The organism is Bogoriella caseilytica (assembly GCF_003752405.1).
In the GTDB taxonomy this organism is placed as follows: Bacteria; Actinomycetota; Actinomycetes; order Actinomycetales; family Actinomycetaceae; genus Allobogoriella; species Allobogoriella caseilytica.
The window spans coordinates 2,054,617-2,110,676 of the sequence record NZ_RKHK01000001.1 but is presented as its reverse complement, the minus strand read 5'-3'; the positions used below and the strand labels follow the sequence as shown (position 1 = coordinate 2,110,676).

The following is a 56,060-nucleotide window of genomic DNA, read 5'->3' as shown; positions in this document are numbered from 1 at the left end:
TCGGCGGAGCTGGCCGAGATCATCCTCGAGGAGGCCGAGGTGGCCGTCGTGCCGGGTGAGGCCTTCGGCCCTTCGGGGTTCCTGCGCCTCTCCTACGCGCTGAGCGATGAGGACCTGGCCGAAGGTGTGGGCCGCATCCAGAAGCTCCTCGCCCGCTAGTCCCACTCACCTCCGGCCGTGTGGTCGCTGGCAGCGCGCCGGCGGCCACACGGCCGTTGTCGTACGCGAGCACGGGGGCGATTTACCCCGGGAATGGTGCGTGGTTCAGCGCGGGCTGGTGCGTGGTTCAGCGCGGGCTGGTGCGCATCGCGAGCAGCTCACGGCCCCGGGCGAGCCACGCTTCGGCCCGCGCCAGGCGACCTTCGGCGTCGGAGCGCCAGTGGCCGCCGTCGGTGCGCCGGGCGCCCGCCACCAGGGAGAGCACGACCGCGGCGCAGCGAGCGTGCAGCGCTACCTCGTCCACCATGGCCGAGCAGGCCTGGGTCCAGGTCTCCAGCGCCTCGGGCACGTGCGGATAGGCCTGCGGCGCCAGATGCGGGAGCACCGAGACGTGGCCGAGCATGCACGCCAGATCGTCCACCCGGTGCCCGGGCCCCACCGAATCGACGTCGAGCAGGGTGGACACGGCCAGCGCTCCCGGCCGTGGGTCCATCAGCACATTTGCCTCGTAGTAGTCGCCGTGCGCGGGCACCACCGGGCCCGGGTCGGAGCTGGCCATCAGTTCGTTCACGCCCTGGGCGAGCAGGCTGGTGCGGTCAGCGTGTTCGGGAAGCACGGTGGCAGCGGCATGTGCGTAGTGGTCCACCCGTTCCGCCCACGCCGGATGCCGTGGCAGGTCCATCACCGCGGCGGGCAGCGCATCCAAGGTGGACACCAGCGAATCCAACACGCGCGCCGCCTGGTCGCCGAGGCCCTGCGCCAGCAGGTTGGCCAGGGGCACACCCCGCCCGGACTCCAGCATCACCAACCCGTCGGGGTCGGTGCGTAGCACGCGCGGCGCCGGAACACCGGCCTCCGTGAGCGTGGTGTGCCGTTCGATGAGATCGGCAGCGGCCTCCGGGCGGACCACCTTGAGGTAGGCCTCTCCCTCCACCGTGGAGGTCACGCGCACCACCGCTCGGCGGGTCGGACGGTAGGCCAGGAGTTCGACCCCGACGGGCGAACCGATCCAGGCGCTCAGGCGCGCCGGGTCACAGGCCGTCGCCAACCCCGGAAGCTCGGGATCTGCCGGATGAAGCCAGACGTGGACGACGCGCTCGCGGGTGGCCACCGGGATCAGACCGGGGGCCGTGGGGTTCAAGAGCCTGGCGGTGGTCGCGCAGATGTACTCCTCGCTCGGCGCGTGGCCGGGGCGCTCCACGGTGGCCGCGTAGCCCACGGTCACCCCGGCGCCTGGCCGGTGGTGGACCGAGTGCACCTGCCAGTCGACCACATGCGCTCGCTGGCCCGCGAGAGCCTGGGCGATCAGCTCGCGGGCGCCGTCGCCGGTGAGCAGGGCGACGTCGGCCGGTTCACGCTGCGCCGCAGCCGGGACGGTGCTGGTCACTGTCTGGCCTCCTCGGGCTCACCTGGTCACCACTATCTGACCATGTCAGCGCGCAAGCCGGCATTCCGGGTGCGTGTCACACGAGTCACGGCGGCAACAGCGCTCCGCGCCTGGCAGACTGCAGGGTCATGCGTGATCTCGACGCCTTGCCCAAGGCCCACCTCCATCTGCACTTCACGGGATCGATGCGGGTATCGACGATGCGCGAACTCGGCGAGGAAGAGGGCATCCGCCTGCCATCCTCCCTGACCGACGCCGATCCGCTGCGCGTCCCGGCCTCCGAGCGCGGTTGGTTCCGCTTCCAGCGCTCCTACGACACCGCGCGCGCCGTCGTCCGTTCGGAGGCGGCCATGCGCCGGATCGTGCGCGAAGCCGCGGAGGACGACGCCGCCGAAGGCTCGCGCCGTCTGGAGATCCAGGTGGACCCGACCTCCTACGGCGCCTTCGTCGGCGGGATCACACCGGCGCTGGAGATCGTGCTCGACGAGGCGCGCTCGGCCCAGCAGGCCACCGGCGTAGAGGTGGGCGTGATCGTGGCGGCCTCGCGCACGCGCCATCCGCTCGATGCCCGCATCCTCGCCCGTTTGGCGGCCCGCTTCGCCGGGGACGGGCCCGGTGAGGTCATCGGCTTCGGGCTGAGCAACGACGAGCGGCGGGGCACAACCTCCGAGTTCGCCCCTGCCTTCGGTATCGCGCGGCGGGCGGGCCTGGCCGGGGTGCCACACGGCGGCGAGCTCCTCGGCCCCGACCATATTCGCGACGTCGTCGCCCACCTCAAGCCCACCCGGATCGGCCACGGCGTTCGCGCAGCCGAAGACCCGGCACTGCTGGAGCGCCTCGCCGAGGACGGTATCGGCCTGGAGATCTGCCCGACGTCGAACGTCTCGCTCGGGGTGTACCAGGAGCCCGCCGACGTGCCCCTGCGGGTGCTGACCGAGGCCGGCGCCCACGTGGCGCTCGGCGCGGACGACCCGCTGCTCTTCCTCTCCCGGCTCACCGACCAGTACCAGGTGGCGCGCGAGCTCGGCTTCGACGACGCCGAGCTCGCCGAACTGGCCCGCGGCTCGATCCGAGCCTCACTGGCGAGCGAGTCCTCGCGACGGCGCATGCTCGCCGAGGTCGACGAGTGGCTCGCCACGCCGGCTTGAGCTGACAGGTCGGAGGAACCGGGCCTGCGGCGCCGGCAGATCCAGACGCAGCCGCATCTCAGCGCCACCACATCCAGGCGATTGTGCGCAAGAAACGTCGCTCTCGAGGCATCTCGGGCGCGAAGTTCCGACCTGTAGTGAGCACGATCGCCGCGGGAGCGCCGGAAGGACATTAATGTGTCACCCTCTTGACACATTGCTGAACCCGTCGCACACTCAATGTGTCAACACATCGACTCATTGGAGGCCAATCGTGGCTCTCGTCGTCCTGGCAGTTCTGGCAACAGCTCTGCTCACGCTTGCCTTCATCGTGACGGCGGTGGTGGCCTTGGTGCACAGTTCCCGCACCCGGCCAGCCAACGTCCCCAGCGAGGTCCGAGCCGCCGCTCTGCGGCACGGCATCATCACTCCCCTGGCAGCCACGGCGCTCGCCGTGCCCGCGATGATCGCCGTCAGCGCGTACTCACCTGGCAGCCTGGCAGGTTGGGGCGCTGTCCCGGGGCTGGGGCTGACGCTGGCCCCGGCGATCGGCGGGCTCATTTGGGTAGGGGTCCACGCCGTCGGCGAGCGCACGTGGCCCCGCCCGTCCGGAGCAGTCCGCACCGCGAGTCTGCGCCCGCGAAACCGGGGAAGACTCCTCAAAACCAAGCCGATCGCGCTCGCAGCTCTCCTCATCGTCCACGCGGTCACGCTGCCGGTCTACGCAGCCACAGCCTCCGGAGACGGCCGCCAGGTCCAGCGCGTCACGAGCACGGCCGACGGCACGTTCCTCACGAACATCACGGGCCCCTACCCCGGCCCGCCCTACGTCGTCGCGCTCAGTATCGCCATCGTCCTGCTCCTCGTGTCCGGAGCCTTGGTCATCGGCCGCACTGTGGGTCACCGTCCCGCCGTGCCGGGCCTGAACGACCAGGACGACGAGCTCCTGCGGACGATGTCGGTGCAACGAGTCACCGGCGGCGTGCAACTGGCTCTTGGCGCCACCGCCTTGGGGGTCAACGGTTTCGCCGCGAACGCCCTCCATGGCGCGGGATACGCCGTGGCGTCCGGGGCGGCGCTGGCTGCAGCGTTCACCGGAGTCGTCGCCATGGTTCTCGCAGCGGTGAGCATCGCCTCGGCTGCTCAGGGCCTTCGCCGGAGCGCCACCCCGGGAGCACGCACCACACAGCCGATCACCGTGGCCCGATGATCATGCAGATCACCATTGCGCTGGACTCCGGCTCCCCGCCCTTCGAGCAGATTCGTGAACAGATCGCCGGACTGGTCGCAGCTGGGCACCTCTGCCCTGGAGACCGGCTACCCACCGTGCGAGATCTGGCGGCTGACCTCGGGGTAGCCGTGGGAACCGTCCGCCGCGCCTACTCCGAGCTGGAGGGCCAGGGCGTAGTGTCCTCCCGCCCTCGGCACGGCACGGTGGTCACCGCTGAGAGCCACGAGTCCCGCGTAGCGATCCGGCGGGCGGTGCGAGATCTCGTGCGCCAGGCGCGGGAGGCCGGACTGAGCGACAACGAGATCCTCGACGTCGTCCGCGGCAGCCTCACCTGAGGCTCTCTCTCCCCGAGACGTTTGTGCTCGATTGACGTCGCTCTGGGGGCAGGAAGACGCTGGGACGACGACGAAAAGTGAGCACAATCGGCCGAAAAATGGGGGCGGTGACGGTGAGGGGCGGCCTGGGGGAGCCCGAGCTCCCGCGCCCCGGCTTAGAGTTCGACGCCGATCAGGACGGGCTCGGGTTCGAGGTCGACGCCGAAGCGCTGCCGGACGCCGTCGCGGATCTCGCGGGCCAGGGCCACCATGTCCGCTGCGGTAGCGCCGCCGCGGTTGGTCAGAGCAAGCACGTGCTTGCTCGACAGCGCGGCCGGGCCTGAAGCTGCCGAACCACCCGATGCACCGCCGCCCCGGTGTCCCTTGCTGAAGCCGGCGTGGTCGATCAGCCAGGCCGCCGAGGTCTTCACCAGGCCATCGACTGCCGGCGCGGCACAGGCGTTCCAACCGACCAGGGAGTGGTCGGCGACCGGGTAGCGCGGGGCGTCGGCCGGCAGCAGCCGGTCGGCGTCCTCAATCGGCAGCACCGGGTTGGTGAAGAAGGAGCCGGCCGACCAGGTGTCGTGATCGGCCGCGTCGAGCACCATGCCCTTGGAGCCGCGCAGCTCGAGCACCGCGGCGCGCACCTCGGAGGAGGGCACCCGGGCCTCGACGTCGACGCCGAGGCGCCGGGCAAGCTCGGCGTAGCGCACCGGCGCGGAGAGCGAGGCGAGGCGCAGCTGGAAGGAGACCTCGAGGACGACGTACCGCCCGGTGGGGTGCCAGCGCGCCTCGTCCTCGAGCCGGGAGCGCTTGAGGATCGAGGTGCGGTATCCCAGGCCTAGCTCGCTGGCGGCCAGGGTGCGAATGCGGGAGGTGGCGCGGTCGTAGACCCGTACCGAGGCCAAGGTCTGGGAGACCTCCTGGCCGTAGGCACCCACGTTCTGCACCGGGGTAGCTCCGGTACCCCCCGGGATACCCGAGAGCGCTTCGATGCCGGACCACTCTTCGGCCACCGCAGTGGCCACCAGTTCGTCCCAGTCCTGACCGGCTGGGACGGTGAGGTTGCCTCCGGAGCAGGCGGAGCTGGCGTCGGCGTCGATGCCGGAGCGGATATCGCGCAGCACCAAGCCGTCGAACCCCTCGTCGGCGACCAGCAGGTTCGAGCCACCGCCGATCACCAGCAGCGGGGTGCCCTCGGCATCGGCCTGGCGTACCGCGTCGATCAGCTCCGCCTCGGTGGTGGCCTCGAGATAGCTCGCCGCGGGCCCGCCCACGCGCATGGTCGTGAGGTCAGCCAGGCGTGGCGGCACGGAGGGGGCATGAGTCTCGCCGGCGCCGGCGGCTCCCGGGGCCGGACCAGGTCGCGATGCCGGCACAGTCACCGGATCAGCCCAGCCGCACCGTGGCGCGAGCCTTGGCCAGTACCGTCACGCCGGCGGAGGTCACGGTGAGATCGACCCGCACGGTGCCGGCAGCACTGTCGACCGGCCCGGCCGTGCCGGCGATCTGAACCTCCGCAGATCCCGGGGTGGGCGGAACCTGTACCGGGCGAGTGAAGCGCACGCCGTAGTCGATGACCGCACCCGGGTCGCCAGCCCATTCGGCGACCGCGCTGGCACCCAAGCCCATGGTGAGCATGCCGTGGGCGATGACGCCGGGCAGGCCCACTGACTCGGCGAAGGCGGCGTCGTAGTGGATGGGGTTGCGGTCCCCCGAGGCGCCGGCGTAGCGCACGAGGCGCTCACGATCGACCTCGACGGTGCGGGAGAAGAGCTCCTGGCCGGTCTCCAGGCTGCTGAGTGCGGGGGCGCTCATGCGGCATCCTCCTCGGGGCCGCGAACGGCCAGGGTCGAGACCACAGTGGCCACGGGATCGGCGCCATCGGAGATCTCGGCGCGGGTGGTCACCAGGGTGATCGGCCCGCGCTCGAGGATCTTGTCCACGTGCACCACGGTGCGCAGCCGATCGCCGGCCACGATGGGGCGGTGGTGGGTGAACTGCTCTTCGGCGTGGACCACCCGGGAGAAGTCGATGCCCGATTCCGGCGAGGCGACGTAGACCTGCTCGGCCCGCTGGGCAAGGAGCACGGCGAAGGTGGGCGGGGCCACGACGTCGGTGTGGCCGAGCGCCCGCGCCGCGGCGAGGTCGGTGTGTGCCGGGTGAGTGGCCGCCGTGGCGGCCGCGAACTCGGCGATGCGCTCGCGGGTGACCTCGTAGGTTTCGGTCGGCAAATACGTGCGCCCCACGAGCGTCTGATCGACGCTGGTGGGGCGGGTGCTGTCCTGGCTCACCGGGACAGCCTAGCTGGGACCTGCGCCAGCAGCCGAAGCCGGAGGGCTCACCGCTGCGTGCGCAGGGCCGGGCTCAGCGCGTCTCGCGGTGCGCCGTCTTGGAGTTGCAGCGCGGGCAGTACTTGGGGAGCTCGAGCCGGTCGGGGTTGTTCCGACGGTTCTTCTTGGTGATGTAGTTGCGCTCCTTGCACGCCTCGCACGCGAGGGTGATCTTGGGGCGAACATCAGAGGACTTGCTGGCCACGGTGGTTCCTCACAGTTGTCGTGTCTTGGCAGCTCCTGGGCCGCCTCGCATCCATGGAACTGGTGCTCGGTAGCGGGAGCGGGGATCGAACCCGCGACCCCACGGACACGAGCCGTGAGTCCTGCCGATCAGGTATTCCGCTTGGGCCGGAACCCACCAGCCGACTCTAGTCCCCGCGCACGCAGCCAGCAAACAGCGATGTACGTGCAACTGACCACACAGCGGTCCCATCGAAAGGGCTGGAGCGTGACCCCAGATCACGTGCAACCATTTCGCAGCTTCCACCGACCCACGTACGACACTGCTCGCCGATCCTGGAGTGATGGACCCCATGAGACGTTCGATCCGACCCCTGGCCCCGCTGGCCGGAGTGCTGCTCGCTTCGACCGCGCTGACAGCCTGCGGGAACGACGGCCAACAGGACGCCGACTTCGAAGACGCCCCGGCGCAGGAGGAGTCCACTGCTCCCGATCCTGAGCCCACTGCGGACCCCGAGGACCAGGACAACGAAGACGACGACGCGGACAACCGGGACGACACGGACGACCGGGACGACGCGGGCGAGGCGATCGGCCCCCTGGATCCGCAGGACGCGATCGAGACCATCTCCTACGAGCTTCCCGGGGACTCCAGCACCACCGTGGACGTGGGCTTGCACGGTCTGCGCGTGGAGGGCGAGGTGATGCTCCTGGAGCTGTCCTTCACCGGGCAGTTCTACGGGAACAACCCGATGAACATCTACGCCATGATGGGCGGCTCGGTGTACCCGGAACTCAATGACCGGGAGCACCTGAAGCAGTACACCGTCATCGGCACCGGTCACGACCGCTGGTCAACGCCTTCCACGAATGCCGGCCACCGCTACGAGAGCGGTCAGACGGCGCCCTACTGGGCCTACTACGCCGCTCCGGTGGACGACATCGACACCATCACGGTCACGGTGATCCCGGGCGCGGTGGAGTTCGAGGACGTGGAGATCGAGCGATGAGCCGCCGTCACACCCGCTCCCCCGCTACCCCCTCGGCCACCCTTCGCCGCTGCACCGCAGCCGCTCTTGCCCTCGCTGTGGCCGCCGGACTCATGCCCTCCGCTGCGGCTGCCCCCAGCGGCCCACCCCCGGAGCCGGAGGGCGGTGTCAGCCAGGGAGACCTCGATGCCTCGATCCGCGCGTGGGACATCTCGGAGAACATCATCGAACTCGGCGGCGGAGCGGAGGACGAGGACGAGGACGAGGACGACGCTCTGATCACTTTGCAGACCGATGTGCTCTTCCGCGCGAACAGCTGGGAGCTGCCCTCCTCCGCCCCCGCGCGCATCGTGGAGCTGGTGGAGGAGATTCCGGAGGGCGCCACGGTCTCGGTGGTGGGGCACACCGATTCGCGGCCCACCGGTGAGGACTTCGACAACCAGGAGCTCTCCGAGAACCGTGCCGAAGCGGTGGCCGAGGTGCTGCGCAGCGAGCGCTCCGACCTGGACCTGGAAGTCTCAGGCGCTGGCGATTCCGAGCCGGCAGCCACCGAGGACCCGGACGATCCGGCGACCTTCGCCGCCAACCGGCGCGTGGAGATCAGCTACGGCGAGAACTGAGGATCCGGGCGGCGGCGACGGATCGGCCCGTGAACGACGGAAGGCTCGGACTCTTCGCGAGTCCGAGCCTTCCGTTGACAGTAGCGGGAGCGGGGATCGAACCCGCGACCTCACGATTATGAGTCGTGCGCTCTAACCGTCTGAGCTACCCCGCCAGGCCCTCTGCCAGGAAACGCCCGCCGTGGAGGCGGGCGTTTGCCGGGAGGTACCAGAGCCCCGAAAGGGAATCGAACCCTTGACCTTCTCCTTACCATGGAGACGCTCTGCCGACTGAGCTATCGGGGCAGCGCAGATGAGCCTACCCGGTGCGGCAGACTGCGGGAAATCCGCAGCCCCCTGGAACCAGGTGAGTCCACTCACAACGCCAGAACCGGACCCGAGAACGGGACCACCAGACGCCGTCGGTCCGGTGATCTCTCACCGTTCCGATCCGTGGCGGGTACAGGATTCGAACCTGTGTAGCGTGACGCGGCTGATTTACAGTCAGCTCCCTTTGGCCGCTCGGGCAACCCGCCGGGTGCGCAAATGCGCAGTGGGAACTCTAGCAAGCCTCAGAGCGTGCTCGCGCCGCCGGGCGGTGCCAGGCCTGGCGAGGATCGTCACACTCCCCCACCGCGGCCGCCCCACCGTTCACCGGCCGTTCGTGCACTACTCGCCGCGCGGCGGCTGGGCAGGCTCGATAGTGAGCACGGAAACTTCCAGGTCGCCCGGCGCCAATCCCTGCTCCTGCACCACCGCCGCCAGGCGTTCGTGCACGTCCCGGGCAACATCACGCGCCCGGTATCCGGCGCGGATCGCGACGTTCACCGTGACGGACGCGCGCCGGTCACGCAGCGTGACGCCGATCTCGTGCTCGGGTGCCGCGCTCAGCCAGGAACGGATCGCGCCGGCAAGCCCGGGTTCGATACGGGCCACGCCCGGCACCTCGTTCACCTCGGCGACGACGGCGCGCCGCAGTGCGAGATCTGGCGCGGCGGCAGCGGTCTCGTCGTGGTGCTGCTCAAGCTCAGGCATCGTGGACTCCCTGCACGTTGATGTCTACCACCACGGTCTCGACGCCCACTTCGGCGGTGATGGCCTGCCGGACCCGTTCGCGCACCTGCCGGGCAATGTCGGGAATCGCCGCCCGCAGTGCGACGCTGATCTGCAAGGAAACGGCGACGCGCGCCGGCCTCGGCGGTGTGGGGCCCCCGCCTGCCGCTGCCACAGCGGCGGTGGCTGATCCCGTCGCCGCACTGGAGGCACGGGCGAGCTCAACCCGGCTGCGCCGCACCTGCACCTCCGCCAGGCTGTCGGCGGCCCGGCGGGCCACGGCGGCGACGGTCTGCTCGCTCACCGTCAGCGGTGCACGTTCTGGGGGAGCCACAGCACCCTCGGGCTCATCGAGCGGGAGTCGCTTGCTCCGCCGGACCTCGGCGCGAGCCACTGCCATCACGCGCGACAGCACCTGCGGGCCTGGCTCCCAGGCCGGCTCCTCATGTTCCTGCGCCCGCAGCTGAGAGGTCGCCTTGGCCAGTGGGGCCATGGCCGCGCGCGCTCGCCGGCAGGCGGGGCAGGTGCGCTCATGACTGGAAGCGGGCTCGCCCAGCCCGTCCCAGAGCTCGTCCATGTCGCGCCCGCACTCCAGACGGAGATCGTCGGTGACCACCGGTGCCGGCCGAGGGCCACTCACGGGCGAGCCGGGGGTGCCAGAGCTGGGGGGTTCTGGGGGGAGGCCACTCGGGCCAGGTGTCATCGCCATGCGTCCATTCCCTTCAACAGGTTCCGCCGCGCCCGCATCAGTCGCCCGCGCACCGTGGCCTCAGTGAGGTTGGTGGCGAAGGCGATCTCGGCATACGACAGTTCGTGCAGCTCTCGCATCACCCAGCAGACGCGCTGGTCCTCGGGCAAGAGCGCGAGGGCGTCGTTCAGATCCCTGAGCTGCGCCCGCTGCGCCGCCACCACAGCCGGGTCCTCACCGGTACCGCGCTGGGCTGTCAGTGCCATATCGAGCTCGTCCTCCTGCGCAGGCTGTACCCCTTGTCGCGTGCGCGTGCGGAGCACACTCATGCAGCGGCGCGTCATGATCTGGTAGATCCAGCGCCGGAAGGCCTGTGGATCGTCCAGGGCCGGCAGTTTGCGCCACACCTGCACCATGGCGTCCTGCAGGGCGTCTTCCGCGTCGCCTCGATCGCGCATCAGACGCAGGGCCAAGCGGAACAGGGGACCTTGGTAGTGACGGACCAGTGACTCGAAGGCATCGAGGTCGCCGTCTTGCGCGCGACCGACGACCGTGGCCTCGGCGACGTCCCCGAATGCCTGGTCCGCGAGACCTTCGGCGGTCATCCCCTCCTCCTTTCGCTCCCGGTGGCCGGCGGCCCGGCGAGCGCGCTCCTCACGCTATCGCCGGGCACACCCACCCGCCTGCGCACTGTCACAGGGTGATCTCGCTGGCCGATCGGTTCGAGCGCCGGTCAACGTCGATGACCACCGACAGTTGCTCGACCTGGCTGTCCAGAGCTGTGCTCACGCCGGCCACGACCTCGTTCTCGACCTGGGCCAGGGTCCGCGCGAGGTCAACGCTGTCGACCACCGACAGCCGCAGGGCGATCTCCGGCCGGGCTGCCATGCCGTACACGGCCGCCGAGGCGCCGTGCACACCGGGAAGGGCGCGGGCCTGCTCCTCGACCGCCGCCACCAGCACCTCCGGCGCCACGCGGGTGAGGCCGCGCTCGGCGCTGTCGTGGAGGCGGAAGGGTGGGCCCGAATGCGGGTGCGGCAGCTGGGCGATGAGCCACATCAGGCCGAGGACGGCGACCACCACACCGAGTGCGGCCAGCGCGCCGGGCAGCCAGGGCTCGGCGCGCCACTCGCCCTCCGGGAGCACCGCCTGATCCGAACCCGGCCAGGGCAGTCCCAGGTCAGGGAGCTGGGAGCTGAGGTTGAAAGCGATCACGACGCCGACCAGGCTGACGAGGATCATGCTCAGCCCGATCAGGGCCAGTGCGAATCGATTGAGCCGAGTCGGTGCGCGACGCATCAGATCTCCTTCACGGTAGCGCTGACGCGAACGCGCGCAGCTGGCTCCACGCCCACCTCGGTGAGCCGGGCGCTGACGGCGTCCTTGACGCGTTGCCGCAGCTCGGACGTGTCCTGACGGGTGGGGGTCACCACGCGGATGCTGACAGAACGACCCGAGACGCTGGCGGCGACCTGCTGGACACCGTCCACGCGGTGCGCGGCAGCAGCGGCCAGACGCGCCAGCCCACGCCGCGAGACTACGAGCCGGGCGTCCGCAGCGACGGCGCCGGGACGCCGCAGGCTGCTGAGACGCGGTGCGCCGGGCAGGATCGCGATCACCAGGACGATGACACCCACCACCCCGATGCCGATCACCACTGCGCGCGTGAGATCGCCTTCCCAGGTGGCCGCAGAAGCGGCGTCGATGACGGGGCGGGTGAAGACCGGCCACTGCCCATCGATCCAGCGCATGATCGCACCGGCAGTGAGCCAGGAGCCGAGCGCGAGCATGATGAAGGCAAAGATCGTCGCCGGCACCCATCGCCGCGAACGGCGGCGTAATGCGGTGAACTTGGTACTCATAGCAGTGCCTCCGGTGCTCCGGATCCAGACTTTCCGGTGCGTGCGTGCAGGAAGGTGACGTCGATATCGACGCGGTGCACGGCGATCCCGGTCAGCTCCGCGACCCGGCGGGTCACCTCGTCGCGGATGCGCGCGGTGGCTTGCTGGATCGAGGTGGGATAGGCCAGGCCAACTTTCACCGCGACGTCCATGAAACCGGCGGAGAACTCGACGTCGACTTCCGGGCGTGCGCCGCTGTCGGCCGTCGCGCCGACGCCGAGCACACCACCTGTGGTGCCGTACGTTCCGGCGATCTCGGACACCACCTGTGCCGCGATCTTGCGCGCAACCCGTTCAGCGACGGTCAGGGAGCCGCGCTCGCGTGCCGGGGCGCTCATCGCCGGTCAGTGCCGCGCCCGATGAGCTGCTGGAGGTCGATGCGCCCCTCCAGGACCAAGCCGATCAGGATCCCGGCAGCGCCGAAGACCAGGACGATCATGAAGGAACTGAACGAACCGAAGGCTGCGGTCAGTCCCAGGATGAGTCCGACGAATAAACCAACAGTGATGCGGGACATGGGGCGAATTCCTCTCTGATTCAGGCCGTGGCGGACACGCGCGGCGCTGAAGCCTTGCTGATGCAGGGTGCCGGGACCCCGGGCCCGCACCATCCGGGCCCGGGTCTCGGCAAATTCGTGAATGCAGGGTTACTGCAGTTCCTCAGTGCGAGCGGAGGAGGAAACGCCACCCTCGGTGTCCTCTTCCGGAAGGTGCACGTCGGTCACGTTGACGTGGACCGCCACGACCTCGAGGCCGGTGCCGTATTCCACGCTGGAGATCACGTTCTCGCGAATCTGATTGCTGACCGCGACGATGGATACGCCGTAGTCGACGACGACGGCGATCTCGATGACGGTCTGGCGCTCACCCTTGTCCACCGACACCCCACCGGTGACGCTGGTCTGGCCGCCGGGGACGCGCTGCGTGAGAGCGTTGAAAGCGCGGCGGGCGGCGTTACCCATCGCGTACACGCCAGGCACCTCGCGAGTCGCGATGCCCGCAATCTTCGCCACGACGCCTTCAGCGATCGCCGTGTCACCGTGCTCGGTGTGCAGGGCGTCGAGCTGCTTGGGCTCGGGGCGCTCCGCCAATTCGCGCGCGGCGCGCTCGTCCTGCTTCTCGCGCTCTTCGCCGGTAGCGGGAATGACGTTCTGCGACATGATCTGTCTCTCCAATCGGTGTTAACGAGCTGACATAGGAAAGGACGCCACGTTCGATCCATTCGTCACACCGAATTTCTGTGAGGCCCGGCACACTCGCCATGCTCCCCCCTTAGAATGGGCGCCATGCGCGCCATCGAAGCTCAGGAAGCCGGCGGACCGGACGTGCTGCAGCTCGTGGAGGTGCCGGAACCCGAGCCCGGCCCAGGCCAGGTGCTGGTGCGTCCGGCGGCAGTCGGGCTGAACTTCGTCGAGACGTACCAGCGCAGTGGCCTCTACCCGGTCCAGCACCCCTTTCGGCCCGGAGGCGAAGGCGCCGGCGAGGTGGTCGCACTGGGCCAGGGGGTGGACACCGTAGCCATCGGGGATCTGGTGGCGTGGACGGCGTCCGTGACGGGCTCCTACGCCGAGTTGGTGGTGATCGAGCAGAGCCAGGCCCTCCCCATCCCCGCCGGACTGGACGTGCGGACGGCGGCTGCGCTGCCACTGCAGGGCCTGACCGTGAGCATGCTGGTCGACGGCGCCTTCGAGCTGAGGGACGGTCACGACGTCTTCCTCACCGCTGGCGCTGGCGGCGTGGGCTCCCTGCTGACCCAGGTGGCCTCTGACCGTGGGGCGCGCGTGATCACCACGGTCTCCACCGCCGAGAAGGAGGAACTCGCCCTCGCGGCCGGGGCAGCGGACGTCATCCGCTACGACCAGCTCGATGACCTCACAGCGGAACTCACGGCGGTGGTGCGCGAGCTGACCGGCGAGCAGGGCGTACACGTGGCCTATGACGGCGTGGGCAAGTCGACCTTCGACGCCTCCTTGTCGGCACTGCGGCGGCGCGGCACGTTGGTGCTCTTCGGTGCCGCGAGCGGCCCGGTTCCGCCGGTGGACCCACAGCGGCTCAACCGGGCGGGCTCGGTCTTCCTCACCCGGCCGTCGATGTTCCACTTCCTGGTGGAGGCGCAGGAGCGCTCCCAGCGCTGGGAGCAGGTCTCCGGCTGGGTACGCGACGGCGTGGTCGACCTGCGAGTAGGAGCGAGCTATCCGCTCGCCGAGGCCGCCGCCGCCCACCGCGCGCTGGAAGGACGGGAGACCACCGGCAAGGTCCTGCTGATTCCCTGACCGTGGGCGTCGCTGGGGCTGCCTGGTTCCTACCTGGCTCATTGGGGAGAGAAACTGGCACCTAACGACACTTACTCTCCCCCATCACGGACGCAACCGGCGCCACCGCTCACGCCAGGCCGCGCGAGTGGCCTCCGAATCCGCGCCACCTTCCTCTTAACGCCGTCTTAGGTACCACGAGGATAATGAGCGGGATGCGGATCCTTCTCGTCGATGACGAACAGGCCCTCTTGCGCTCTGTTGCTCGATCGCTGCGCTTCGAGGGCTACCACGCCATCCCCGCAGCCAGCGGCGAGGAAGCGCTCGAACTGCTCGAGGTGAGCCGGCCCGACGCCGTCATCATGGACGTGATGATGCCCGGGATGAGCGGCCTGGAGCTGTGCAGCGCGATCCGCTCCTCCGGCAACCGGCTGCCGATCCTTCTGCTCACCGCCCGCGGGGAGGTCGAGGACCGCGTGGCCGGGCTGGATGCCGGGGCGGACGACTACCTGGTCAAACCCTTCGCCTATGAGGAGCTCCTCGCCCGGCTACGTGCCCTGCTGCGGCGCAGTGTGGAGGTTGCCGACGATCAACCGCTGACCTTCGGGCCGATCCGGCTCGATCCGTCTTCCTGGCAGGTCACCGTGAACGGGGAGCCGCTGGTGCTGACCCGCACGGAGTTCACGCTGCTCGAGACCTTCCTGCGCCATCCGCGTCAGGTGCTCACTCGCAGCCAGATCTTCGATGCCGTGTGGGGTGCAGACCTCGACGAGAGCTCGAACTCCCTGCACGTCTACATCGGCTACCTTCGCCGCAAGCTCGAAGCGGTCATGGACGAACGCGTGATCCACACCGTGCGCGGCGTGGGCTACACCCTGAGACTGCCGTCATGTCCCTCCGCCAACGACTGACGCTGCTGACCGCAGTGGCGGTCGCCCTCGCAATCGCCGTGGCAGCCTCGGCGGCGTGGTGGCTGGTGCGTTCCTCCATCATGGATGAGTTGGACGACGGTCTGGTGGACCGCGCTCGCCAGGTGGACCAGATCGTCGCGGCGGCCCAAGGTCCGCTGGGTGCGCAACGTTCGGCGTTGCAGCTGACCGAGATGGTGCAGTCCGATCCAGTGGGCGTGCAGATCATCGAACCGACCGGTGTCGTCCACCAGATCACCTTCGGGCCCTTGACCACCGCGCTGGATGCTCCCGGGGCTACTCTGCCGCCGGCACCAGCCACGGAGCGCGCCCGCCTGGACACCCTGTCATTGCAGGGCGAGCGCTACCGGGTGGTGACGGCGAGCGCCCCGGACGGCACGGTGCTCCGGCTCTTCCATCCACTGGCGGCAGTCGATGCCACCTTGAGCTCGGTGGGCTGGTCCCTGGCGGGGATCGCGGCGGCGGGCATCGCACTTGCGGCGGTGCTCGGCTGGCTGGTGTCGCGCGCGGGCCTGCGGCCGGTCAATCGCCTGGCCGCGGCCACCGAGCGCGTGGCACGAACGCAGGATCTGAGCGAGCGGATCGAACTGGGATCGGCGCGCGAGGACGAGATCACCCGGCTGGCGGGCTCGGTGAACGCCATGCTCGCCGCCCTGGATCGTGCCCGCAGTGATCAGCGGGAGCTGGTCGAGAACGCCAGCCACGAGCTGCGCACCCCCCTGGCAGTGCTGCGCAACGACTTCGGTCTCCTGGCCCGCTCCGAGCTCGACCCGGGCAGGGCCCTGCCCCCGCAGGAGCGCCAGGAGCTGCTGCGCGACCTGGACACACAGGTCGCAGCGCTGAATGACGAGGTGGACGGGATCATCACCCTGGCCAAGGGTGACCAGAGCTCGGAGCTACCCCAGCGCACTGACCTGCGGTCCCTCGTGGAACGAGCTGTGCGACGGACCCGGCGCTTACGCCCAGAGGTGGACGTACGGGTGCACGGCGATCCGCTGGTCGCGACCATCTACCCCGTGGCCCTGGAACGCGCCGTGGCGAACCTGGTCCGCAATGCCGTCCAGGTCAGCCCGGCCGGTGGCCTGGTGGAGGTCTACCTCAGCCAGGCCGATGACCACGTCTCGGTCACAGTCGAGGACTCCGGCCCCGGCTTGCGTGAGGAGGAGATCCCCAAGCTCTTCACGCGGTTCTTCCGCGGCGCTGGGGCACGGGATCGCCATGGTTCGGGCCTCGGCCTGGCGATCGTGGCGCAAGCGGCGGCCATGCATTCCGGCCGTGCCACGGCTGAGAATCGGGCCGAGGGTGGCGCGCGCTTCACCGTGCACTGGCCACTTCGCAGCGCGGAGACGACGGATCAGCTGCCGCCGAACCCTGGTCCGGCGGGCCGGCGCACCTAAGAGTTTCTTATCCCGCTCCTAGGGTCGCCTTAGGCAGGACCGTCACGCTGAGGGGAACCGACCATCAACGTGAAGGGACAGGCCATGTCTGAGTTCCACTCCCCCGCCCACCAGCCCCCGCATTTCCCGCCACCGCAACCCCAGGGCCCCTTGTTCTCGCAGGAGCACAACGCGGCCAGGCCACATGATCCGTCGGGTTCACCGTTCGCCAGCGCTCCGGTCACATCGCCCACCCCACCCCCGCCACCGCCTTCGGGCCGCAGCTTCGGCTGGCCCGCCCTCGTCGCCTGCACGCTGGCGGCTGCGGTTCTCGGCGGCACCGCTTCAGCCGGAGCGTTGACCGCGCTGTCGGCCTCGGACGTAGAAAGTGTGCCGGGCAGCGCGGACAGCGCGCAGATCGAGCAGGCGAGCCTGCCGGGCGCCGATGCCGACGTCGCCAGTGCCGCAGCGATCGCGTCCCCTTCAGTGGTCACGCTCGGCGTCTCCGCCGGTTCGGCGGGCGGCTCCGGGTCGGGCATCATCCTGGACCAGGAAGGCCACGTGCTCACGAACACGCATGTGGTCACCCTCGGCGGGACGAGCTCGCAGGGGCAGATCACCGTGCAGCTCGATGACGGCACGTCCACCAGCGCCCAGATCGTGGGGACCGACCCCCTCTCGGACCTCGCCGTCATCAAGCTCGACAACGCCGCGGAGCTCAACCTCACCCCGGCCACCTTCGGCAGCTCCGGAGACCTGCAGGTCGGCGACGAGGCCATCGCCATCGGCGCCCCGCTGGGACTTTCCGGCACGGTGACCACCGGCATCATCTCCACGCTCGACCGCACCATCACCGTGGCCTCGGCGGCAGTGGACGAACCCACAGGCGACCAGCCGCGCGACGACGGCCGCGAACGATTCGAGTTCGGCACCCCGAACGACCTGCCCGGCAGCGCCCGGCCCAGTTCGGCCGGCAGCGTCTTCCTCAACGTCATCCAGACCGATGCCTCCATCAACCAGGGCAACTCCGGCGGCGCGCTGGTCGACGGCCACGGGCAGATCGTCGGCATCAACGTGGCCATCGCCTCAACCGGCGAAACCGCAGGCTCGATCGGGGTCGGCTTCGCCATCCCCGGCGACTACGCCCAGCGGATCGCCGAGGATCTGATTGCCTCGGGCGAGGCCTCCCACGGCCTGCTCGGAGTGCTCGCCGCCGATGCCTCCCCCGACGCCGCGGTGAACAAGGACATCGTCTCGGGCACCGGCCAGACATCCAGCGGCGGAGGATTCACTGCGGGGGCACTGGTGACAGAGGTGGAGGCCGGATCTCCTGCCGACGGCGCCGGACTGGAACCCGGCGATGTGATCACCGCCGTGGAGGGGCGCCGCATCAGTGACTCCCGGGCGTTGACTGCCGTGATCCGGGAGTACCCCGCGGAGCAGGAGGTCGACCTCACGGTGGATCGCGGAGGCGAGGAGATCACGCTGCAGGCCACACTCAGCGCTGCGGAGCGCTGAGCCACGCTCTCAGGAGAGCGAATCCCGCCGTACTCAGTCCTGCGATCACGAAGGCTCCGCCGTAACCGGCGGCACCGATGACCCAGCCCAGCAGGAAGGCACCAGCTCCGATGCTGCCGTCGTAGACCATGTTCCACACCGTGCTGGCGGTGGCCGTGTGAGCGGGTCCAAGTCGGTGGACGAGGGTGACAAAGGAATCGTTCTGGCAGGCACCAAAGCCCGCTCCGGTGAGCGCGGCTCCGAGCAGAAGGATCGCCAGCGGCCCCTCCAGCGCTTGAGCGGTGATCACCAGTCCAGCGGCCACCACGAGGACCGACATCGTGAGGATCCGTCCCGCCGCCAGACGTGCACCCAGCGCCCCGGCCACCAGCCTCCCGGCCACCATGGCTGCGGACGCCACGAAGAGGGCCCATGACGTCTGTGACACGGCAGGCCCGGAGAGGGGGAGGAAGGTCGTCGTGGCGCCGAAGGCTGCTGCGACGAGCGCCAAACACGTCAGCGGGCCGAGCATGGCCCGCTGACCGGACAGTGACGACAAGGACGCACGTCCCCGCAAGTGGCCTGGCAGCAGAAGAGACAGCAGCGCAGCGAGCAACCCGGCTCCCGCGGCGATGCTGAAGACCACGCCGAAGCCCCAGGTGCCGGCCGCCCAGACTCCCCCTGCGAGCGCCACCAGGTTCGGGAGAGCCGCGGCTGCCCCGTAGAGCGAGACCGAGGCGGCCACGCGCCCTTGTGGGGCGAGGTCGGCCGCCAACGTGGCACCGGCGATGACCATGAGCGCGAACCCGACGCCACGCACAGCGGTGACCGAAAGGATGACCCAGAGAGCATCGGAGACCGTGTAGACCAAGGCGATCGGGCCCAGGAGCATGGCGCCGAGAACCATCAAGAGGCGCAGGCTAGCCAGGCGGAACAGCACCGGCGCGAAGCACTGGGTCAGCACGGTGGCGGCCATCATCACTGCCGTGGCCCCTCCCACAGCGGCGCTTCCGGCGCCACCCTCAGAGGCCCACAGGGGCACGACGGCGAGCAACGCCGAGTAGTTGAGGAAGCCAAGGAAGGTCACCACCAGGAGCAGTGCCATCGCGAACACTCGAGCGCGGTGTGCCGGGACCTGTTCTGCAGCGGGAACGTTCACGCGGACACGCTGGAGCACCACCCGATATCGTGTCCAACGATGACTTCCGATCACATCAATCGACGAATGCGATAGGTACAGCCATGGACACCCGGGTTCTCCGCAGCTTCCTCGCCGTGGCGCAGCTGGGCAGCTACACCGAGGCGGCGCTGGAACTCGGGTACCGGCAGTCGACACTGAGTGCCCACGTGCAGAAGCTCGAGGCATCTCTGGGCTGCACGTTGCTCGACCGGCTTCCCTCCGGAGCCCGGGTGACCGAAGCCGGGGCGCGCGCCATCCCGATTCTGGAAGAGATCCTGGACGCCGAGGCCCGTCTTCGCGAGGCGAGCCACACGACTGATCAGCGACCCCAGGGCACGGTGCGCCTCATCGCTCCGGAGTCCCTCTGCACCTACCGGATACCCGAACTGGTCGCCGCCTTGCGCTCTGCGGAGCCCGGCATCGACGTCTGGCTCAGCCCTGGCGGGCTTGTTCGCGGTGCGGATGACGTCCGGCGTGGCCGGGCGGACCTGGCGCTGACCCTGGAGCCGGAGTTACCCGCGACCGGGCTGTCGGTGACCCGTCTCGGTCGCGAACCTCTCGCCCTCCTCGCCGAGCCGGCCGCCACTGCGGCAGAGCAGCTCACCTGGACCGAACTCGCGCAGCAGCCTGCGCTGCTCGTCGACGAAGGCTGCGGTTACGCGGACGCGATCTTCCATGAGCTCCGCCATCATGGCGGAGCCGTGCGATGCTCCCGGTTCGGCAGCATCGAGGCCATCAAACGGTGCGCATCAGTCGGCCTGGGCTGGACGGTCCTACCCACAGTGAGCGTCACCGAAGAGCTCAGTGCCGGCACACTCGTCGAGCAGTGGGGCCCTGCGCTGCCCGCCTGCGAGGTCAGTGTGCTCACGCATCCGCGCCGGCGCCTGAGTCCCGCTGTCGCAGCGGTCATGGGCGCTCTGCGCGACCTCTGGGCGACAACGCCGCGAGACGGCAGGGGGCCGGTGGATGCTGCCATCGGCCCCCTGCGGGGGTTACGCGCTCAGCCGCCGCCGGGTGAACAGCAGCGCCGCACCGGCCAGCAGCATCACGCTGACTACGGCCAGCAGCGGCCCGGCATTGCTCACGCCGGTCACCGGCATGCTGCCGGGAGCTCCTGGCGTCTGGGGTGCGCCCGGCGCGCTGTCGTCCGCGCCGGAACCGGCGCCATCGTCGCCCCCAGCACCGTCGTCACCGCCGGCGCCATCGTCACCACCAGCGCCGTCGTCACCACCACCGCCGTTGTCGCCAGCGCCGTCGTCCCCACCGCCACCGTTGTCGCCAGCGCCGTCGTCCCCATCGTCGGCCGCAGCGATGACCGCGGCCGCACTGAGCGCCTCGGCTCCGAGGTAGCCCTCGGCGGTGGCCTGCACCAGCACCTGCAACTCCGAACCGGCGCTGCCGGCCGGAATCTCCACCGCAGCGGACGTCGCGCCGGCCAGCGGCTCTCCGTCCAGCATCCACTGGTAGCTCAGCTCCGCATCCTGTGGATCCGTCTCGGCATAGGCCGCGACACCGTAGCCTTCGACGACCTCACCGATCACCACGGGTTCGAGCAGAGCGATCTGGCGTTCGATCTCCACCGAGTACTCGCGTGCGTTCTCGCCGTCGGCGGAGGTGACGCGCACCACGGCGGTGGGCGACTCCGGTGTCGGCGCCTCGATCTCGACCGAGGCGGCCTCGTCCACGCCGAAGGCGGTGATGACGGGGAAGCGTGCACCTGCCACGGTCACCGAGTACTCGGGCACCTCGGGGTCGAAGCCCGGAACGGTGGAGCCGTCGAGCCGCAGATCGGCAAGATCCGCCACCGATCCGACACCGGCACCCAGCGCCATGATCTCGATCTCGGAGACGACCATGAAAGAGTCAGGCGCAGCGTTCAGCACGAAACGCAGCCCGGTCGCCTCCGTAACCTCGGAGAGATCGACCTCGGCCACCGGCGCGGCGCTTCCCTCGGCGGGATCGTCGACCGGAACAGCCTCCTCATGGCCGGGCACCGTGTGCCACTCGCCGTCGACGTCGCGGTACTCGACCGTGTAGTCCTCGGGCCAGGATTCGTGGTCACCGTCGCGGTAGAAGTGGACCGTGGCCGAGTCGAGGTCCTCGACATCGGCGAATTCGTAGCTCAGGGTGTCGGACTCGTTCTTCGTGCCGCTCACCCAGTTCGACCAGGCCTTGTCGTCGAGGATGCCGTTGCGGGTGTCCTCCACGGAGTACCCGGGCTCGGTGAACGTGGCCGAGGCGGTGGTGGTATCCCAGCGCGCGATATTCACGGGAACCGGCTCGGTCACGATGATCGAGAGCATCGCGGAGAGGTCCTCCTCCTGCGCATTGGAGCGAGCCACACCGGGCACGGAGACCACGCCGATGTCACCGAACTGCTCGGGAGTCACGGCCGAGAAGTCCCACTCGACCTCGGCGGGGAAGGTGAGCAACGAGGCACCACTGCGCGCCGGCACGGTCTGCGGGGCCGCCTGGGCCACCGTGTCCACGCCCACGCCCTGGCGCACGGTGAGCGAGACCGGATCGGTGACCGTGAAGCTGCCCACGACCACCGTGGCCTCGGCCGCGATCTCATTGCCGTACACGTCCGTGGCCGTCCCGGGGACCACGACCTCACCGGCACTCTCCCAGGCCTGCGGATCCGGCATGTCCCAGGTGACCTCCGCGGGCTGGCCCGCGCCCCAGGAGTACAGCGGGACCACACTGCCCGGAAGAGTGGGCTCCACGCCCACCAGCGTGCTGACCTCGACCGGCTGGAAACCGGTCGCTGCGGTGTCACGCAGTTCCCAGCGCTGGTGCGCCCCGCCACCAGAGGTCCAGGTGCCCACCTGAGCGCCGGCGGTCGTGGATTGACCGTTGACCTCGAGCGATTGACTGAGGCTTTCATTGACCAGCGACCAGGTCTGCCCGTCCTCGGTGGTGAGCATCCATCGGGTCTGGGCCTGCGTGGCCCCCTCAGCCACGCTCACCTCGCGCAGGTCCGTACCGGCCCCGGTCGCGCCGAGCACGCGCCCGTCAGCTGCGGTGAGTACGTAGGGCCGCACGTCACTGCGTGCCCCCTCGGGTGCCTCGTGGAAGGTCCACACCTGGGCCGCTGCTTCGTCGGCGGTGGTCCCGGCGGGCTCGATGACGGTGGCGTGGTCGCCGTCGCCCACAGTGAGCGAGTGGCCGCTGCCGACGCCGGTGAGCAGGTAGTCCGCGCCGTCGGTCACCGTCTCCACGGCACCGGAGACGCCGTCGATGACGATCGTGGTGATGGAGCGGGCTGGCACGCGCACGGTGGCATCGCCGTTCACGGCCACGACGTCGCCGGGCACGAGCGCGTTGGCCACCGGGTCCTCGTCGGTGCCTTCGGTGGTGGTGAAGGTCTGCGCAGTGGCGCCGGGAGCCAGCGTCGTGAAGCCGGAGAGGTCGACGGTGACGTCCCGCTCCTCGGCGGCGGTGTTCCGGTAGACCAGGGTGAGGCTGTCGCCGTCGATCGCCGCAGTCGTGGCCGTGGAATCAGTCGGCACGAGCCGGTCCCCCGGCTCGATGAAGTGCGTGAAGTTCTGGATCGCCCCGAACTTCGAGTTCAGGGTGATCGCGCAGGCCTCCACCGAGGCGTAGTCGCCGCCGGCGTCCGCCACGCGACGCTCGGAGCGCCAGACGCCGTCAGGCTGCTCGACACAGTCGAAATCGACGAAGATCGAGCCCCAGTTCAGGTTCTCCCCGGTGGGTTCCATGTTGTAGAGATCCTCGATGGGCTGCCAAAGCACCCAGGCGCTCGCCTCGAGCTCGCGCAGGTCGCTCTGGATCCGTTCGGCGATGCCGAGGCCGTTCTCGATCGGGCGTGGATTGAAACCGGAGACCCAGCTGCCCTCGATCTCGCTCATCCACAGCGGGGTGTCGGCGGACTTGGCGAGGTCTCGCACCACGCGCCGGCTGCCGGTGCCGTAGGTGTGCACGTTCATCTGGCCGACCGCCGCGCGAGCCTCGGGGGTGTAGGCATTCCAGTTGGTCACGAAGGTGCCCGGGTTGGTCTCGTCCATCGCGGAGATCACGGCGTTGGTGCCGGCTCCGGCGAGCCGATCGTCGAGGACGCCGATCATGTCGACCTGACGCTGCGGCCCGACGTGCATGCCTTCCTGGCGCCCGCCGACGGGGTTGTCGCCGTCGTCGCCGAACCAGGTGGACCAGTAGTTGGTGTTGGGCTCGTTGAAGGGAGTGATGGTGTCGACCTCAAGGCCGTACTCCGCTTCGAGGAACTCCCCCACCGTGACCAGGTAGCTCGCGAACTTCTCCATCGCCTCGGGGCGTAGCTGCTCATCGGTGGCGCTGAACCCGCCCGAGACGTAGCCGTTCTCGGTCATGAAGTACGGCGCGGAGTTGGCGAAGAGCTCCCAGTGGTCGATCCGGTCATCGGCCACCAGGCGCTCCACCCACCAGCGCTGGGTCTCGTCCGCGGTGAAGTCGTAGTGCTCCGGATCGTCGGGGTCCCAGGCCTGCAGGACCTCGTCGCGGTTCTCCACCGTGGTGGGCACGCCGTAGAGATCGCCGGTCTCATCCGGAGCCCAGTACCCCTCGACGGCACCGCCGGGGCGCAGGTAGTCGGTGACATCCGAGGCGTGGCCGCCGCCGATGTTGTAGCGGGCGAGGTTCAGTCGGAGGCCGTCCTCGCCGAAGGTGAGCTCGTAGAGCTCCTCGCGGAGTTCGTCGGGGTACCCGCCGGTGGCGTTGGCCATCCACACGAGGCTGGTGCCCCAGCCTTCGAAAGCTTCGCCCGCGTACCACGGGTTCGGTGTCACGGTCACGTTCTCGGGCGCCGCCTGAGCGGGTGGGGCGGTGCCGGTCTCGGCGGCCAGCAGGGTGCCGGCGGCGAGCGCCGCGCCGGCGCCCAGCGCGATCCCCCTGCGCCACGGTGGAGTCTTCGTCATCGCAGATCCTTCCGTTGAAGCGTCCGCCAGCACTGCGCTGGCATCTCGGGTCCTGGCAGCGCTGCCAGCCCCTCAGTCGTCAGCGGTCGTCGTCGACCACTGCGGATGGGTGAGGAAGCGGGCCGTGGCATCGGCCGCCCCCTGGAGTTCGAGCACGGTCAGGGTGTTGGCGTCCTCACACACCAGCGGTGCGGGTACGTAGAGGGTCTGCTGCGGCCCCTTGCCCCAGAAGCGGCCGAGGTTCCAGTTGTTGAACCACGCCACGCCCTTTCCGAAACCGCTGGTGTCCAGGAAGAGGTCGGCCGGGGTGCGCCCGCCAAGGGACCACACCGTCAGTGAGGGAGCGGACAGACCCGGCAGCGACACCCCTGGAGCGGGGGGCGCCTCAGCAGCGGCCGCCTGCGCCCACGCATCAACCGGCAGCGGCGCGGCCTGCCAGTGACGCACCGGCTCGCCGTCGAGCAGGACCGGGCCGATCACGCCCTTGGGCTCACCGATGCGGGGGCCGTAGTTCACCCGGCCCTGGTCCTCGACGAGCAGTTCCAGGGTGACGCGCCCAAGCCCGGGGAGGCTGAGTGCGCGATGGCCTTCGGAACGGTCGAGCACGCCCACCGGCCGGCGATCGAGGAAGACCTGGATGCGGTCACGGCTCTCTCCGATGGTCAGCAGCGCAGGCTCGGGGAGGTCGAGCTCGGTGCGGTACAGCGAGAAGCCTGCGAGCGCACCGATCTCCTCGTGCGTGGGCGCCTCGAGGAAGTCGGCCCATTCCAGGTTCTCGTCGACGACGGACCACAGTGGGGTGCTGGACGATGGTGCCTCGATGGCGAAGGAGGGCGCGGGCGCACGGCGCGGCACGGGCTCCGGCGCCAGGCGCTGGTGCCCGCGGAGCACGGCCTGGAAGGCCTCGTACTTGGCGGTGGGGGTGCCGTCCTCGGCCATGGGCGCGTCGTAGTCGTAGGAGGTGATGGTGGGGCGGTAGTTGCCCTTGTCGTTCGCGCCGCTGGTGAATCCGAAGTTGGTGCCGCCGTGCACCATGTACAGGTTGACCGAGGCGCCCGATTCCAGCAGCAGCCGGAGGTCCTCGGCGTTGCCGTGGGGGTCTGTCACATGGTGGTCCTCGCCCCAGGCATCGAACCAGCCGTTCCAGTACTCCATGCACATCAGCGGCCCGGTGGGCTGGTGGCGACGCAAGGTGGCCAGGCGCTCCGGGCTGCGGGAGCCGAAGGTGGCGGTGCGGTGCAGTTCCGGCAGTCCACCGCGGGCGAGCATGCGGTCGTCGGCCTGGTCGCAGGTGAAGAGCGGGACGGTGATCCCGCCGTCACGCATCATCGTCACGAGGGTGCGGAGGTAGTCGGCGTCCTCGCCGTAGGCGCCGTACTCGTTCTCCACCTGGACCATGAGCACCGGACCGCCCTGATCGATCTGCAAGGGCGCGATGAGGGGCAGCAGGGCGTCGAAGTACTCCTGGACTGCCGCCAGGTAACGCGGCTCGCTGCGGCGCATCTGCACCTGCGGATCGGCGAGCAGCCACGCAGGGATCCCTCCGCTGTCCCATTCCGCGCAGATGTAGGGCCCGGGCCGCACGATCGCGTGCATGCCGGCGTCATGGATCAGCCGGAGGTAGCGCGCCAGGTCGTGTTGGCCCTCGGTGCGGAACTCGCCCCGCTGCGGCGCGTGGAAGTTCCACGCCACGTAGGTCTCGATGGTGTTCAACCCCATGGCCTGGGCGGTGGCGATGCGATCGGCCCACTGCTCGGGGTGGATCCGGAAATAGTGCATGGCACCGGACAGGATCTGGTGCTCGCGCCCATCGAGCAGGAAGTGCTCGGGGCCGATCTCGAAGGTACTCATCGCTCCTCGTGGGGTGGCGCGCGGGTGCGGTGGGGCGCGGGTTCGTCGGGGCATGGTGTGGGGGCGCGCCGGGCAGGCGCGCCCCCACGGGGTACTACTCGGCGCTGACGGTGAAGCCCTGGTCGTTGCCGTAGGTCACGAGAGCCTGTTCCCAGGACTCCAGGCCCTCGGCGATCGTGGTTCCCGAGACGTAGGCCTGACCGACGTGGTCGTTGAAGATGCTGTTGGCGTAGACCTGGTAGGGCAGGTACTGCCAACCCTCGACGACGTTGGCAGCCGAGTCCGCGAGCACCTCGTTGACGCGCTGACCACCGAAGTAGTCGAACTCGACGGTGGTGAAGTCCTCGTCCTCCAGGTGCTCGACGGTGGCGGGGAAGGCGCCTTCGTCGATGCGGGTCTGCACGCCGTCACCGACCGTGGCGTAGTCGAGGAAGGCGTAGGCGAGCTCCTGCTGCTGGCTGGCCTCCATGATGGCCAGCGAGCTCCCGCCGTTCTCGGCCGTGGCCGAGGCGCCGGCCTCCCACTGGGGCATGGGGGCGACGGCCCAGTCGCCGGAGGCTTCGCCCACGCTGGATTCGAGGTTGCCACGCATCCAGGCGCCGATCACCAGGGTCGCGATCGACCCGTCGCTGAGGCCCTGGTACCACTCATCGCTCCACGAGGAGACCGGGGCGACCAGCTCCTCGTCGACCATCGTCTCCCAGAACTCGGAGAAGACCTGCGAGCCCTCGTCGGCGAGATCCACGGTGATGTCGGTGCCGTCCACCTGGAAGGGGTGGCCGCCGGCCTGCCAGATCAAGCTGGTGGTGAAGCCGGCGTCGCCGGTGTCGTTGGTGATGTGCGCGTTCGGGTCGGCGTCCTGCAGCTCGCGGCCCACCTCGCGGTACTCCTCCCAGGTCTCGGGCACGTCCAGGCCGTGCTCGTCGAAGATCCGGGCGTTGTAGAACAGCGCCATCGGGCCGGAGTCGGTCGGCAGGGCGTAGACGCCCTCGTCCTGGGTGACTGCACCCCAGGGGCCGGGGGTGAAGGTGCCGTCGAGGTCACTCGCGCCGTACTGGCTGAGATCGGCGAGCGCCTCGCCCAGCACGAACTGGGGCAGGGCGTAGAATTCGACCTGCGCGATGTCGGGCCCGCCGCTGCCTGCGGAGATCGCGTTCTGCAGGGCGGTGTACTGGTCGTCACCGGTGCCGACGTTGACGATGTCGACGGTGACGTTCTCGTGCAGCTCCATGAAGTCGGACGCCACGCTCTCCAGCGTCGGATCCCAGGCCCACACGGTGATCTCACCACCCTCGCCGAGGGCATCGTCGTGGCCGTCGTCGGTCGTCGGCTCGTCACCTTCGTTGTCGGTGGTGGATTCGTCTTCGCCGCCGTCCGGGGCGTCGCCGTCGTCGGCGCCGTTGCCGCAGGCGGCCAGGACCAGGGCCGCTGCGGCGGTGATGGCCACGCCACGGAGGGCGCGGGGTGTGGATCGGGTCATGGTGACTCCTTCGTCAAAGGGTGTGCAGGGTCAATCGGTGCGGGAGCGGTCTTTCACTCCTTGACGCTTCCGGCAGCCAGACCGGACTGCCAGAAGCGCTGGAGCAGCAGGAATGCTGCGATGAGGGGCACGATGGTGAGCAGAGAACCGGTGATCACCAGGTTGAAGATGGCTTCACCACCGGCGGTGGCCGCCTGGGCATTCCAGGAGTTGAGGCCGATCGTCAGCGGATACCACGCGGGATCCCGGAGCATGATCAGTGGCAGGAAGTAGTTGTTCCAGGTGGCCACGGTGGTGAAGAGGACCACCGTGACGATGCCGGGGGCCAGGAGCCGCAGGCTGATGGTGAAGAAGGTGCGCCACTCGCCCGCGCCGTCGACACGGGCCGCCTCGAGCAGCTCGGTGGGGATCGCCTCGCTCGCGAAGGTCCACATGAGGTAGAGGCCGAAGGGCGAGATGAGCGAGGGGATGATCACCGACCACGGAGTGTTCGTCAGGTCCAGCCGGCTGAACATCAAGAAGGTGGGCACCGCCAGGGCCGTGTTCGGCACCGCGATGGCGCCGATGACCACCGCGAAGACCGCCCGCTTGCCGGGGAAGGTGAACTTGGCCAGTGCGTAGCCACCGATGATCGCCAGGAAGGTGGCACCGCCTGCTCCGGCCACGACGTAGAGGATCGTGTTGCCGAACCAGCGCAGGAAGACGCCGTCGTTGTAGGTGACGGTGGCGACGATGTTGTCCCAGAGCGCGAACTCCCCGGAAAACCACAGTCCGAAGGAGGAGAAGAGGCTGCTCTGGGTCTTGGTGGAGTTGATGAAGAGCCATAGCAGTGGCACCACGCTGTAGATCAGCACGATCCCGGTGACCACGGTGAGCAGAGGGCTGCGGCGCGGCCGTTCCAGGGAGCCGCGGCGGGGCTTCAGTGTGGCGCGGCGTTTCGGCTTGGCGACGGCGGCCAGCGGTACGGGATTGACGTTGACGGCCACGTCATGCCTCCTTGCGCATGCCACGCAGCTGCACGGCGTAGGCCACGAGCATGGTGACCAGGCCCATGATGATCGCAACGGTGGCGGCGTAGTTGTACTGCTGCCCGGAGAAGGACAGGTTGTAGGCGTACAGGTTGGGCGTGAAGTAGCTGGTAATGGCGTTCGGCGCCAAGCTCTGCAGGATGCTCGGTTCGTTGAAGAGCTGGAAGCTACCGATGATGGAGAAGATCGTGGCGATCACCAGCGCGCCCCGGATGGCGGGGAGCTTGATCGAGCGGACCACCCGCCACTGACCGGCGCCATCGATCTCGGCTGCCTCGTAGAGCGAGTGCGGGATGACGCGCAGCGCCGAGTAGAAGATCAGCATGTTGTATCCCACGAACTCCCACGTGACGATGTTGCCGATGGCCACCAGCACGAGATCCGGTGAGAGGGGGTTCGGCAGGGAAACCCCGAAGAGGTCGTTGAGATTGCCCACGAGGCCGAAGCGCGTGCCGTACATGAAGCCCCACATCAGCGCAGCCACGACGGCGGGTACGGCGTAGGGCAGGAAGATCGCGATACGGAAGAAGTTCGAGCCGTACAGACGGGCGCTGTCCAGCGCCAGCGCCACGAACAGCGAGATGCCGAGCATGATCGGCACCTGGACCACGAGGAAGAGGCTGACGCGGGTGAGGGACTCCCAGAACTGAGGGTCGTTGAGCGCGCGCACGTAGTTGTCGAGCCCAACGAAGACCGAGCCACCGACAAGCTGGTCGCGGAAGAGGCTGATGAACAGCGAGTAGGCAATCGGCGCGAGGAACACCAGGGCGAAGACCGCCATGAAGGGCCCGATGAAGGTCCACGGCAGCCACGATCGCCGCTGGCGATGCGCGGTGGGCGGAATGATCGCCGCGGTCGCGTCCGCACTCAATGCCATGTCACTCCTCTGTGCCTCTGGCACCGATGTTTACGTAAACATCGGTTGCCGCTAGAGTGGCACCACTGACCCGTCTTGTCAACGTCGATCGGAACTCGGACCGCCCGGGCGCCGCGGAGGTCACCCCTATGGAGCCAGCCGTGCAGCAGTCTCGCGCACCGGAGACGCCGGCCCGGGCTCGCTCGCGTGGCGCCCCCTCCATTGCTGATGTCGCGGCGGTGGCCGGAGTCTCCACGCAAACGGTCTCGCGGGTCTCCACCGGCTACTCCGGCGTTCGGCCCGAGACCCGCGACAAGGTGATGGAGGCAATGCGGCAGGTGGGCTACGTGCCCAACTCGGCGGCCCGGGCCCTCAAGCACGGCACCTTCCGGACCATCGGCATCATCGCCCACCAGCTCGCGCGTACCGGTGAGTCCCGCACCGTCGAGGGCGTGGTCGAAGCAGCCCGGCAAGCAGGCTACGGCGTCACCCTCGCCGACGTGCGCACCCCCACGTCGCACGATGTCAGCGCGGCGGCGGCCGGTCTCGCCTCCATGGCCATCGACGGCGTGGTGATCATCCGGGCGGAGAGCACTGCCCCGGAGACACTCTCCATTCCCTCACATGTGCCGGTGGTCGTCTCGGACTCCCACTTCGTCGGCCACCATCCGGCGGTGGCCACCGATCAGCACGCGGGAACCGTGATGGCGGTGAACCACCTGCTCGACCTGGGACATCGCACCGTGACGCACCTGGCCGGCCCGGAGGACTCCCTGCCGGCGGCCGAGCGCCTCAGCGCGTGGCAGGAAGCCTTGGAAGCCGCCGGGCGGCCGGTTCCGGCGCCCCACCACGGCGACTGGTCGGCGCAATCGGGTTACGAGGTAGGCCAGACCATCGCCGGCTTGGTCCTCTCCGGCCAGACCAGCGCCGTGTTCTGCGCCAACGACCAGATGGCCCTAGGGCTATACCGCGCACTGTACGAGCGCGGCCTGCGCATCCCCGATGACGTCTCCGTGGTGGGCTTCGACGACATTCCCGAATCGGCTCACCTCTGGCCGCCGCTGACGTCGGTGGCCCAGGACTTCCGGCGCATCGGCCAGCGCCTGGTGGACTTGCTCCTCGATCAGATCCGCACCGGTGACCAGCCTGAGGAGCGGGTGCTGCTCCCGGTCGAGCTCATGGTCCGCGCCAGCGTGGGCCCCGCGCCGGATCAGGGCCCCGCGCCGGATCAGGCGCGCGGGCGCCCATAAGCTTCCAGCAGGCGGAGCCACACCTCGCTCATGGTGGGGAAGGCGGGAACGGCGTGCCATAGCCGCGCCACGGGCACCTCCGCCGCGATGGCGATCGCGGCCGACTGGGCCAGCTCGGCGACGTCCTGCCCGACGAAGGTCATCCCCACGATGACGGAGCGCTCCTCATCCACCACCATCCGGGCCGCACCGGTGTAGCCATCGGCGTGGATGGCCGCACCGGCCACGGAGCCGAGGTCGTAGTCGACCACGCGAGTGCGCAGCCCTGCCTCCGCGGCGGCCTCCGCAGTGCGTCCGACCATGGCCACCTGGGGATCAGTGAAGACCACCTGGGTGGCAGCGAGGTGATCGGCGGTGGCGGCGTGCACTCCCCACGGCCCGGCGTCGACCGAGCCGCCGAGGGCCCGGGCCGCGATGGCGTCTCCGGCGGCGCGGGCCTGGTACTTGCCCTGGTGGGTGAGCGGGCTCCGGTGATTGGCATCGCCCGCCGCGTAGAGCCACTCGATCGGTGCGCCGTCATCGAGCACGCGCATCGTTTCGTCGACGGTCAGCCACCCCTCGGGCAGTCCGAGCGTGTCCAGGCCAAGGCCGGGCTGCGGTTCCCGGCCGGTGGCCACCAGGATCTGGGCCGCCTGCAGCGTGCGTCCATCATCGCAGTCGACCTCGCGCATGCCGGCGTGCACACGCACCGCCGTGGCGGAGACTCCGCGCCGGATCTCCACACCGCGCTCCTTCAGCGCCTCCCCCACGAGCTCTCCCGCCATGGGCTCGTAGCCGCCGAGCAGTCCGCTGCGCACCAGCATGGTCACCTGCGAACCGAGGTCAAGGAAGGCGCCTGCCAGTTCACAGGCCACCACGCCTCCGCCGATCACGAGCAGGCTCTCCGGTGCCTCCCGGGCCTCCAGGGCTTCGCGGTTGCTCCACGGCCGAGCCTCACGGAGGCCGGGAAGATCGGGGACGAGTGCGCGGGAGCCGGTGCAGATCGCGACGGCGTGGCGAGCGGTCAGCACGCGTTGGCCACCCTCGGGGGTGGTGACGGTGACTTCGCGGTTCCCACTGACCCGGCCGCGACCACGCAGCAGCTCGATGCCGGCCGAGTCGAGCCAGTCCACCTGAGCCGAGTCGTCCCAGCTGCTGGTGAAGGAGTCGCGGCGCTGGAGGACCGCCGCCCGGTCCAGCTCACCCGTCACCGTCTGCCGGGCACCATCCACGGCCCGCGCAGCGCGCCGGACCTCACCGGGCCGGAGCAAGGCCTTGGACGGAATGCAGGCCCAGTAGGAGCATTCACCGCCGACCAGCCGGTCTTCGATGATGGCCGCGCTCAAGCCTTGCCGGACCACACGATCAGCCAGGTTCTCACCCACAGGGCCGGCACCGATCACGATGACGTCGTAGTCGGCGTTTCCGCCCGCCATCGCGCCACCTCCTCTACCCTGCAAGTCCCGATGTCGTACTCGGACCATACGCTCAGCAACCGACACCCGCACCCGACCGAGGAGCACCATGATCGAGTTTCGCGCGGTGACCAAGAGCTTCGGGGGCACCGAGGCGGTGTCTGGGCTGAGCCTGGTGATTCCCGCTCACCAGGTCACTGTGCTCGTGGGGTCCTCCGGCTCGGGAAAGACCACGCTGCTGCGGATGATCAACCGCATGGTTGATCCGACCTCGGGAACCGTGACGATCGACGGCACGGACGTCCGCGAGCGCAACCCCGTGGAGCTGCGCCGCAGCATTGGCTACGTCATGCAGAACGCCGGGCTCCTCCCCCACCGCCGGGTGCTGGAGAACGTCACCACGGTGCTGCGGCTCAACAAGATCCCCCGCAGCGCGGCCCGCGAGCGCGGCGTGGAGCTGCTGGACACCGTGGGCCTGGATCGCACCCTCGCCGGGCGCTATCCGCGCGAACTCTCCGGGGGTCAGCAACAGCGAGTGGGGGTGGCACGGGCCCTGGCCACCGACCCGAACATCCTGCTGATGGATGAGCCCTTCGGTGCGGTGGATCCGATCGTGCGCACCGAGCTGCAGGACGAGCTCCTCCGCCTGCAGAGCGAGCTGGCCAAGACCATCGTCTTCGTCACCCATGACATCGATGAGGCCTTCCGCCTGGGCGATCAGGTGGTCATCCTGGGCACCGGCGGGCTCATCGCACAGCAGGGCAGCCCGGCCGAGATCCTGGCGGCTCCCGCCTCGGACTTCGTGGCGAGCTTCATCGGGGCGGAGCGGGGCCGCCGCCGCCTGCGCGTGATCGACCAGGACGGCCGCCGGATCGCCGTCGACGACGATGGCCGGCCTGTCGGCGTCATCAGCTGATGAACTGGTTCCTGGCCAACACCGGCCTGGTCGGTGATTTGATGCTCCAGCATGCTCGGCTGAGCGTGATCCCGATCGTGCTCGGACTCGTGCTCGCCATTCCACCCGGAGTGCTCGCCTGGCGTTGGGGATGGGCGCGCGGCCCGGTGCTGGCCGCCTTCGGCCTGCTCTACACGATCCCCTCACTCGCCCTGTTCGTGCTGCTCCCGCCCATCCTGGGCATCAGTTTCCTTTCCGAGCTCAACGTCATCATCGCGATGACCATTTACGCGGTGGCGTTGATGACCCGCTTCGTGACCGATGCCCTGGACGCCGTGGACCCGGCGGCGCGCTCCTCGGCCACCGCGATGGGGTACTCGGGCTGGAGTCGCTTCTGGGCGGTGGAGTTGCCGCTGGCCGGGCCGGTGCTGCTCGCCGGGCTCCGGGTGGTGGCGGTGAGCACCGTGAGCATGGTGACGGTGGGCGTTCTCGTGGGGATCCGCAGCCTCGGCTTCCTCTTCATGGACGGGCTCCAGCGCGGCAATGCCGCCCAGATCGTGACCGGGATCGTGGCCACCGTGGTGGTCGCCCTGTTCTTCGACCTCACCCTCGTGCTGCTCGGCAGGATCCTGCTGCCGTGGAACCGCCGTACCCCGCGCGTGGCCCGCCGCCTGGCCCTGCGCGCTGGAGGTGCGGGATGAACCTCTTCCACGAAGCGTGGCTGTGGCTCACTGCCGAGGAGCAGTGGACCGGTACCGCCACCCTGCTCAGCCGCACCGGCGAGCACCTGCTGTACACGCTCATCGCGCTGGCGATCTCTGCCGTCATCGCCATCCCGCTGGGATACCTGGTGGGGCACACCGGGCGCGGCAAACAACTCACCGTGGCGGTGGCCGGCGCGGGGCGGGCCCTGCCCTCGCTGGGCCTGCTCACGGTGCTCACCCTGATCGTGGGCATCGGCGATGCGCTCATCGCCGCCACGGTGGTCTTCGTGGTGCTCGCCGTGCCCTCGGTGCTCGCCGGCGCCTACTCGGGCGTGGAGAACGTGGACCACGCCGTCACCGACTCCGCCCGCGCGATGGGCATGACGCCCTGGCAAGTCCTGCTGCGGGTCGAGGCCCCACTGGGCCTGCCCCTGCTCATCGGCGGTCTCCGCAGCGCGGCTCTGCAGGTGATCGCCACCGCCGTGCTCGCGGCCTATGTGGGACTTGGCGGGCTCGGGATCTACGTGCAGCGCGGTATCGCGTTGCGCCGCTACGAGGAGATGCTCGGCGGTGCCATCGCGATCGTCATCCTCGCCATCGTCGTCGACGTGTTTTTCGCCATCCTCGCGCGCATCGCCGTGCGCGCGGCCGGACATCAGGGCAAGCTCAGCGCAAGAGCTGCCACGGAAGGAACCCCATGAAGCACTCACGCATCCCCCGCCACGCACGGCTCCTCGCGGTCAGCGGCATCGCCGCGCTGACTCTGGCTGCCTGCGGCACCGGCGACCCGCTCGGAGAACCCGGCGACGACACCGACACCGACACGGAGACCGACGCCGGGGACGACGACGGCGAGGACGATGCCGGGAACGGAGAGGACGCCGGGGACGGTGCCGGCGACGTCGGCACGATCGTGGTCGGCTCCCAGGCGTACTACTCCAACGAGATCATTGCCGAGATCTACGCTCAGGCCCTCGAGGACGCCGGTCACACGGTGGACCGGCAGTTCCAGATCGGTCAGCGTGACGTCTACCTCCAGGCCATGGAGGGCGGCGAGGTGCACCTGCTGCCCGAGTACAGCGGCAACCTGCTGCAGCACTACGACGACGAGACCGAGGCACGCAGCTCGGACGAGGTCGCCGACGCGCTGCCGGAGGTGCTGCCCGATGGGCTCACGGTGCTGGAGTACGCCGAGGCCGAGGACGCCGACTCCTACAACGTGACCACGGATTTCTCCGAGGAGAACGGCATCACCAGCCTCGCTGACCTCGCCGGTTACGACGGGGAGATCATCGTGGGTGGCAACGCCGAGCTGGAGAGCCGCCCCTACGGGCCGGAGGGCCTGGCCGAGTTCTACGGCGTCGAGGTCTCCTTCGTGGCCATCGGCGACAGCGGCGGACCGCTGACCAAGGGCGCGATCCGCGACGGCACGATCACCATGGGCGACATCTACACCGCCGACCCGGACCTGGCCTCGGGTGACTTCGTCACCTTGGACGACCCGGAGAACATGATCCTCGCCCAGAACGTGCTGCCCCTGGTGGATGCGGATCTGGCCGAGGAGATTGCCCTCGTACTCGACCCGATCAGCGCGGTGCTCACCACCGAGGAACTGATCGCGCTCAACGTCCTTAGCGTGGAGGAGGAGGCCAGTTCGTCCGACATCGCGGCAGACTGGCTGAGCGAGCAGGGCTTGCTGGGCGGGTCCTGACCGTCACGCTCCACCCCAGCGCTCGCTGAGACGCAGACTGCCCCCGCCACATCGGCGGGGGCAGTCTGTTTTGCCGTGCGTCAGGCGCGGGCCGCGTAGTCCTCGAGCAGCGCCACGTAGCGCGACTTCTGCTCCTCAGAGGCCCAGGAGGCGTCGAAGGAGTTGCGGGCGAGCTGCACGAACTCCTCCCGGGTGAGGTCCGTACTCTTGGACAGGGCAATGTAGTTCTCGGCCACATAGCCGCCGAAATAGGCCGGGTCGTCGGAGTTGAGCATGACCTTCACTCCGGACCGCAGCAGGGAGACGATGTCGCCGGCTTTGGAGTCGTCGGTGACGAAGCTGTTCGAGATGGGGCAGCAGGTCAGACCGAGACCGCGCTCGCGCACCACGTCGACCAGCGCCGGGTTCTCCACGATGTTGGTGCCGTGGTCGATCCGGTCCACGCCGATGTCCTCGATCACCTGGCGGATGTGCTCGATGGCACCGACCTGATCGATGTCGCAGTGCATGGTGAGCTTCAGGTTCTCGGCGCGAGCCAGCTTGAAGGCCTCGGCGAACTTCGAGGGCGGGTTGTCGCGCTCATCGGAGTCGAGCCCCACGCCGATGAAGTGCTCCTTGTAGGGCAGCGCGGCGGTGAGGGTCCGCAGCGCGTCGTCTGCCGGGAAGTCGCGCAGGAAACACAGGATCAGCTCGGCGTCGATACCGAGCTCTGCGGCATCCCTGGCGGCCCGCGAGTAGCCGAGGATGACCTTCTCGATCGGCACGCCGCGGCTGGTGTGCGCCTGCGGGTCGAAGAAGGCCTCCACACGCACCACGCCGTCCTGCTGAGCGCGACGGAAGTAAGCCATGGCGAGGTCGTAGAAGTCCTGCTCCTCGACCAGCACGTTCATGGCCGGGTAGTACACGGCGAGGAAGCTGGCCAGGGAGTCGAACTGGTAGGTGGCGCGCACCTCCTCGACCGTGGACTGGCCGATGTCGACGCCGTTGCGCTGAGCAAGTTCGAGCTTGAGTTCGGGCTCCAGCGTCCCTTCCAGGTGCAGGTGGAGCTCACACTTGGGCAGGGCGCGCAGGAAATCGGGGGTCACAGTCATGGGGATCCTCAGACGTGGTGGACGGGGCAGCTTCACGCTAGCGGGTGCTCGTGACAGGAGCCGGACCCGTTCATCCAGGAGAGCTACTCGGTCTCGACAGTGACGTCGGAGAGGCGGAACTGGCCAGGGACGTCGATGGTGACGCTGTCCTGGCCGCGGTCGGGCCAGAGCACCGTGATCAGACGGCTGTGGCCAGGCTCCTCGACTCCCGGGGTCAGACGCTCCTCACCCAGCAGCCGCGTCACGACATCGAGCACGGCGTCCTCGGACTCCTCGACACCGTCGGCACTGACCTCATAGGCGAGAGGGAAGATTCGCTCACCGAAGCCCAGAAGCGTCACTTGGGTCGTCCCGAGTTCGACCAGGGAGTTACTGAAGTACCCGCGCCGGGTGGCGTGCCCGCCGCGATACGTCGGATGCGGATTCATCACCTGAATGTCCAAAAGTTCCGGCTCCTCCTCGGTGGCGTAGGCCAGCGAGAAGGTGCCCACCAGTACCTCTCCGCGACGAACCACCGAGACCGGCGTGACGTCCCACCCCTCGACGGTGACGGCCTCCTGGCCAGAGGCTTCCTCGCCCTCGACCTCAGGAGGCCCCTGCCCCTGACTCGCCTCTGCGCTGTCGACACGCTGGCCCTGGAAATGGACCTCGACGCGGCGGTTGGCCGCGCGCCCGTCCTCGCTGGTGTTCCTGGCCCGTGGCTCGGAGTCTCCGCGCCCCTCGGTGACCACATCGAAGCTCTCACCGAGCAGGTCCGCCAGACGCACCCCCACCTCGGCGCCCCGCAACTCGGAGAGCTCCTGATTGCTGTCGTAGGCCTCGGTGGGGCGGTCATCGGTGTGGCCGACGACGAGCACTTCCCCACCGTCGGCAGCGACTTCCACCTCATCGGCGACGCCCTGCAGGGTGGCCTCGGCATCGGATCCCAGCTCGTGCTCCTCAGCATCAAAGAGGAGGTCCGAGGTCAGCGACACGGTGATCTCCCCACCGTCTTCCTCCAGAGTGCTGGCCTCGTCGAAGTCCTCGTACCAGGTCTGCAGGGAGTAGCTCACGGCCTCGTGATCGCGACCGAGTTCGCCGCTGATCTCATCGAAGCTCGCGGCGGCTTCCGTGACCGGGATGCCAGCCACGTATCCCAGGCCCGGAATGAGGAGGTCGATCTGCTCGACGTCCGGGGCGGCATGGAGGGAGCTGCTGCGGTACCCCGCCACGTCGGGTGGGGTGTCGACCTGCGCTGCCCGCTCTCTCTCCTCGCCGAGAACCGGGAAGACCTCCTGGTTCTCGGGGTCGATCAGCCGCAGGCCCTGACCGGTCATGTGCAAGTCGGTGGCCGAGAGCATGTGGAGGAAGGTGATGTCACTGATGTCATCACCGAGGTCGCTACCGTCGGTCGACATGTAGTCCACGATCAGGGCTGCGAGGCCTTCCTCGACCTCCACGGCGTGCACAGCGATCTCCACCTCGGTGTCCAGCAGTGGCCGGGTCACGGTCACTGCTGGACCGGGGGCGGCTTGTGCTGGGTCCTCACGCGTGCCGTTGTCGCCTTCCCCCTCGGCCGGGGTGTCCTGGGGAGCGTCGCCCTCGGCGCTCCCGCCCTCTGTGGGCGCGATCACTGGGCTCTCCGGCTCCGATCCGGTGCAACCCGCCGCCACCGACAACACCATTGCCGCTACCACTGCCACGTGTGTGATGCGCACAGTCCCCCCTTGGGCTCCGTCCCGATCTCGTCCATCTTGCCAGCCGCTCGTCATCAGCCGGGCAGGCCCGATCTGCTCGGAGCACCGCCTGTGTGAGAGGGCACAGACCCGTTCCCCTCGGTAAGGGCAGGCGTTACCATTTCGGCACGTAACTGTTGTTTAATTTGTCCGCATGGTCGTTCCCGTCGGAGTCCCGCCACGCCGAAGGAGTAGTCCTGAGCGTCCAGATCGCCCAGCCTGAGCTGCAGCACACGCAGCAACTCGGCTCACCCGGGCGGCGCCGCACGTGGATCATCCTGACCGCCCTCGCGGTTCTCGCGGCACTGTGTCTGATCAGCGTGATGATCGGATCCGGCAGCATCCCCGCCGCCCGTGTGCTCGCCACACTGACCAGCTGGGCGGCCGGAGAGCTCCCGCCCGGGAGCCGGGACACCACCGAGATCCTGATCCTGGAACGCCGCCTGCCGCGCACTCTGCTGGCAGTGATGGTGGGCGCCGGACTGGGCGCGGCCGGGGTGCTCATGCAGGCCATGACCCGCAACCCGCTGGCCGATCCCGGCCTGCTGGGAGTCAACGCCGGCGCCTACGCCGCGGTGGTTCTCGGCTCCGCCACCATGGGCACCACGGTGGGCACCACGCACGTCTGGCTGGCCGTGGCAGGTGCCCTGATCGTCTCGGTGGCGGTCTATGTCATCGGCACCAGCGGGCAGATGGGCGCCAGCCCGGCCAAGCTCGTGCTCACCGGCGTAGCCATCGGCGCGTTGCTCTCCGGCCTCAGCTTCGCGGTCACCCTGGTCCGCCCGGACGTCTTCGACCGGGTGCGCTTCTGGTCGGCCGGCTCGCTCCAGGGCCGCAGCTTCGACGAGGTCACCGCCGTCCTGCCCTTTCTCGCCGTCGGCTTGGTGCTGGCCGTGGCGCTACCCCGGGCACTGAATGCGCTGGCCCTCGGCGACGACGCCGCAGTAGCGCTGGGCGCCCGACCGGGAGTCACCCGGGTGATCGGCCTGCTCGCCACCACCTTGCTGTGCGGCGCGGCCACCGCCGCTGCCGGGCCACTGTCCTTCATCGGGCTGATGGTGCCCCACGCCCTGCGCATGCTCAACGGGCCGGACCACCGGTGGCTGATCCCGCTGAGCGTGCTGACCGCCCCGATCCTGGTGCTCACAGCGGACATCCTCGGCCGGATGGTGGTCGCCGCAGAGCTGCCCGCCGGCGTGGTCACGGCCTTCCTCGGCGCGCCGGTGCTGGTGTGGCTCACGCGCCGCAAGGCGGTGAAGAGCCTGTGACCGCCACCCGCACCCCACCGGTCCGCACCGCGATCGAGCGACAGCCGGCCTCGGTGTCGCCGGAAGCCCCGCTGTTCCGCCGGGGCGTCATGCCCGTGCGCATAGCAGGGCTGAGCACCCCGATCACCCTACGGGTCCTCCTCGTCACCGGCGCGCTCGCCGTGGCGGCCCTGGCCGTGGCCTGGTGGAACATGATCAGTGGTTCGGCCGCGCTCACCGCGGCCGACGCCCTGGCGGCCCTGCTGGGTCAGACCGACGAGGCCACCGCCCGGATCGTGCTCGAGTGGCGCGCACCGAGGGTGATCTTCACCCTGCTGGGCGGCGCCGCACTCGCGGTGGCCGGAGCGGTCTTCCAGTCCCAGACCCGCAACCCCCTCGGCAGCCCGGACATCATCGGTTTCTCCACCGGCGCCTACACCGGCGCTCTCGTGGTGGCCACCCTGGGATGGACCGGGGTGTGGTTCACGCCCATCGGAGCCGTGGCCGGCGGGCTCGGCACCGGCGTGCTCGTCAACCTGCTGGCCTGGAAGGGCGGGGTCTCCGGACTGCGCATCATCATCGTCGGGATCGGCGTGAGCATCTTCCTGGGCTCGGTCAACACCTACCTCATCACGGTGCTGGACCTGGAGATCGCGATGGCCGTGGCCACCTGGGGCGCCGGGTCGGTGAACACCATCGGCTGGGCCCATGTGCTGCCGCTACTGGTCGCACTGGCGATCACCCTGCCGTTGATGCTTGCCCGGGCGGCCGACATGCGGCTGATGGAGATGGGCGACGATGCCGCCGCGGGCCTGGGGGTCCGCCTGGAACGAGTCCGGCTCGTGCAATTCCTGTGCGGGATCGTGCTGGTGGCCGTGGTGACCGCCGCCGCCGGGCCGATCGCCTTCGTGGCCCTGGTGGCCCCGCAGCTGGCCCTGCGGCTCACCGCCTCGCCCTCGGTCCAGCTCGTGCCGGCCGCGGCGATGGGCGCCCTGCTCCTGACCAGTGCCGATGCCCTCGCCCGAGCAGCCTTCCTCCCGGTGGCACTCCCGGTCGGCGTGATCACCCTCGTGCTGGGGGGCACCTACCTGGTCTGGTTACTGATCAGCCTCAGCCGCTCCCGGAAGGTGCAGTCATGACCGATCCGCAGGTGCCGGGAACCGGCATCGGCACCGAAGCGGGTGAGCACCGGCTCTCCGCGGAGTGCCTCACCGCAGGCTACGACGCCCGCACCGTGCTGGAGGGCCTCGATCTGCACATCCCGGAGGGTTCCTTCACCGTCATCATCGGGCCCAACGCCTGCGGGAAGTCCACCCTGCTGCGCAGCCTGGCGCGACTGATCCGCCCGAAGGGCGGTCAGGTACTCCTCGACGGCTCGGCCATCACGTCTCTGCCCACCAAGCAGCTGGCGCGCACCGTGGGTCTGCTGCCGCAGGGATCGGTGGCCCCGGAGGGCATCACCGTGGCCGATCTGGTCGCCCGTGGGCGCCACCCGCATCAGAGCTTGTTCAAGCGCTGGGGTGTGGAGGACGAAGCGGCCGTGCGGGAAGCGCTGCAGGTCACCGGCACCACGGAGCTGGCCACCCGCGCGGTCGACGAACTCTCCGGCGGCCAGCGGCAGCGGACCTGGATCGCCATGGCCCTGGCGCAGCAGACGCCCATCCTGCTCCTCGATGAGCCCACCACCTACCTGGATATCGCCCACCAGATCGAGGTGCTGGAGTTGTGCACGCAGTTGCGCCATCAGGGCCGGACTCTGGTGGCCGTGCTGCACGACCTCAACCACGCCCTGCGCTACGCCACTCACCTCGTGGCCATGCGCGACGGCGCGATCGTGGACCACGGCTCCCCCGAACGCATCGGCACCGCCGAGCTCGTCGAGGAGGTCTTCGGCGTCGCCGCACGGGTGATCGACGACCCCGAGACCGGCCGGCCGCTGGTGATCCCCAAAGCCTCCCCCGCGCACCTGCGCACCTCCCCCTGACCCCTCGCAGCATCCGCGTGCCTGCAGGCACCACCCCCCAAGGAGTAGAAGTGAAGCGATCCCTCACCACCTTCGCCGCGGTCATGACGGCGTCCGTGCTGGCCCTCGCGGCCTGCAGTGACAGCACCGACGACGCCGGCCAGGACACTGAGGAGCCCACGTCCGAGGACACCACGGAGGACGCCACCGACGATGCCGGGGAGGAGGACGCCGACGCCACGCAGGACGGCGTCCTCGCCACGGTGAACCACAAGTACGGCCCCACCGAGGTTCCCGTCCCCGACGGTGAGCTGCGCGTGGTGGCCCTGGGGTGGTCCGATGCGGAGATCGCCCTGGCCCTCGGCGTGGAGCCGGTGGCCATCCATGACTGGCTCGGCTTCGGCGAGGAGAACCACGGGGTGGGCCCCTGGGCCGTCGACCTCATCGAGGGTGACCCCACGGTCATCCCCCGGGCCGACGCAGACCTGGACTTCGAGCTGATCCAGAGCATGGACCCGGACGTGATCCTGAACGTGAACTCCGGCTACGACGAGGAGGAGTACAACCGCCTCAACGACATCGCCCCCACCATCTCCGGCCCGGAGGACGCCGCGAACTTCAACCCGGGCTGGGAAGCGCAGACCGAGCTGATCGCCGAGGCCCTCGGCCTCAGCGAGGAGGGTGAGGAGCTGGTGGCCCAGACCCAGGAGCTGATCGACCAGACCCGCGCCGACCACCCCGAGTTCGAGGGGCTGACGGCCGTCACCGGTTCGAAGTTCGGCGAGGCCTACGGCCTGCACACCGGTGGTGACATGCGCTGGGACATCATCGAGCTGCTCGGCTTCGAGATGTACGGGCCGGCGGCCGATATCGCCACCCCGGACAACTTCTACGCCGACGTCTCCGAGGAACAGGTCGAGGTCTTCGATGCCGACGTCGCCGTGCTGTTCCCCATCGGCTACACCCGCGAGGAACTGGAGAACGACCCGCTGCTCTCGTCGCTGAGTGTGGTCAGCGAGGGCCGCGCGGTGCTGCTGGAGGCCGAGGAGCCGCTCTCGGCGGCGTTCAGCGCCGGTAACCCGTTGAGTATCGAGGTGGTTCTGGAGGAGCTGCCCCCGCAGCTGGCGGACGCCGTGGAGAACCTGGGCTGATGCAGTCCACCGCCGTGCGCCCGGTCACTCGCGCCTACCGCACCACGGTGGCGCGAGTGGCCCGGCTCTCCCCACACTTCCTGCGGCTCACCGTCACCGGCGAGGAGCTCGAGCACTTCGGCCCTCCCGGCACTGCGGAGTCCCCCGCGTGCTGGGATCAGCGCATCAAGGTGTATCTGCCCCGGGCGGACGGCAGCTACCCCGAGATCGGGCTCTTCGACGACCCGCCGGCACCGATGACGCACTGGTACAACCTGTGGCGCCAGCTTGATGACGCCGAGCGCAACCCGATCCGCACCTACACGGTGCGCGAGGTGCGCAGCGAGGCGCGGGAGGTCGACATCGACTTCGTGGTGCACGTCGAGGCCGATGGCTCCTGCGGCCCGGCGGCCAGCTTCGCTCAGGCGGCCCGGCCGGGGGACGAACTCGTGGTGATCGGCCCCGACCGCCGGGCCGAGGGCCCGGGCGGCGGGATCGACTTCACGCCCGGGTCCGCGCGGGATCTGCTGCTGGCCGGCGATGAGACGGCCGTCCCGGCGATCTGCGGCATCCTCGAATCGCTGCCCGAGCACTATCACGGCGAGGCCTACCTGGAGGTGCCCACCGCGGAGGATGTGTTGGCGGTAGCGTCGCGCTCCAGCGTGCGCATCCACTGGCTTCCGCGCGACGGCGCCGCGCTGGGCGTGCCGCTCGGGGTCGCGGTCGGTGACTGGGGCGAGCGCCGGGCGCAGATCTTCGAGGCCCGGCGTGCGGCCTGGCGCCCGGGCCAGGGCTCGGTGGGTGCACTGACCGGCCCCCCACAGGAGCTGCCCGAGGTGGACGAGGAATCGATCCTCTGGGAGACCTCTACGCCGGAGGGCTTCACCGAGTACGCGTGGCTGGCCGGCGAGGCCGGGGTCATCACCGGCCTGCGCCGTCACCTGGTGCAGCAGGTGGGCTTGAGCCGCAAGCAGGTGTCCTTCATGGGGTACTGGCGCCAGGGTCGCCCCGGCGCGTAGCCAGCCCCGTGCTCTAGGTTTCCCGGGTGGCGGAGCGGATCAGCGCCAGCAGGGCCGCTCCGTAGGCCTCCTCGGCGTCCTCGTGAGTGAACTCCTGCGCCTCGCCCTCCACGTGAGCGGTGACCACGTGGTGCGCGCCCGCGCCCTCGGGCCGGCGTTCCAGCGACCGGAACGCGCCGCGCAGCAGCTCACGCAACTGGTGCTCGCGTGGGAGCCAGAGCGCATCCTCGAGCGCGACGGAGTCCAACGCCCACTCGGTGGTGCCGTTGAATCCGAGCACCGTGCCGGTGGGGAAGTGATGGGCCTCGATCGTCATCTCGCTGACGGTGAAGGTCTCCCCGGCGAAGTCCGGGCCATTGATCTGGAAGCGGTCCCCCGAGGCGGGGGTCCACGTCAGACCGGCCTCGCGGAGTTCGGCGGCAAGTTCCCTGGAGATCATGTCCCCATCCTCGCCGCCGCATCCGCCGCGCGCATGCGGGCCGTCAGTACGCGACGCTGAACTGGCCTCGTCGGTGGTCGGCGCGCTGGATCTCATCGACGACGGCCATCGCGAAGTCCGCACCGGAAATGTCGGAGTTGCCGTCCTCGTCGGTGAGCAGCACATCGCCGCCTAGCCGGAAGGTGCCGGTGCGCTGACCGGGCTGGTGGGCGCCGAAGCCGGCGGCCGGGTTGACGAAGAACCAGTCCAGGTCTTCCGGCGCCGACTGAAGGCGCGCGAAGATCTCCGCCATCTCCTCGGACTCGGGCCTGATCTCCTCAGGGAAGGAGTCCGTGTCCACCAGGCGGGGTCCGTCTGCACTGACCTTCAGGCCACCGGCACCGCCGATCACACCCAGGCGCACCCCGTGGGCGATCGCCATCGGGATGAGCCGCTCGGCCGTGGTGAGCACCTGGCCCTCCATGCCGCCACGGGGTGAGAGCGCCAGCAGCGCCGTGCCTGCCTCCTCGAGCACGCTGCCCAGGAAGGCATCGTCGAGCACGTCACCGGTCACGTAGTCGACGCCCGCTGCCGGCTGTTCCGGCACGTGGCGCGAGACGGCGCGGACCGACAGGCCCCGTCGTGCGGCTTCAGCGGCGATGTGGCCACCGGCGTAGCCGGTGCCTCCGAGAACAACGAGGTCAGTCATGGGATCTCCCGGTGGTGCGTCCAGGCTCGGGCGGGGTGCCCGGCTCCTCAGGTGAACACCCCGCGCGCCGGGCAGCTTCCCCGCACTGCCGTTCCCTGCGCCACACCTTGGGCGAGCACCCGGCATGATGGGCAGCGGCGAGTTGCCACCCGTACGCCGATGGAGTCGACATGACCGCACTGCCCCGCCGTACCCCGCATGCGCACGGCCTGCCCGCGCGTGCGGCGCTGGACTTCCTGGACACGTTGCAGGAATCCGGCCAGGACCCGCACGCCCTGCAGCTCGCCCGGGATGGGGCGGTGGTGCTGGAGGCCTCCTGGGCGCCGCACCGTGGCGAGAGCCCGGCGCTGGTCTACTCCGTCTCGAAGACCTGGACGGCGCTTGCGATCGGCTTCCTGGTGGCCGAGGGGCGCCTGGACCTGCATGCGCGGCTCAGCGACGTGCTCGGGCTCCCCGCCAACCCCCTCACCATCCACCATCTGCTGACCATGAACACCGGCCACAGCGCGGAGCAGCTCCCGGAGATCGGCTTCGACGCCACCCGGCTACTCCAGGTGGAACCCGAGCACACCCCGGGGAGCCACTTCGTGTACAACTCGCCCGCGACCTTCGCGCTCTCCCAGATGGTCACCCACCTCACCGGCGAGGACCTCACCGCCTACCTCCAGCCACGCCTGCTCGACCCGCTGGGCATCCCCGCGCGATGGATGCGGCACGCGCACGGCGTGGAGCAGGGCTTCTCCGGCTACCACCTTGCCGTCGAGGACATCACGCGGATCACTCTCGCCCTGGCAAGCGGTGGGCGATTCCAGGGCCGGCAGGTCGTTCCGGCCGAGTACGTGGAGGCGCTCGCCCGGCCGTGGTCGGCCAACCGCGACCCGGAGGCGCCGGCCCCCACCGAGGGCGAGCCCCCGAACGACTGGTGGCTGGGTTACGGGTATCAGGTGTGGCGCAATCGGGTCGGTTTCCGGCTCGACGGCGCCTACGGGCAGTTCGGCCTGGTGCTGCCTGAGCACGGCATCACTTTGGCCTATCAGGGCGCCACGACCGAGACACATCACATCCTGAACGCCTTCTGGGCGCTGCTGGAGAAGTGGGACGAGGAGGAGGTGCCCGGCAGCGACGCCGAGCGCGCCGCGGCCAGCGAGCTGGCCAAACGCGTAGCCACACTGGACTCCTGGGACACCCGCGACTCGCGGTTGTTCCTGCCCGAGGTCGCAGCCAGCGGTGAATCGGTCGACGTCGCCGGCTGGGAGCTACGCGAGGCCGGTTCGGGGTGGGAACTGACGCTGCCGCCGAGCACGACACCCGACGGGACTGCGCCCGGCGGGGTGCTGCCGGTGCGAGCGGACCGGTGGTCGACAACGCTCCTGGCCCAGGACGGGCCGCCGGACACTCCGTGCGCGCTCGCGCTGGCCGCCCGTGCCGAGGAACTGGACGGTGGCGTGCTGGTCGTGGAGATCGCGGACCTGACCTCGCCGCATCGGATCGAGCTGCGCCGGGACAGCGATGGTTCCCTGGCCGCACGTTGGCACACCACACCGTTGTGGCGAGCCAGCCTGGCCACGCTCATCGTGCCGCTGGAGGTGGCGCGGCAGGCGGCGGGTTGAGCCCGCACCTCGAAGTCCACCAAGTGCCAGCCGCTCGCGCCGTCGGGCGCCGGTGCGGCGACCACCGTTCACTCTTGGGTGCTTTTCATTTAGAATGAACACTCTGCTGGAATGAACACGGGATGCGTGATGGACGAGAACCAAGTGCGGAGCTTCACAGATCGCTTCGATGAACTGGGGATCCAAGTCGATCTGGCCGAACTGGTCGAACGCCCGAATGCACGGGTCACCCTCCAGCACCCAACGGGGCAGGCCAACTACCACGTCGTCTACACAGAGCCCCTCACCCTCTCTGAGTTCGCGAAGGAGGTCCTGGCCGTCTCGCCTCCGTCCCAGCTCCTCCTCCTTGGACCACGAGTGACCGAGCGCACCGCGGAAGCGTTCCGCCAACTGGATCTCAACTACCTCGACCAGGCCGGCAACGCCTTCATTACTTTCGGAGGCGTCCACATCGACGTGCGAGGCAAGCGCCAATCTCCCCTTGCGCAGCGGACGCAAGTCGCGCGGCCGACACGCGGCGTCAACCTCTTCAGTGTGAAGCGATCACAAGTGATCTTCGCGATCCTCGCTTGGCCCGAACTCCTCGACGGACCGATCCGCGAGATCGCAGGCACCGCACAGGTTTCCCTTGGACAGGCACAACACACCCTGGACTTACTCACCCAGTTCAGGCTCTTGGACGAACGCAAGAGGCTCGGGCCACACCTGCAGGACCGGCTCCTCGACCAGTGGGCAGCCGCCTACCCCGCAGCCCTCGGGTCGGCAATAAAAACTGCGCGATTCTCTGGCGAGTGGATGGGATACGAGGCGAGCGATCGGGCTCTGTACCTCAGTGGCGAGGCTGCGGTACCGGAACTCATACGGCCAGAGACGGCAATCTTCTACACGCACGGCCTACCGACCGAACTAATTCGATCACGGCGGTTGCGCCGCAACACCGAGCGGCCGAACATCTTCTTCCGGGAACAGTTCTGGCGACCACCTCAGGCCACAGGTGAGCCCGGAGTCCATACCGCACCATGGCCGCTGATCTACGCAGATCTCCTGGCATCGGGTGACTCTCGACAGCGCGAAGTGGCCCAGGCACTTCGCGACCGCCAACGATGATTGACCTGGCTGAGGTCGACCCTCGTCTTTACGACACCGTCGCTCCGGTCGTCGACGAGCTTGTCACTCAGACAGACCTCGATCCTCAGAACATCCTCCTCGTGGGCGCGGCGTGCCGGGACATCCTCCACGCCGGCTTCGGGCACGCCTTTCAGGTACGTGCCACCACCGACACCGATCTAGGGATCGCTGTCAGCGACACGACCATCTCCGACCGGATCGACCAGCGCCTCACTCGGACGGGTAGCAACGGGATCAGGTACCGGGTGGGTTGCGCAACAGTTGACATCATGCCGTTTGGGCAAGTGAAGGAACCTGAGGGGATCAGCCGTCACATTTCCCGACGCGAACAGCTGGTGGTGTTTGGGTTCCGCGATGTCTTCCAGCGATCCCAGGGCCTCACACTGCCGGGTGGTTGCACGATCCGGCTGCCGCACCCGGCCGGATATGCAGCATTAAAAATGCGTGCGTGGATTGACCGATGTCCTGACCACCACTGGACGGACGCTCAGGACCTAGCTCTCGCTGCCTACTGGTACCAAGAATCCTAGGAGGTGGAAGATCGACTTTACGACACCCCAGCCGGTATTTAGGTTCTCGAGGACATCGGCCATGACGTCCCTTTGGCCGCAGTCAGGCTGCTCCGTCTTGATATCGCCCGCCAACTCTCTGCGCGAAATCACGCCAACCTCACGGAGCGCTGGGCAGCCCAAGACGCGGACGTCGTTGCGCACCATTTCACACTGCCTGCCGATGCCAGCGGAACGGCCGGCTCCGACCGCCGCCAGGACCTCGTACGGCAGCTGTACCTCTAGCCAGAAGTCTCAGCTCAACGGGCTGTGGCACCCGAATCCCCCCAGCCCCTCCCGTCTCCATCGACAGTCCGCGCAGACACCGGGGCTACCGGTTCCCCTCATTCTCCCGTGAGGCACTTAACCCGAAGAATCGGTCGAAGAAGGCACTGAACTTGGCGATGACACGCTGTTTCTTCTCGCCGTGCCCACCGTTGCCGGCGAAGCGTGAGACGGGCGGGAGCACCGTGGTGATGGCGGTACCGGTGGTGCGCAGTGCGCCGTCACGGAAGGCGGTCTCCACGAAGGAGCGCGCTTCGTCCCCGCGCAGGTTCTCCTCGGCGATGATCTTCGCCAGTTCCTGCTCACGCCTGGCGGCTATGTAGGCCTGCCACTCCTCGTCGATCGCGCCGTCCACGGAGACCGAGTCGACGAAGTTCTCCACCAGGTCGCGCTTGTTGCGCAGAGTGGGGCTGGCGTCAACCGCTCGGGAGATCTCGGCACGGATCTCCTTATCGGCTCCGTCACCGCGCTCGGCGCGGTACCTCTCCACGAGCATGAGGATGTAATCGACGTTGATCTCGACCTGCTTGATTAGCTCGATTTCGAAGACCACGTCGTCGTTGATGCGCTCCTTCTCCGCCGTGGTCTCCTTGCGGAACTCGGCGTAGAGGTCGAGGTAGCGCCCCTTGTAGTCCTGCACCTGGCGCTCGTTGAGCAGCTCGTGGCCGGCGAACTCGTCGAAGGAGGTGAGGATGTTCTCCAGCCGCAGGATCGCACCAAAGAGCTGGATGAAGTCCTTCTGTGCGCTCTCGCCGACGATCGGCTGCCCTTCGGGGAACCTCGAGAGCAGCTCCTCGGCCTTCTCGGCGTACTCGCGGTAGTAGTCGCCGTAGGGCTTCAGGAGCACAACGCCGCGCGCATCCTTGTTCCCAAAGAGTTCGAGCGCTTTGTTGGTCTCGTCGTCGAGGTCCCGGAAGGCGACGATGTTGCCGTAGGTCTTGACCGAGTTGAGGATCCGGTTGGTGCGCGAGTACGCCTGGATGAGCCCGTGGGCGCGCAGGTTCTTGTCCACGAACAGGGTGTTCAACGTGGTGGCGTCGAAGCCGGTGAGGAACATGTTCACCACGATGGCGAGGTCGAGTTCCCGGTTCTTCAGCCGCTGGGAGAGGTCCTTGTAGTAGTTCTGGAACTTGTCGGCGCTCGTGTCGTAGCTGGTGCCGAAGAGGTCGTTGTAGTCCTGGATGGCGTCCTCGAGGAAACCGCGGGCGTCGTCCGAGAGGGCGTCGGTGTCGAAGGCCTCGTCGTCGAGGATCCCGTCCTCGGTGGCGTCGTTCGCGCCGTAGGAGTAGATCAGCCCGATCTTGAGACGGCGGTCTGCGGGGAGCTGTTCCTGCTGGATCTGGAAGTGGTTGTAGTAGCGCCGGGCCGCGTCGATGGAGGCGGTGGCGAAGATGGCGTTGAAGCCGCGCACCCGCTTGCGTTCGCGCAGAGCCTCGGCCCGCCGGCGGGTGCGGCTCGACTGGGCTACGTTGGTGACCACGGAATGTTCGTAGCTGGAGGAGCGCTTGGTCTTCTGGTCGAAGTACTCAAGCGTGTACGCCACGATTTCCCGGATTCGCTCCGGGGCCATGAGTGCCTTCTCGGTGTCGATCGCGGAGACCTGCTTGTCGACTACGGCCCCGACCTTGATGGTGTTGACGTAGTCGATGCGGAAGGGCAACACGTTTCTGTCGGTGATGGCGTCCACGATCGTGTAGGTGTGGAGCTTGGCACCGAAGGCCTGTTCGGTGGTCTTGAGCCGGGGGTTCCCGCCGCTGCCGGCGTTGGCGGCGAAGATCGGGGTGCCGGTGAAGCCGAAGAGGTTGTAGCGCTTGAAGGAGCGCGTGATGTCGGTGTGCATGTCACCGAACTGCGAGCGGTGGCACTCGTCGAAGATGATCACCACGTGCTCGTGTGTGACGGCGTGCCCGGGGTTGGCCTTGATAAAGGTGGAGAGTTTCTGGATCGTGGTGATGATGATGCGCGCGGCCGGGTCTTCGAGCTGGCGTTTCAGCACGGCGGTGGAGGTGTTGGAGTTGGCCGCGCCCTTCTGGAAGCGGTCGTACTCCCGCATGGTCTGGTAGTCGAGGTCTTTGCGGTCGACCACGAAGAGCACCTTGTCCACGCTGGGCAGCTTCGAGGCGAGTTGGGCAGCCTTGAAGGAGGTGAGGGTCTTGCCTGAGCCGGTGGTGTGCCAGACGTAGCCGCCGGCGGCGAGGGTGCCGAGGCGCTTGTAGTTCGTGGCGACGTCGATGCGCTGCAGGATCCGTTCGGTGGCCACGATCTGGTAGGGCCGCATGACCAGCAGCAGCCCGTCCGCCGTCAGCACGCAGTAGCGGGTGAGGATGCTGAGCAGCGTGTGCTTGGCGAAGAAGGTTGCGGCGAAAGAGGGCAGATCCTGGATGGGCCTGTTCTGCGCGTCCGCCCACCAGGAGGTGAACTCGTAGGAGTTGGAGGTCTTGCGGCCCTTGCCGGGCTTCTGCGCCTCCTTGAGGTGGGAGCTGCGGGTGGTGTTCGAGTAGTACTTGGTGAGCGTGCCGTTGCTGATGACGAAGAGCTGGACGTACTCGAAGAGCCCTGAGCCTGCCCAGAAACTGTCGCGCTGGTAGCGGTCGATCTGGTTGAAGGCCTCGCGGATGTCGACGCCGCGGCGCTTCAGTTCGATGTGCACCATCGGCAGGCCGTTGACAAGCACGGTGACGTCGTAGCGGTTGGCGTAGCGCCCGCCGGCGCTGGAATCGTCAGCCGGGTCGGCGCGGTCGATCTCGTACTGGTTGATGACCTGGAGCCGGTTGTTGTGGATGTGCTGCTTGTCCAGCAGTGTGATGTTCTTGGTGGAGCCGTCATCGCGCTTGAGGAGCTGGACGTGGTCCTCCTGGATGCGCACGGTCTTCTCCGCGATGCCGTCGTTACGTCCGGCGATCTTGTGCTCGAAGAACTGCTGCCACTCGGCGTCTGAGAACGCGATGCGGTTGAGCGCTTCGAGCTGGGCGCGGAGGTTGGCCACGAGTTGCTGCTCGGAGGTGATGGGCAGGTACTCGTAGGCCTGGGCTTCGAGCCGACGTATGAGATCGCGCTCCAGCGCGGACTCCGACTGGTAGGCGGCCTCGGCTTCCGGCTCTGGCACGTACTCGGCGACGACCGTGCTCTCGGAGGAGACGGCGATGGGGTCGTACTTGCGGGCAGACGACGCTGGAGCCCTCACGCTGCCTCCTCGAAGGTGAGGAGCTTGTCGCGGTAGTACTCGTACTGCTTGCGTCGCGCAGCAAGCTCGGCGGGGAGGCCGAGGCTGAGGTCGTTGACGAGCGCGTCGAAGCGGTCCAAGAGATCGACAACGCGTTCTTGCTCCTCGATCTTTGGCATCGGAATCACGACCAAGCGCACGATCGCAGCGTTCAAATTCTTGACCGTGCCCGCACCAGCCTTCCTAACGAACTCTTCTTGCACGGGCGCTGAACGCAACAGGTAATAGAGGTAATCAGGGAGGAAAGAGTCTTCAAAATCACTGATCGCGAGCCAACCATCATGGATACATCCGTCAACCCTGGAAATGTAGGGACGCCCGAAGCTCATTGAGTTCGAGAGCACGAAGTCGCCAGAGGTCACGCGCCGCGATTTTAGTGCCCCTTCTGGCGTAACCCGCTGGGCGGTACTCGTAATGTACTTTCCGCCAGCAGGCACGTCGCCGATCTTGATCCAAGGCACGCCCGTGGGATCGTCAGTGAGGAACCGCCCGATCGGACGTGGAGATGCCCCCCGGACAATTTTCGCAACATCGCCGAACCTGACCCGAGGAACGTCACCGTCAGCCGCAAGCAACTCCCTCGCGTAAAAGTCGTACTGACGGCGGCGTGCTTCCAGCTCCGCTTCCAGCTCCGCTTCCAGCTGAGTGAACTGATCCAATACTCGCACAATTTCGCGCTGAACCTCGAGAGGCGGCACCGGGATCCGGACGGTTGCCATCTGTTTCGCGGACACATCGATGACTTTCGTGCCTGTAGCAAGCTTCCGCTTCTGCACATAGAAGTCAGCCGAAGCAAACCAGTACGCGAGGTACTTCGGATCTTGGTCGTGCTTTATCACCGTGGCATGGCCACCCGTGACGATTACCTTACTGCCAAGCCAGGCAACAGCCTTGCCGACGTCGTCGATGTTCTCGCTCGTGTTCGTGATGATGATGTCGCCAGATTCAACCTTCGCGAGCCTCGCAGCCGTCTCAGGAGCGACGAACGAAAGCGTCTCGGTCGCCCACACCCCATAGTGCGTATAGATCTGACCGTAGTGAACAGCTCCGACGCCTTCCTCAACGAGGTCTGTCTTGGGCATACCGTTGCCGCGTACGAGCGTTGCGAACTCTCCTAACGGCTTGCGCTCCACTCCATCCTGGCACAGCTCCTGGATCAGCTCATCAACCCGGCTCATGCGAAGAAGTCCTCGTCGATCTCGACAACTTTGTAGGTCTCTTTCACTTGCACACCGACGCCGTAGCGGATCATCAGGCTGGTGAGGCGCTTGCCGTCGATCAGGATGATGCGTGTGGGCACGTTCTCGGCGTAGGAGCGCGCTCCTACGGAGAATCGGCTCGTGGTGATGAAAACACCGCTGTCGGCTTTGCCGCTGAGCGCTCCGACGAAAGCCTGGAGGTCGGGACGTCCGACCGTGTTGCCGTCGTGGTAGCGCTTGGCCTGGATGTAGACGCGGTTGAGGCCGAGGATGTCCTGGTCGATCACGCCATCAATGCCGCCGTCGTTGCTGAGCTGGGTGACGCTACCTGCACCCGTGGCGCCGCCGTAGCCCATCGCAAGCAGGAGATCCACGACGGCCTGCTCGAAGAAGCCTGGAGCCTTGTCCTGCAGCCGCGTGAGCAGCTCGACCGCGATCTCTTCGTGGATACGCTCGATGCCGATCTGTACCTGCTCGGTCGGAGTCATCGGGGAGTCCTCGGCCGGCGCGATCGCCGTAGATTCGTTCGCCTTGCGGTTCGTGGTCGCCACATACTCGCGGATCGGTGAGCTGGGATCCGCGCCGAGCGCCTTGATTTCGCGTTCTTTGGCGCCGTTCGGGAACAGCTTGATGAGCTGCTGCCCGGCATCAGTGATCTGGTAGTGACCCCTCTTCGGGCGCGTCAGCGCACCAACGTTGGTCAAGAACGAGACTGCCCAACCAATACGGTCTGCGTACTTCAACCTCCGCCCCGACGGCAGCAGTTCTTGGCGCTGCTCAACGGTCAACGCCGCTATGTCCGCGGTCAGCGGCTGGAACTCTCGCCAGTGACGGACTTCGCCATCACTCATCGCCTTGAGGGTCGGGACCATAAAGCCTTCCCAATTGGGCATCTCCGTCATGACTTCTGCCCCTCCAGATCCGCCACGATCTCGTCGATGGAGGTGCGCAGCTCAGCTTGCCGGGCAACGATCCGCGCGATCTCCGCGTTGAGCTCCGTGATGTCGATCGCCTCGCGGGTGTCCTCGGCCTCCACGTAGGAAGACACAGCGATGTTGTAGTCGTTCGCCGCGATCTCCTCGTTCGGCACGAGCTTGGCGAGGTGGTCCACGTCGCTCCGCCCGCCCAGCAGGCCGAGGATGCGCTCCTGGTTCTCCGGCGCGAGCTTGTTCTTGTTCCCCGAGCGCTTGAACTCGGCGGACGCGTTCACGAAGAGCACCGCGTTGTCGGTCTTGGACTTCTTGAGCACGATGATGCACGTGGCGATCGTGGTGCCGAAGAACAGATCCGGCGGGAGCTGGATGACGGCGTCCACGTAGTTGTTGTCGATCAGGTACTTGCGGATCTTCCGCTCGGCGCCGCCGCGGTAGAGCACTCCGGGGAACTCGACGATCGCCGCGGTGCCGTTCACCGCCAGCCAGCTCAGAATGTGCATGGTGAAGGCGAGATCCGCCTTCGACTTCGGGGCCAGCACTCCGGCGGGAGCGAAGCGCTCATCGTTGATCAGCAGGGGGTTCGCGTCGCCCTCCCACTTGGTGGAGTACGGCGGGTTGGAGACGATGGCCTCGAAAGGCTCGTCGTCCCAGTGCATCGGATCGGTAAGGGTGTCCCCGTGGGCGAGGTCGAACTTCTCGTAGTTGACGTCGTGCAGGAACATGTTGATCCGAGCCAGGTTGTATGTGGTCAGGTTGATCTCCTGGCCGTAGAAACCGCCCACGTTCTCGTGGCCGAGCACCTTCGCGAACTTCAGCAGCAGCGAACCAGATCCCGCCGCCGGGTCGTAGACCTTGTTCACGCGGGTGCGGCCATTCACGGCGATCTTCGCCAGCACCTCGGAGACCTCCTGCGGGGTGTAGTACTCGCCACCGGACTTGCCGGCCTGCGAGGCGTACATCTGCATGAGGTACTCGTAGGCGTCACCGAAGAGGTCGATCGAGTTGTCCTCGAAGTTTCCCAGCGGTAGCTCACCGATCGCATCGAGGAGCTTCACCAGCTTCTCGTTGCGCTTGGCCACGGTGTTGCCGAGCTTGGAACTGTTGACGTCCAGATCGTCGAAGAGGCCCTTGAGGTCATCCTCGCTGTCCGTGTTCACCGCGGAACCCTCGATGTTCTTGAAGACCCGCTCGAGCGTCTCGTTCAGGTTGGGATCGCGCGGCGCCCGCTCGCGCACGTTCTCGAACAACTCGGAAGGCACGATGTAGAAACCCTTCTCCGCCACCGTCTCGCGCCGGCCGAACTCTGCCTCGGAGTCCAGCAGATCGGCGTAGTCGAAGTCCGGGTAGCCGGCCTCGTGCTCGCCCTTGTTGATGTAGGCGGTGAGGTTCTCGGAGATGAACCGGTAGAAGAGCATGCCGAGCACATAGGTCTTGAAGTCCCACCCATCGACGCTGCCGCGCAGATCGTTCGCGATGCGCCAGATGGTCTTGTGCAGTTCGGCGCGCTGGGATTCGCTGGTGGTCGGTGCCATGGGTGGGTCTCCTACGCCGGAGGCGCTACTGAGTTGTGGGGCGGATGCCTCACACCGTAGCGCCGAGGACTGACGTCGCTGGCATCGCAGCGCCCGCCCGTCAGCGCACCTCGACCTCCACCGAGTGCCAGCCGCTCGCGCCGTCGGGCGCGGGTGCGGCGATCTCCTCGGTCTGGACCTCGCCATCGCCGTCGGTGGCCCGCACCGTGATGGTGTGCTGCCCCGGCTCGGCATCCCAGTCCAGCTTCCACATCCGCCAGGAATCCACGGTGGGCTCCTCGGCCAGGGCGGCGGTCTGCCAGTCACCGTCGTCCACGCGGACCTCCACCGCGGACACGCCGCGGTGCTGCGCCCACGCCACCCCGGCGATCACGCCGGGCCCGGCGTCGACCTCGCCGCGGGGCACGTCGATGCGTGAGGCGGTCTTGATCGGACCGCGCTCGGCCCAACCGCGCGGCGTCCAGTAGCCCTCGTCGTCGGCGAAGCGCGTGACCTTCAGGTCCACCACCCACTTGGTGGCCGAGACGTAGCCGTAGAGCCCGGGCACCACCATCCGCACCGGGAAGCCGTGCTGTTCGGGCAGCGGCTCGCCGTTCATGCCGACGGCGAGCAGGGAGTTGCGATCGTCGGTGAGGACCTCCAGCGGAGTGCCGGCCGTCCAGCCGTCCACGCTGGTGGAGAGCACCATGTCCGCCTCCGGCAGCGGCCGGGCGCGGGCGAGCAACTCCCGCACCGGCCAGCCCGTCCACACCGCGTTGCCGGCCAGATCGCCCCCCACCGTGTTCGAGACGCAGGTCAGCGTCACCAGAGCCTCGACGAGCGGCTGGGCGAGCAGCTCGTCCATGTCAATCTCGATCTCTTCCTCCACCAGGCCATGCACGCGCAGCCGCCACGAGTCCGGGTCCACCTGCGGCACGCTGAGCGCGGTATCGATCCGGAAGAAGGTGTCGTTCGCGGTGCGGTAGGTGGTCTGCCCGGCTATGCCCGGGTCCGCCCCCTCGGGAACGCTCACCGGGTTCGGCACCCGCG

52 protein-coding genes, 3 tRNA genes and 1 pseudogene (2 of these 56 only partly in view) are annotated in these 56,060 nt (G+C 68.4%); 24 read left to right on the top strand and 32 right to left on the bottom strand.

What is annotated here, in order from left to right; translation table 11 throughout:
• Positions 1-159, top strand: partial view of a pyridoxal phosphate-dependent aminotransferase gene (locus EDD31_RS09415; RefSeq protein WP_245991101.1) — the 3' portion only. 1,065 nt of this gene lie to the left of the window's left edge; 159 of the gene's 1,224 nt are visible here — the last part of the coding sequence; the start codon falls outside the window, past its left edge; it ends in the stop codon at positions 157-159.
• Between the two features lie 127 nt (positions 160-286).
• On the opposite strand, the gene EDD31_RS09410 is transcribed toward EDD31_RS09415, so the two are convergent.
• Entirely contained in the window at positions 287-1,546 is a 1,260-nt protein-coding gene (locus tag EDD31_RS09410) for a phosphotransferase family protein (protein ID WP_123303919.1), read from the bottom strand.
• Positions 1,547-1,674: 128 nt separating this feature from the next.
• Between EDD31_RS09410 and EDD31_RS09405 the strand changes: the two genes are divergently transcribed.
• From EDD31_RS09405 to EDD31_RS09395, 3 genes are all read left to right on the top strand, one after another.
• Positions 1,675-2,694 (top strand): adenosine deaminase, encoded by a 1,020-nt coding sequence (locus tag EDD31_RS09405; RefSeq protein ID WP_123303918.1) that lies wholly within the window; start codon positions 1,675-1,677, stop codon positions 2,692-2,694.
• Positions 2,695-2,947: 253 nt separating this feature from the next.
• A complete protein-coding gene (locus tag EDD31_RS09400; RefSeq protein ID WP_123303917.1) occupies positions 2,948-3,883 on the top strand; it encodes a hypothetical protein in 936 nt (311 codons plus the stop codon).
• Positions 3,880-4,239 carry a GntR family transcriptional regulator gene (locus EDD31_RS09395; RefSeq protein ID WP_123303916.1) on the top strand — a complete coding sequence of 120 codons (360 nt, stop codon included), beginning with the start codon at positions 3,880-3,882 and terminating at the stop codon, positions 4,237-4,239. The genes EDD31_RS09400 and EDD31_RS09395 overlap by 4 nt, the downstream gene beginning before the upstream one ends.
• Before the next feature lie 155 nt (positions 4,240-4,394).
• On the opposite strand, the gene EDD31_RS09390 is transcribed toward EDD31_RS09395, so the two are convergent.
• From EDD31_RS09390 to rpmG, 4 genes are all read right to left on the bottom strand, one after another.
• Positions 4,395-5,603 (bottom strand): UDP-N-acetylmuramate dehydrogenase, encoded by a 1,209-nt coding sequence (locus EDD31_RS09390; protein ID WP_123303915.1) that lies wholly within the window; start codon positions 5,601-5,603, stop codon positions 4,395-4,397.
• A 4-nt stretch (positions 5,604-5,607) separates the two neighbouring features.
• Entirely contained in the window at positions 5,608-6,036 is a 429-nt protein-coding gene (locus EDD31_RS09385) for a MaoC/PaaZ C-terminal domain-containing protein (protein WP_123303914.1), read from the bottom strand.
• Positions 6,033-6,512: an FAS1-like dehydratase domain-containing protein gene (locus EDD31_RS09380; RefSeq protein WP_123303913.1), complete on the bottom strand. Its 480-nt coding sequence runs from the start codon at positions 6,510-6,512 to the stop codon at positions 6,033-6,035. Before EDD31_RS09380 ends, EDD31_RS09385 begins: the two co-directional genes overlap by 4 nt.
• Before the next feature lie 73 nt (positions 6,513-6,585).
• Positions 6,586-6,756, bottom strand: a complete 171-nt coding sequence (gene rpmG, locus EDD31_RS09375) for a 50S ribosomal protein L33 (RefSeq protein ID WP_123303912.1) — start codon at positions 6,754-6,756, stop codon at positions 6,586-6,588.
• Positions 6,757-7,087: 331 nt separating this feature from the next.
• Between rpmG and EDD31_RS09370 the strand changes: the two genes are divergently transcribed.
• Together EDD31_RS09370 and EDD31_RS09365 are read left to right on the top strand one after the other, a co-directional pair.
• Positions 7,088-7,744, top strand: coding sequence for a hypothetical protein (locus EDD31_RS09370; RefSeq protein ID WP_148058918.1), 657 nt, complete (start codon positions 7,088-7,090; stop codon positions 7,742-7,744).
• On the top strand, positions 7,741-8,343 hold the full coding sequence (locus EDD31_RS09365; protein ID WP_123303910.1) for an OmpA family protein: 603 nt from the start codon (positions 7,741-7,743) through the stop codon (positions 8,341-8,343). The genes EDD31_RS09370 and EDD31_RS09365 overlap by 4 nt, the downstream gene beginning before the upstream one ends.
• Positions 8,344-8,424: 81 nt before the next feature.
• On the opposite strand, the gene EDD31_RS09360 is transcribed toward EDD31_RS09365, so the two are convergent.
• The 11 genes from EDD31_RS09360 to EDD31_RS09310 all read right to left on the bottom strand — a co-directional run bounded on the left by EDD31_RS09360 (position 8,425) and on the right by EDD31_RS09310 (position 13,123).
• Positions 8,425-8,498: transfer RNA gene (locus EDD31_RS09360), tRNA-Met, on the bottom strand.
• A 57-nt stretch (positions 8,499-8,555) separates the two neighbouring features.
• Positions 8,556-8,628, bottom strand: a tRNA-Thr gene (locus tag EDD31_RS09355).
• A 148-nt stretch (positions 8,629-8,776) separates the two neighbouring features.
• A tRNA-Tyr gene (locus tag EDD31_RS09350) sits at positions 8,777-8,858 on the bottom strand.
• Positions 8,859-8,991: 133 nt separating this feature from the next.
• Complete coding sequence (locus tag EDD31_RS09345; protein ID WP_123303909.1) at positions 8,992-9,357, bottom strand: Asp23/Gls24 family envelope stress response protein; 366 nt, start codon at positions 9,355-9,357, stop codon at positions 8,992-8,994.
• Positions 9,350-10,015 carry an Asp23/Gls24 family envelope stress response protein gene (locus EDD31_RS09340; RefSeq protein ID WP_148058917.1) on the bottom strand — a complete coding sequence of 222 codons (666 nt, stop codon included), beginning with the start codon at positions 10,013-10,015 and terminating at the stop codon, positions 9,350-9,352. The genes EDD31_RS09345 and EDD31_RS09340 overlap by 8 nt, the downstream gene beginning before the upstream one ends.
• 59 nt (positions 10,016-10,074) lie before the next feature.
• Positions 10,075-10,668: an RNA polymerase sigma factor gene (locus tag EDD31_RS09335; protein WP_123303907.1), complete on the bottom strand. Its 594-nt coding sequence runs from the start codon at positions 10,666-10,668 to the stop codon at positions 10,075-10,077.
• 88 nt (positions 10,669-10,756) lie between these two features.
• Positions 10,757-11,362, bottom strand: coding sequence for an Asp23/Gls24 family envelope stress response protein (locus EDD31_RS09330; protein WP_123303906.1), 606 nt, complete (start codon positions 11,360-11,362; stop codon positions 10,757-10,759).
• On the bottom strand, positions 11,362-11,925 hold the full coding sequence (locus EDD31_RS09325; protein WP_123303905.1) for a DUF6286 domain-containing protein: 564 nt from the start codon (positions 11,923-11,925) through the stop codon (positions 11,362-11,364). Before EDD31_RS09325 ends, EDD31_RS09330 begins: the two co-directional genes overlap by 1 nt.
• Positions 11,922-12,302 (bottom strand): Asp23/Gls24 family envelope stress response protein, encoded by a 381-nt coding sequence (locus tag EDD31_RS09320; RefSeq protein WP_123303904.1) that lies wholly within the window; start codon positions 12,300-12,302, stop codon positions 11,922-11,924. The genes EDD31_RS09325 and EDD31_RS09320 overlap by 4 nt, the downstream gene beginning before the upstream one ends.
• Positions 12,299-12,481 (bottom strand): hypothetical protein, encoded by a 183-nt coding sequence (locus EDD31_RS09315; protein WP_123303903.1) that lies wholly within the window; start codon positions 12,479-12,481, stop codon positions 12,299-12,301. Before EDD31_RS09315 ends, EDD31_RS09320 begins: the two co-directional genes overlap by 4 nt.
• 129 nt (positions 12,482-12,610) lie before the next feature.
• Positions 12,611-13,123, bottom strand: a complete 513-nt coding sequence (locus tag EDD31_RS09310; RefSeq protein WP_123303902.1) for an Asp23/Gls24 family envelope stress response protein — start codon at positions 13,121-13,123, stop codon at positions 12,611-12,613.
• A gap of 126 nt (positions 13,124-13,249) precedes the next feature.
• On the opposite strand from EDD31_RS09310, the gene EDD31_RS09305 reads away from it, so the two are divergent.
• The 4 genes from EDD31_RS09305 (at position 13,250) to EDD31_RS09290 (ending at position 18,038) form a co-directional block, all read left to right on the top strand.
• Positions 13,250-14,236: a quinone oxidoreductase family protein gene (locus EDD31_RS09305; protein ID WP_123305375.1), complete on the top strand. Its 987-nt coding sequence runs from the start codon at positions 13,250-13,252 to the stop codon at positions 14,234-14,236.
• Positions 14,237-14,430: 194 nt separating this feature from the next.
• On the top strand, positions 14,431-15,126 hold the full coding sequence (locus EDD31_RS09300; protein ID WP_123303901.1) for a response regulator transcription factor: 696 nt from the start codon (positions 14,431-14,433) through the stop codon (positions 15,124-15,126).
• A complete protein-coding gene (locus EDD31_RS09295; RefSeq protein WP_123303900.1) occupies positions 15,105-16,541 on the top strand; it encodes a HAMP domain-containing sensor histidine kinase in 1,437 nt (478 codons plus the stop codon). Before EDD31_RS09300 ends, EDD31_RS09295 begins: the two co-directional genes overlap by 22 nt.
• 84 nt (positions 16,542-16,625) lie before the next feature.
• A complete protein-coding gene (locus EDD31_RS09290) occupies positions 16,626-18,038 on the top strand; it encodes a S1C family serine protease (protein WP_123303899.1) in 1,413 nt (470 codons plus the stop codon).
• On the opposite strand, the gene EDD31_RS09285 is transcribed toward EDD31_RS09290, so the two are convergent.
• Entirely contained in the window at positions 18,019-19,176 is a 1,158-nt protein-coding gene (locus EDD31_RS09285) for an MFS transporter (protein WP_148058916.1), read from the bottom strand. The two genes, EDD31_RS09290 and EDD31_RS09285, sit on opposite strands and share 20 nt — an antisense overlap.
• An 83-nt stretch (positions 19,177-19,259) precedes the next feature.
• Between EDD31_RS09285 and EDD31_RS15120 the strand changes: the two are divergent.
• Positions 19,260-20,114, top strand: a pseudogene (locus tag EDD31_RS15120) (LysR family transcriptional regulator); the annotation flags it as partial.
• Positions 20,115-20,189: 75 nt separating this feature from the next.
• Here the strand turns inward: EDD31_RS15120 and EDD31_RS09270 are convergent.
• From EDD31_RS09270 to EDD31_RS09250, 5 genes are all read right to left on the bottom strand, one after another.
• Positions 20,190-24,110, bottom strand: coding sequence for an RICIN domain-containing protein (locus tag EDD31_RS09270; protein WP_123303896.1), 3,921 nt, complete (start codon positions 24,108-24,110; stop codon positions 20,190-20,192).
• A gap of 72 nt (positions 24,111-24,182) precedes the next feature.
• Positions 24,183-25,961, bottom strand: coding sequence for a glycoside hydrolase family 35 protein (locus tag EDD31_RS09265; RefSeq protein ID WP_123303895.1), 1,779 nt, complete (start codon positions 25,959-25,961; stop codon positions 24,183-24,185).
• A 94-nt stretch (positions 25,962-26,055) separates the two neighbouring features.
• Positions 26,056-27,441: an ABC transporter substrate-binding protein gene (locus EDD31_RS09260; RefSeq protein ID WP_123303894.1), complete on the bottom strand. Its 1,386-nt coding sequence runs from the start codon at positions 27,439-27,441 to the stop codon at positions 26,056-26,058.
• Between the two features lie 53 nt (positions 27,442-27,494).
• Complete coding sequence (locus EDD31_RS09255) at positions 27,495-28,364, bottom strand: carbohydrate ABC transporter permease (protein WP_245991330.1); 870 nt, start codon at positions 28,362-28,364, stop codon at positions 27,495-27,497.
• Between the two features lie 64 nt (positions 28,365-28,428).
• On the bottom strand, positions 28,429-29,346 hold the full coding sequence (locus tag EDD31_RS09250; protein ID WP_123303892.1) for a carbohydrate ABC transporter permease: 918 nt from the start codon (positions 29,344-29,346) through the stop codon (positions 28,429-28,431).
• A 140-nt stretch (positions 29,347-29,486) separates the two neighbouring features.
• Between EDD31_RS09250 and EDD31_RS09245 the strand changes: the two genes are divergently transcribed.
• A complete protein-coding gene (locus EDD31_RS09245) occupies positions 29,487-30,575 on the top strand; it encodes a LacI family DNA-binding transcriptional regulator (RefSeq protein ID WP_245991098.1) in 1,089 nt (362 codons plus the stop codon).
• Here the strand turns inward: EDD31_RS09245 and EDD31_RS09240 are convergent.
• Entirely contained in the window at positions 30,554-31,990 is a 1,437-nt protein-coding gene (locus EDD31_RS09240; RefSeq protein WP_123303890.1) for a dihydrolipoyl dehydrogenase family protein, read from the bottom strand. The two genes, EDD31_RS09245 and EDD31_RS09240, sit on opposite strands and share 22 nt — an antisense overlap.
• A gap of 88 nt (positions 31,991-32,078) precedes the next feature.
• On the opposite strand from EDD31_RS09240, the gene EDD31_RS09235 reads away from it, so the two are divergent.
• From EDD31_RS09235 to EDD31_RS09220, 4 genes are read left to right on the top strand one after another with little or no spacing between them, the layout of a single operon-like run.
• Entirely contained in the window at positions 32,079-32,885 is an 807-nt protein-coding gene (locus EDD31_RS09235) for an ABC transporter ATP-binding protein (protein ID WP_123303889.1), read from the top strand.
• Entirely contained in the window at positions 32,885-33,565 is a 681-nt protein-coding gene (locus EDD31_RS09230) for an ABC transporter permease (RefSeq protein WP_123303888.1), read from the top strand. Before EDD31_RS09235 ends, EDD31_RS09230 begins: the two co-directional genes overlap by 1 nt.
• A complete protein-coding gene (locus EDD31_RS09225) occupies positions 33,562-34,269 on the top strand; it encodes an ABC transporter permease (RefSeq protein ID WP_123303887.1) in 708 nt (235 codons plus the stop codon). Before EDD31_RS09230 ends, EDD31_RS09225 begins: the two co-directional genes overlap by 4 nt.
• On the top strand, positions 34,266-35,279 hold the full coding sequence (locus EDD31_RS09220) for an ABC transporter substrate-binding protein (protein ID WP_123303886.1): 1,014 nt from the start codon (positions 34,266-34,268) through the stop codon (positions 35,277-35,279). The genes EDD31_RS09225 and EDD31_RS09220 overlap by 4 nt, the downstream gene beginning before the upstream one ends.
• A gap of 80 nt (positions 35,280-35,359) precedes the next feature.
• Here the strand turns inward: EDD31_RS09220 and add are convergent, their stop codons facing one another.
• Positions 35,360-36,376 carry an adenosine deaminase gene (gene add / locus EDD31_RS09215; protein ID WP_483964267.1) on the bottom strand — a complete coding sequence of 339 codons (1,017 nt, stop codon included), beginning with the start codon at positions 36,374-36,376 and terminating at the stop codon, positions 35,360-35,362.
• 77 nt (positions 36,377-36,453) lie between these two features.
• The gene (locus EDD31_RS09210) at positions 36,454-38,067 is read right to left on the bottom strand and encodes an OmpA family protein (protein ID WP_170163261.1); all 1,614 of its coding nucleotides are present in this window, start codon (positions 38,065-38,067) and stop codon (positions 36,454-36,456) included.
• A 164-nt stretch (positions 38,068-38,231) separates the two neighbouring features.
• On the opposite strand from EDD31_RS09210, the gene EDD31_RS09205 reads away from it, so the two are divergent.
• Genes EDD31_RS09205 through EDD31_RS09185 form a run of 5 tightly spaced genes read left to right on the top strand, consistent with a single transcriptional unit; the run spans position 38,232 to position 43,444 of the window.
• Entirely contained in the window at positions 38,232-39,353 is a 1,122-nt protein-coding gene (locus EDD31_RS09205) for a FecCD family ABC transporter permease (protein ID WP_245991095.1), read from the top strand.
• Positions 39,350-40,471 (top strand): FecCD family ABC transporter permease, encoded by a 1,122-nt coding sequence (locus tag EDD31_RS09200; protein ID WP_245991093.1) that lies wholly within the window; start codon positions 39,350-39,352, stop codon positions 40,469-40,471. The genes EDD31_RS09205 and EDD31_RS09200 overlap by 4 nt, the downstream gene beginning before the upstream one ends.
• Positions 40,468-41,316 (top strand): ABC transporter ATP-binding protein, encoded by an 849-nt coding sequence (locus EDD31_RS09195; protein WP_123303883.1) that lies wholly within the window; start codon positions 40,468-40,470, stop codon positions 41,314-41,316. Before EDD31_RS09200 ends, EDD31_RS09195 begins: the two co-directional genes overlap by 4 nt.
• A gap of 50 nt (positions 41,317-41,366) precedes the next feature.
• Positions 41,367-42,446: an iron-siderophore ABC transporter substrate-binding protein gene (locus EDD31_RS09190; protein WP_123303882.1), complete on the top strand. Its 1,080-nt coding sequence runs from the start codon at positions 41,367-41,369 to the stop codon at positions 42,444-42,446.
• Positions 42,446-43,444 (top strand): siderophore-interacting protein, encoded by a 999-nt coding sequence (locus EDD31_RS09185; protein ID WP_123303881.1) that lies wholly within the window; start codon positions 42,446-42,448, stop codon positions 43,442-43,444. Before EDD31_RS09190 ends, EDD31_RS09185 begins: the two co-directional genes overlap by 1 nt.
• Before the next feature lie 13 nt (positions 43,445-43,457).
• Here the strand turns inward: EDD31_RS09185 and EDD31_RS09180 are convergent, their stop codons facing one another.
• On the bottom strand, positions 43,458-43,883 hold the full coding sequence (locus EDD31_RS09180) for a hypothetical protein (RefSeq protein WP_123303880.1): 426 nt from the start codon (positions 43,881-43,883) through the stop codon (positions 43,458-43,460).
• Between the two features lie 43 nt (positions 43,884-43,926).
• Entirely contained in the window at positions 43,927-44,571 is a 645-nt protein-coding gene (locus EDD31_RS09175) for an NAD(P)-dependent oxidoreductase (RefSeq protein ID WP_123303879.1), read from the bottom strand.
• A gap of 170 nt (positions 44,572-44,741) precedes the next feature.
• Here EDD31_RS09175 and EDD31_RS09170 point away from each other — a divergent pair, with 170 nt between their 5' ends.
• From EDD31_RS09170 to EDD31_RS09160, 3 genes are all read left to right on the top strand, one after another.
• On the top strand, positions 44,742-46,181 hold the full coding sequence (locus tag EDD31_RS09170) for a serine hydrolase domain-containing protein (RefSeq protein ID WP_123303878.1): 1,440 nt from the start codon (positions 44,742-44,744) through the stop codon (positions 46,179-46,181).
• Between the two features lie 111 nt (positions 46,182-46,292).
• Entirely contained in the window at positions 46,293-47,288 is a 996-nt protein-coding gene (locus EDD31_RS09165) for a type IV toxin-antitoxin system AbiEi family antitoxin (protein ID WP_123303877.1), read from the top strand.
• Positions 47,285-47,839, top strand: coding sequence for a hypothetical protein (locus EDD31_RS09160; protein ID WP_123303876.1), 555 nt, complete (start codon positions 47,285-47,287; stop codon positions 47,837-47,839). The genes EDD31_RS09165 and EDD31_RS09160 overlap by 4 nt, the downstream gene beginning before the upstream one ends.
• 349 nt (positions 47,840-48,188) lie before the next feature.
• Here EDD31_RS09160 and EDD31_RS09155 read toward each other — a convergent pair whose 3' ends face one another.
• The 5 genes from EDD31_RS09155 to EDD31_RS09135 form a co-directional block, all read right to left on the bottom strand.
• A complete protein-coding gene (locus EDD31_RS09155; RefSeq protein WP_123303875.1) occupies positions 48,189-51,326 on the bottom strand; it encodes a type I restriction endonuclease subunit R in 3,138 nt (1,045 codons plus the stop codon).
• Positions 51,323-52,543, bottom strand: coding sequence for a restriction endonuclease subunit S (locus EDD31_RS09150; RefSeq protein ID WP_123303874.1), 1,221 nt, complete (start codon positions 52,541-52,543; stop codon positions 51,323-51,325). The genes EDD31_RS09155 and EDD31_RS09150 overlap by 4 nt, the downstream gene beginning before the upstream one ends.
• On the bottom strand, positions 52,540-53,466 hold the full coding sequence (locus tag EDD31_RS09145) for a restriction endonuclease (RefSeq protein WP_123303873.1): 927 nt from the start codon (positions 53,464-53,466) through the stop codon (positions 52,540-52,542). The genes EDD31_RS09150 and EDD31_RS09145 overlap by 4 nt, the downstream gene beginning before the upstream one ends.
• On the bottom strand, positions 53,463-55,031 hold the full coding sequence (locus EDD31_RS09140; RefSeq protein WP_123303872.1) for a type I restriction-modification system subunit M: 1,569 nt from the start codon (positions 55,029-55,031) through the stop codon (positions 53,463-53,465). The genes EDD31_RS09145 and EDD31_RS09140 overlap by 4 nt, the downstream gene beginning before the upstream one ends.
• Before the next feature lie 100 nt (positions 55,032-55,131).
• Positions 55,132-56,060, bottom strand: partial view of a molybdopterin-dependent oxidoreductase gene (locus tag EDD31_RS09135; protein ID WP_123303871.1) — the 3' portion only. The gene runs 604 nt beyond the window's last position; the window shows 929 of its 1,533 coding nt (coding positions 605-1,533); the start codon falls outside the window, past its right edge; it ends in the stop codon at positions 55,132-55,134.

What these genes read in the sequence shown, in the direction of transcription:
- EDD31_RS09345 (WP_123303909.1), bottom strand. Translation starts at nt 9,357, where the DNA reads ATGCCTGAGCTTGAGCAGCACCACGACGAGACCGCTGCCGCCGCGCCA.
- EDD31_RS09165 (WP_123303877.1), top strand. Translation starts at nt 46,293, where the DNA reads ATGAACACGGGATGCGTGATGGACGAGAACCAAGTGCGGAGCTTCACA.
- EDD31_RS09365 (WP_123303910.1), top strand. Translation starts at nt 7,741, where the DNA reads ATGAGCCGCCGTCACACCCGCTCCCCCGCTACCCCCTCGGCCACCCTT.
- EDD31_RS09265 (WP_123303895.1), bottom strand. Translation starts at nt 25,961, where the DNA reads ATGAGTACCTTCGAGATCGGCCCCGAGCACTTCCTGCTCGATGGGCGC.
- EDD31_RS09195 (WP_123303883.1), top strand. Translation starts at nt 40,468, where the DNA reads ATGACCGATCCGCAGGTGCCGGGAACCGGCATCGGCACCGAAGCGGGT.
- EDD31_RS09320 (WP_123303904.1), bottom strand. Translation starts at nt 12,302, where the DNA reads ATGAGCGCCCCGGCACGCGAGCGCGGCTCCCTGACCGTCGCTGAACGG.
- EDD31_RS09335 (WP_123303907.1), bottom strand. Translation starts at nt 10,668, where the DNA reads ATGACCGCCGAAGGTCTCGCGGACCAGGCATTCGGGGACGTCGCCGAG.
- EDD31_RS09175 (WP_123303879.1), bottom strand. Translation starts at nt 44,571, where the DNA reads ATGACTGACCTCGTTGTTCTCGGAGGCACCGGCTACGCCGGTGGCCAC.
- EDD31_RS09150 (WP_123303874.1), bottom strand. Translation starts at nt 52,543, where the DNA reads ATGAGCCGGGTTGATGAGCTGATCCAGGAGCTGTGCCAGGATGGAGTG.
- EDD31_RS09235 (WP_123303889.1), top strand. Translation starts at nt 32,079, where the DNA reads ATGATCGAGTTTCGCGCGGTGACCAAGAGCTTCGGGGGCACCGAGGCG.
- EDD31_RS09160 (WP_123303876.1), top strand. Translation starts at nt 47,285, where the DNA reads ATGATTGACCTGGCTGAGGTCGACCCTCGTCTTTACGACACCGTCGCT.
- EDD31_RS09325 (WP_123303905.1), bottom strand. Translation starts at nt 11,925, where the DNA reads ATGAGTACCAAGTTCACCGCATTACGCCGCCGTTCGCGGCGATGGGTG.
- EDD31_RS09140 (WP_123303872.1), bottom strand. Translation starts at nt 55,031, where the DNA reads ATGGCACCGACCACCAGCGAATCCCAGCGCGCCGAACTGCACAAGACC.
- EDD31_RS09220 (WP_123303886.1), top strand. Translation starts at nt 34,266, where the DNA reads ATGAAGCACTCACGCATCCCCCGCCACGCACGGCTCCTCGCGGTCAGC.
- EDD31_RS09290 (WP_123303899.1), top strand. Translation starts at nt 16,626, where the DNA reads ATGTCTGAGTTCCACTCCCCCGCCCACCAGCCCCCGCATTTCCCGCCA.
- EDD31_RS09370 (WP_148058918.1), top strand. Translation starts at nt 7,088, where the DNA reads ATGAGACGTTCGATCCGACCCCTGGCCCCGCTGGCCGGAGTGCTGCTC.
- EDD31_RS09305 (WP_123305375.1), top strand. Translation starts at nt 13,250, where the DNA reads ATGCGCGCCATCGAAGCTCAGGAAGCCGGCGGACCGGACGTGCTGCAG.
- EDD31_RS09270 (WP_123303896.1), bottom strand. Translation starts at nt 24,110, where the DNA reads ATGACGAAGACTCCACCGTGGCGCAGGGGGATCGCGCTGGGCGCCGGC.
- EDD31_RS09300 (WP_123303901.1), top strand. Translation starts at nt 14,431, where the DNA reads ATGCGGATCCTTCTCGTCGATGACGAACAGGCCCTCTTGCGCTCTGTT.
- EDD31_RS09230 (WP_123303888.1), top strand. Translation starts at nt 32,885, where the DNA reads ATGAACTGGTTCCTGGCCAACACCGGCCTGGTCGGTGATTTGATGCTC.
- EDD31_RS09180 (WP_123303880.1), bottom strand. Translation starts at nt 43,883, where the DNA reads ATGATCTCCAGGGAACTTGCCGCCGAACTCCGCGAGGCCGGTCTGACG.
- EDD31_RS09250 (WP_123303892.1), bottom strand. Translation starts at nt 29,346, where the DNA reads ATGGCATTGAGTGCGGACGCGACCGCGGCGATCATTCCGCCCACCGCG.
- EDD31_RS09240 (WP_123303890.1), bottom strand. Translation starts at nt 31,990, where the DNA reads ATGGCGGGCGGAAACGCCGACTACGACGTCATCGTGATCGGTGCCGGC.
- EDD31_RS09385 (WP_123303914.1), bottom strand. Translation starts at nt 6,036, where the DNA reads ATGAGCGCCCCCGCACTCAGCAGCCTGGAGACCGGCCAGGAGCTCTTC.
- EDD31_RS09315 (WP_123303903.1), bottom strand. Translation starts at nt 12,481, where the DNA reads ATGTCCCGCATCACTGTTGGTTTATTCGTCGGACTCATCCTGGGACTG.
- EDD31_RS09310 (WP_123303902.1), bottom strand. Translation starts at nt 13,123, where the DNA reads ATGTCGCAGAACGTCATTCCCGCTACCGGCGAAGAGCGCGAGAAGCAG.
- EDD31_RS09145 (WP_123303873.1), bottom strand. Translation starts at nt 53,466, where the DNA reads ATGACGGAGATGCCCAATTGGGAAGGCTTTATGGTCCCGACCCTCAAG.
- EDD31_RS09395 (WP_123303916.1), top strand. Translation starts at nt 3,880, where the DNA reads ATGATCATGCAGATCACCATTGCGCTGGACTCCGGCTCCCCGCCCTTC.
- EDD31_RS09260 (WP_123303894.1), bottom strand. Translation starts at nt 27,441, where the DNA reads ATGACCCGATCCACACCCCGCGCCCTCCGTGGCGTGGCCATCACCGCC.
- EDD31_RS09170 (WP_123303878.1), top strand. Translation starts at nt 44,742, where the DNA reads ATGACCGCACTGCCCCGCCGTACCCCGCATGCGCACGGCCTGCCCGCG.
- EDD31_RS09330 (WP_123303906.1), bottom strand. Translation starts at nt 11,362, where the DNA reads ATGCGTCGCGCACCGACTCGGCTCAATCGATTCGCACTGGCCCTGATC.
- EDD31_RS09225 (WP_123303887.1), top strand. Translation starts at nt 33,562, where the DNA reads ATGAACCTCTTCCACGAAGCGTGGCTGTGGCTCACTGCCGAGGAGCAG.
- EDD31_RS09405 (WP_123303918.1), top strand. Translation starts at nt 1,675, where the DNA reads ATGCGTGATCTCGACGCCTTGCCCAAGGCCCACCTCCATCTGCACTTC.
- EDD31_RS09295 (WP_123303900.1), top strand. Translation starts at nt 15,105, where the DNA reads ATGTCCCTCCGCCAACGACTGACGCTGCTGACCGCAGTGGCGGTCGCC.
- EDD31_RS09185 (WP_123303881.1), top strand. Translation starts at nt 42,446, where the DNA reads ATGCAGTCCACCGCCGTGCGCCCGGTCACTCGCGCCTACCGCACCACG.